This window comes from Natribaculum luteum (assembly GCF_023008545.1).
Taxonomy (GTDB): Archaea; Halobacteriota; Halobacteria; order Halobacteriales; family Natrialbaceae; genus Natribaculum; species Natribaculum luteum.
The window spans coordinates 1687057-1741840 of sequence record NZ_CP095397.1 but is presented as its reverse complement, the minus strand read 5'-3'; the positions used below and the strand labels follow the sequence as shown (position 1 = coordinate 1741840).

Sequence of the window (54784 nt, the reverse complement as noted above, 5' to 3'; positions counted from 1 at the left end):
TCTGACCGCACTCGAGCCCCGTCGCCACCTCGTCGGCGGCGATCCGGAGCCGCAGGCCGTCTTCGGTGCGCTCTCGAGCGACGATCTCGCCGGTCTCCTCGACGATCCCCGTGAACATACTCGAGGGTGGCAGGCGGCGAGTGAAAGCCGTTCCGGGTCGGCGCGCTTTTGGGAGTCGCCGCGCTACTCGAGGTAATGGCTGGGATCATCGATACGATCACGTTCGCGGGCACGCTGATCCTCGCGGTTCCCGCAGCACTCGCCGGCCTCGAGCTAGTCGCCCGCGGAAATACGGTCGTCGGCGCGACGCTCGTCGGCCTCGCCGTCGGACTCGTCGTCCTCGAGCGGTACCTGACGTTGCCGACGGACCTCCCCGGACTCCTCGCGAAACGCGTCGTCGGCGCGGTCGTGAAAGAACCGGACTCGGAGTCGGACGATAGCTGAGCCGACAGTTACTATCCTCTCCGACAGAGACGAACAGAAAAATATAACAATTTGTTAAGATAAATCTTTGGGGGCCGGCCACGATTTATCCCGCTATGACGCTCGAAGAGCGGTATCTGGAGAACGAATACTACACGCAGGACGAACAGGGGGAGTTCGACCTGTTCGATCTCGGTGACTTCGAGTTGGCCGAGGGCCGAACGCTCGAAGACTGCAAGCTCGCCTACAAGACGCGCGGAGAGTTGAACGACGAGAAAGACAACGCGGTGGTCTTCCCGCACATGTACTCGGGGACCCACCGCGACATGGAGATGTACGTGGGCGAGGACATGGCACTCGATCCGAACGAGTACTTCATCATTCTCCCGAACCAACTCGGCAACGGTCTGTCGACGTCGCCGCACAACACCCCGCCACACGAGGGTGGAATGGGGAATTTCCCGGAGGTCATGATCGAAGACGACATCCGGGCACAACACCGGTTGGTCACCGAGGAGTTCGGGATCGACGAGGTGCAGCTGGTTCTGGGATGGTCGATGGGCGCCCAGCAGACCTACGAGTGGGCGGTTCGCTACCCGGAGATGGTCAAACGAGCCGCGCCGATCGCGGGAACGGCCAAGGTCACGCCCCACGACCAGCTCTTTATCGAGGCCCACAAGGAGATGATCACGTCCGATCCAGCCTGGAACGATGGCTTCTATACTGAACCCCACGCGGTCATCACCGGACTCAAGCGACATGCACTGATCTGGTCGGTGATGGGCCTCTGTACCGACTTCTATCACTACACCGAGCGGGCGTGGGAGCGTGCGGGATTCAATTCCATCGAGGACTTCATGGCGAACTTCTGGGAAGACTGGTTCCTCCCGATGGATCCGAACAACCTGCTGACGATGGCGACGAAGTGGCAACACGGGGACGTGAGCAGAAACACGGACGGCGACCTCGAGGCCGCGCTCTCGAGAATCGAGGCGAAGACGTTCGTGATGCCGTTCGAGGAGGACATGTTCTTCCCGGTTCAGGACTGCGAGTACGAACAGGAGATGATCCCGGACAGCGAACTCCGGCCGATTCCCAGCCTCTGGGGTCACTTCACGATGTTCGGGATATTCGAGGAGGACAAAGAGGCCATCGACGAGAACATCAGAGAACTGCTGGAGACGGAGGTGTGAACCCGCCGAAACCGTCGACGACTACGATTCGAACGCGGCGGGATCGAGCGAGCGAGACGGCTTCTCGAGCCACTCCGCCGTCTCCGACCTGGAGAAAAGCAGGTCGGCGACGCGAACGGTGTCGCCGTCGGTCCCGGTGACCGCGGCCTCGAGTCGGACCACGTGGCCCGTCTCCACGGCGTCGCCGTCGGCAGGCCGCTCGCGACGCTCGAGACCGACGCTGTAGACTGCCGTCTCGATTCCCTCCTCGAAACCGAAGGCAACGACCTCGGCCTCGAGGTCGGCCTCGACGGCGCTGGTCGGCGGTTCGTCGGCGGTGAGCAGCGCACGGGCGGACGCCAGGGCGCGGGTGACGGCGACGTGAGCCCGTCGCTCCCATCCGCCGTCGCCGTCGACGACGAACGTCCGGACGAGGCCCCCGTGGTAGCCGTCGGTCTCCTGCGGTGCCAGCTCGACGACGATCGGTTCGCCCGCGGGCAGCGCCACGTCGGGGTCGGTTCCAGCCGAAACAGCGGTGTTCCCGGCGGGGAAGCCGCCGGCGGCGACGACCGCCTCGTCTGCCAGTCGGCGCAGTCGATCCGGCGTCAACGGGTCGCCGTCGACTGCGAGCGAGCCGTCGACGACGGTCGCGTCGGCGAGCACCGACGCCGCCCGTCGAAGGCCCGCGCCGGCTGCCGCCTGTGCGCGCTCGATTCGCTCGCGTTCGCCCGGCGTCTTCTCGGCGCGTGCGTGGTCTACGGCATCGGTCGAGGCGAGCGAGAACCCGGCGCGTTCTATGTACAGCGCCGCGTCGTGGGGGACGGTCTGTGGCGTCAGGATCGATCCGTCGAGGCCGCGCTCACGTAATCGGGCGGCGAGCCGTTCGGCGGGGTGGTCACTCGAGTCGGACCGACGACACGCGAGCCACTCCGCACCGTCGAACGCGACCGCGACGGGGTCGCTCGCGTCGACACGGCAGTACCGCAGCGTGGGATCGCGGTCCGTGGCGACGTGGGCGAACGCGTCGGCCTCGCGGGCCTCGAGTTCCGCCCGGAGGGTCGCCTGCAGGTGTCGCCGACGGTCGGTCACGGCGCTTCGGCTTCAGCTTCGGCTTCGGCCTCGACCGGTCGTTCGGCCTGTGCGATCAGTTCCTCGACGCCGGCACCGGTCAGGCGATTGTTGAGCAGGACGTCGATCGGGAGCGTGGGCGCACCGTCGACGAGGTTTTCGAGGAGGACGAGTCGCTCTCGAGCGCGCGACATGCCGACGTAGAAGACGCGCCGCTCGTTGTCGGTGAGCACCGGCACGGGCGAGGTCGTCTTGGTGAACTCCTCACAGCCCTCGACGTCCGTGGGGTCGTCGACGGTCGCGACCATCTGTTCGACGACCTTCTCGGTGAGGTCGGTCGCCACGAAGACGTGGTCGGCCTCGCGGCCCTTCGCCGAGTGGATGGTGCCGACGCGGACGCGGTCGGGATCCATCATGTGATACTCGCCGATGGCGAAGTACGCCTGGATACTCTTTTTCTGGAAGTTCGTCACCTTCCGGACCATGTCGGCCGCCGAAGCTGGACCGGGCATGAAGGGGACGTGTTCTTCGACGACCTCGAGTGGGACCGTCAGTTCCTGGAGGTCGTCGACGTCCGCTTTCTCCTGGAGGTCGTCGATCACGTCGAACAGGTCGTCACGGTCGTTAGTGCCGAACGCGGAGTCCATGAGCATGTCCGCGAGGCGGCGGGCCTGCAGTCCGTCGACGTCCTCGCCGGCCTCGACGGCCTCGACGGCGCGGACGTACTGGGTGAGCCGGTCGGTCCACATCCGCTGGTCGGTCAGCGCGGTGAAGGGGACGCCCTCGGTGATGAACTCGTCGACGAACTGGAACATCTGGTAGCGTGCCCGGAACAGGAGCATGATTGTGCCGTCGTCCTCGACGAGCGTGCGCCGGACCATCCGGACGAGGTCGAGCATCGACCGGTTCTGGTGGGCCTCGACCGAGCCGCCATCCTTGCGCGGTTCGAGGTCTTTGTCCTGGCGCTGGTCGATGTGGCGGATCTCCTGGTTGACCGCGTTGAGGACGTTCGACGGCAGTCGGTAGGAGTTTGGGAGAATGACGTCCTCGTCGACGTCCTCCTCGAGCAAGAGCGCGGGATCGGCGCCCTGCCAGGAGTAGACGACCTGGTCGTCGTCGCCGGCGATCAGGACGCGTTTCACGTGCGGTTTCCACTCCTGGTAGACGTCGTACTGCAGGGTCGTGATGTCCTGAAACTCGTCGATCACGAGGTAGTCGACGTTGGGGACCAGCGAGCGCTGTCTCACCCGCTCTAACATGTCCGCGAAGCCGATCTTGCCCTCCCGGCCCTTGTAGGAGCGCCAGGCGCGGATCGCCTCGGGGACGTCGATGCGGTCGTCGTCGGAGGGCCAGGTAGGCGTGTACTTGTTACCCTCCTGGGCGTTCGGGTCGATCTCCGGCGGGAGGCGGACCTCCTCGACGTCCCACTGGAAGGGGACGTCGTACCAGTCGGCGACGTCCCGGCGGGTACGCTGGAGCCACTGACTCGTCGCGATGATCTTGTTACCGATCGTCGTCGATCGCGCCGTCCGGCGGCCGGCACCGCTGTATTCGTCTTCGTATTCGAGTCCGTACTCCTCGCAGAACTCCTCTTTGTCCTTCTCGCCGATGACGTCGCCCCGAGAGAGGTCGAGCAGGTCGTAGGCTTTCGCGTGCATCGTACAGACGTTTCCCTGTAGTGCACGCGGACTCTCGTCGAGCCGTTCGGCGAGGCGTTCGCGAACCTCCTGTGCTGCCGCTCGCGTGTACGAGACGACGAGGATGTCCCGGAAGGTGACGCCCTCCTGGTCGAGGATCTCCTCGACGTGGTCGAGGAGTGCTGTCGTCTTCCCGCTTCCCGGGCCGCCGAACAACCGGGTCACCTGCGTCTCCGTGGTACTCATTATACCCATACTGGGCCGCGACACCTATAAGTCACGTGGGTTTCATGCGAGAAAATCGAGACCGACGATCGACGGCGAGTCGACGCGTTCGATCGATCAACTGCTTCGGGGTGAGCGGGCGGTGCGAATCTCCGCGCCGTCACGGATCTTGTCTTCACATTCTGGACAGACGCGGGGATTCTCGACCCCGGGCGGGGTGAACACACGAGCGTACGCGTCAGTGACGAATGAACCGCAGTTTTGGCATTCCGGCATTTCGTCTCTCCATGTTCCTGTACGGAAACAATACGTAATAATTGTATCGACGGTTCAAAGAGGAAAATACCTCCGGAATTGGCGATGGCGTCGCTGTTCGACGCGGCAGCGGCAAAAAACGGATCGATTCGAGCGAACGGCGCTCGAGCTCGGCGGTACGAAGGCGCTATTCTCGAGGGTCCCACCCACAGACGGTACACGATGTCGCGGAGAGGTCGTGAAGACCGCCACACTCTGGACATTGCTTTTTGTTGTAGTCTTTCTCCCACCCTACTCGTTCGACGCTGTGACCGCGGTCGGTCAGAAACTGGTCGAACACGTCGTCGTCGGCACCGTTGGGTGCGGATGCCATAGTGATGGTATGGCACACCAAGCTAATAAATCGTCGGGTCGTGGCACTCGTTACCACATGACAAGTACGCCGAATCACTACCTGCTCGAACAGTCGACGCACAAAGTGACCCTCGAACTTTTCTCGTTCTCTCGCCAAGGGTCGTCTATGAGCGACCTGCGCCTCGACGCGACCCAGCTCGATCGCTACTCGAGACACGTCATCATGGACGAGGTCGGCCCCGAAGGGCAAAAGCGACTGCTCGACGGATCGGTCGTGGTCGTCGGCGCGGGCGGTCTGGGCTCGCCGGCCATCCAGTATCTCGCCGCTGCGGGCGTCGGACGGCTGGGGATCGTCGACGACGACGACGTCGAACGCTCGAACCTCCAGCGCCAGATCGTCCACGGCGACGACGACGTCGGCCGGCCGAAAGTCGACAGCGCCGCCGACTACGTCCGCAAACTGAACCCCGACGTCGACGTTCGAACCCACGAGACGCGCCTGACCGCCGACAACGTCGCCGGCCTGCTCGAGGGCTACGACGTCGTCGTAGACGCCAGCGACAACTTCGCGACGCGGTACCTGCTGAACGACTACTGTACGCTCTCGGGCATCCCGCTCTCTCACGGCGCCATCTACCGCTTCGAGGGGCAGGTCACGACGTTCACTAACGACGGCGACGGGCCCTGTTACCGGTGTATCTTCCCCGAAGCGCCCGAACCCGGCACCGTTCCGGACTGCGCCACGACGGGCGTGCTCGGCGTCCTGCCCGGCACCGTCGGCTGCGTCCAGGCGACCGAGGTCGTCAAGTACCTGATCGGCACGGGCGAGTTGCTCGAGGGACGACTGCTGATGTACGACGCGATGGGGATGACCTTCGAGACCGTCGAAGTCCGGAAGAATCCCGGCTGTCCGGTCTGTGGTGACGACCCCGCGATCGAGTCGGTCCACGACGTCGAGTACGAGGGCGTCTGTTCGATCGCCGCAGACTGATACCGTTTTTACCTGCTCTGCCGTAAGGACCGGGGATGGAACGCATACTCGTCGCCATGGACGGCTCGTCGCAATCGCACCACGCACTCGAGTACGCCCTCGAGACGTTCCCCGGCGCGACGATCCAGGTGGTCCACGTCCCCGAAGTGGTCGAGTTTCCACTCGACACTGGAACAGATCCGTACGACCTCGCCCTCGAGCGCGCCGACGACGTCTTCGACGAGGCACAGAAGATCGCAGACGAATACGGTCGCAGCGTCGAGACGGACACGACAAACGGCCACCCGGCGAAGGCCGTCATCGCGTACGCCGACGACCACGACGTCGACGCGATCGTCGTCGGAAGCCGGGGACGGACCGGCGCGACGCGACTGTTGCTCGGCAGCGTCGCCGAGACGATCGTCCGGCGAGCGAACTGTCCAGTGACGGTCGTCAGGTGATCGTCGCGTCTCGAACGATGTCGGTGACCGCCGGAACGACTCATACGGACCGCTGTCCGTCCGTCCCGCAGCGACCGCGTCCCGTCGGGCGGTCGCTGCGGAAACGAGGGACAGCAGACCGTATCACGACAGTCGTTATCAGTCGTCGTTCGAGAACTCCGGCTCGTCGGGGAGGTCGGCCTCGTCGGTCGCGATCACCGGGACGTACGACCGGCCGGCGTAGCCGCCGAACACCCACTCGCGGTAGGTCAGTTGCCGCTCGAGACCGCCCTTGCGGGCGACCTCGAGTCGTCGTTCGGTCGTCTGGAAGTAGTTGACGACCGTCACGAGCAAGACGCCACCGAGGGTGTTGCCGAGCAACACGGGCAGGACGAACCCGACCAGCCCGGTCACGAGCACCGGCTGCCCGCTGAAGACGAGGTACATCAACTCGGTAAAGGAGACGACGACGTGAAACAGGTTGCCGAAGGGGATCGCGAGGAAGGCGACGTACACCAGCAGGAGTCGCGAGATCGTATCCCTGGAGGCGAAGTCGACCCAGACGACGCCGGCGACGATCAGGCCGGCGAAGCTCGCCTTGAAGAAGAGGTCCCAGAACGGCGTCTCGACGCCTTTCGTCGCGATCTCGGTGGCGGCCGTCGCCGCCGCCGGGTCGAACACGCCAGTCGTGGCGAGGACGAGCGCACCCAGCGTCCCGCCAGCGAAGTTGCCGACCAGAACGATCGCCCAGATGCGAAGCAGCGCCGGCAGACTCGCCAGCCGCTCGAGGACGAGCGCCACCGGTGGGAGCGTGTTCTCGGTGTACAGCTGGTAGCCGCCGAGAATGATGTAGACGAACCCCAGCGGGTAGAGGATCGCGCTCAGAATCGGATGGGCGTCGGTGCTTGCGGTCAGCGACGCGTACAGGAGGTACGTGATCGTGATCGCGAACCCGGCCGCGAGCCCGCTGAAGAACAGCTCGCGGACGCCGGTGTCGATCTCTTCGTCTGCGGCGGCGAGGATCCGCTGGAACACCTCGTCGGTCTCGAAACGGTCGCGGACGACCGCACCGGCGGCGGGCGCACCGTGTCGAGATCGTTCGACGCTCTCGCGGATAGACTCCGCTGGCTCGCGGTCGGTCATCGTGTTCGGCTACCGACCCACTAGATAAAAATCTTCCTGCTTGCACCCAATTTTGACGTGTTTTGTCCCCTATACATATGATAAACCACACGTATATTCATTAATAGAGCTGTTCCTGTGAATTGGTGAGATTCGGATCGCGGGGTCAGCGGTACGCGACGCGTTCCCGGTCGAACGCGCCGTCCCCACGCCAGCGCCACGAACCGACCTCGAGCGTCGGCACCAGCGAGACGATCAGGTACGATCGATCTGGCCACGCCGCCGCCTCGGCGTCGGTCGCGCTGGGCCCTGCCGGACCGTTCGGGTGGGAGTGGTAGAAACCGACGATCTCCTCGCCGCGATCCTCGAGTCGCTCGAAGATCTCGAGTTGTTCTTCCGGGTCGATCAGGTACCGCGTCCGCGGGGTTTCGGCCGCGTTCGTCGCCGGGTACCGCGAGTCGACGCGGCTTCGCTGCTCGCCGAACGCGCCGCCGAGGACGCCACAGATCTCCCGTGGCGTCCCCTCGCGAGCGTCCTCGACGATCGCCTCGCGGATCGACTCGGGAAGGACGATCACACCTCTACCCGTCCCTCGAGGTCCGCGAGCGGGACGGCGACGTCCGCTTCCGGTGCGTCGAAGCGCTCGGGGTGGACGATCGGCGCGAGCGACTCGAGAGTGTCGACGATCCGGGGGCCGGGACGGTTCACGTAGTGGTGGCCGTCCATCGCCCACGCTCTCCCCTCACGGACCGCGGTGAGGTCGGCCCACCCCTCGCGATCGGTGAGGTCCGCGAGGTTCGCCGCGGTCTGCTCGAGGTCGAACCCGCAGGGGGCGACGATCACCACCTCGGGGTCGTACTCGAGGACGTCCGCCCACTCGCGGGGCGTCGACCGGTCGGCGGGATCTGCCATGCCGTACTCGCCGCCGGCCGCCGCGACGAGTTCGGGAATCCAGTGGCCGGCGACCATCACGGGATCCGTCCAGTCGAAGATCACGGTCCGTGGCCGGTCGTCGACGCGTTCGGTCCGCTCGCGAACCGCCTGGATCCGCGTTCTGAGGTTCGAGACGACGTCTTTCGCACAGCGTTCGCGTCCCGCCGCCCTACCGATCCGCTCGACGTCGCCCAGGACGTCCGCTACCGTGTGCGGATCCGTCGTCACGACCTCGGGATCGGCGTCGATTTCGTCGACCGCGCGCTCGACGACCGCCTCGTCGACCGCACAGACGTCACACATCCCCTGGGTGACGATCAGGTCCGGGTCGAGTTCCGCGAGGGTCTCGACGTCGACGTCGTAGACCCCCTCGTCGGCGACCTCGAGCACCTGCCGGTCGATCTCGCCACTCGAGGCGTCGGCGTCGATCCGCGAGCGCGTGACCGCGGGGATCGAGTCGACCTCGGGCGGGTAGTCACACTCGTGGGAGACGCCGACCGGCTCGAATCCGAGCGCGCAGACGATCTCGGTGGCCGACGGAAGGGTCGTGACGATTCGCATACTCGACGTAGGGGCCGGATCGTCAAAAGGAGTCGCGTCGGTGTTCGTTCTCACTCCGGCGTCTCGGAGTCGTCGTCCGCCCCGAGTTCGGCGGGTCCGACCGCGCCCGACTCGGCGTCGAGTTCCTCACCCTCGAGCACCTCGTCTTCGATCTCGATGATGACTCCCTCCTCGGACTCGCGGATCCCCACCAGCCGCTCGAGTGCCGTCTCGGTCTCCTCGTTGACCGCCCAGACGAGCCGGAGGACGCGGTCGAGTTCGGGACCGACGTCCGCCCGAAGCTGGTCGCGCGTGAGCTGGTCGATGCTCCGTGCGCCCTCCGGGTGGAGGTACTGCAGTGGGTGATCGGACGGAACCTCCCGCAGATCGACGTCGAACGACCACAGGTACGGCAGCACCTGGACGGCGTACCCGTGTGGTTTCGGCGCGCGTCTGCCCGCAGCCGTCAGCGCGGCCGTCAGCACGGTCGATCTGGCGTCCGTGTCGTAGTAGATGCCGGGAACTCCGGGTATCGAAATTCGCATTGGATTCGAGAAGAGGTGCGCTCGAGACGAGAGTCTACGCCCGGCACATCAACCCTCGTTTTAAGTGTCGAGCGACGGTGCAGTCGCACCGACGCCGCCGAATTCGGCCAGGAGACAGCAGTCAGAACCCGCTGAGCTTGTCCCGACGGTAGAGGTCGAGTTCGCTGACCGAAGAGTGGTCGCGCGTCGCCGCGAAGGCGATCGCCTCGGCGACCTCCTCGGGTTCGGTCACCTCTCCCTCCTCGAAGCGCTCGGCGAACGGATCGCCGTCGTAACTGCCGAACTCCGAGCGCACCTCCGAGGGGTTCACCACGGTCACGCCGACGTCGTCCTCACCGACCTGTGCCGCCACGCTCTTTGCGAACCCGCGGACCCACCACTTCGTGGCGGCGTAGACGGGATTAAACGGCCGGGGATACTGGCCCGCGAAGCTCCCGACGAAGATCAGGTGCCCCCCGCGTTCGCGAACGTGGGGAATCGCCGCCCGCGTCGCGTAGAAGACGCCGTCGACGTTGGTATCCTGCATCGTCCGGTAGTCGTCGGTCGAGAGTTCCTCGACGTCGCTCCCGCGAGCGAGCCCCGCGTTGTTCACCAGCACGTCGAGTCCGCCGAAGACGTCGACCGTCTCGGCGACGAGGGCGTCGACTTGCTCCGCCTCGCGAACGTCGGTCGGCACGACGAGCGTCTCGACGCCGTGCTCGGACTCGAGTTCGGCCGCGAACTCCTCGAGTCGATCCTCGCTGCGTGCTGCGAGGACCACGTTCGCACCTTCGGCAGCGAGCGCACGGCAGGTCGCCGCGCCGATACCCGAACTCGCACCGGTGACGATCGTCGTCGCTCCGTCGAGTCGGCTCTTGGATGCCATGCGCGTGCCATCGACTTCGAAGGGGTTCGGTGTTTCGGCCCGTCGTCGGCCCACCTCTTTATCTGTGCTCGAGTGCTACCAGTTGTCACAGATTCGGGTCGACGACCGAACGCCCGAGGTGAACACCGTGAGTGGAGAAGACGAGAGCGAGCGAGAGACTGAAGCGACCGACGAGCGACAGCGTGGGTTCCGACTGACCGTGGGATTGTGGCCGCTGTCGAATCTGCTCGATAGTCTGATCGAGGTGAATGTGAGCAGTACGTCGGACGAGGCCCTCGGCCGGACGACCGCCGACGAGACGGTGCGAAACCCGCGACGCGAGCGCATCGAGAACCGTCGCGAGTCGACGTCCGGGGAGTACCTGATCGACACCCGACTCGCCGACGACGAGTTCGTCGTCGTCGCCGACCTTCCGGGTGCGAGCGAGGACGACCTGTCCGCCGGTATCGATCCGCGAACGAGCGAACTCGTGATCACCGAGGACGACGTCGTGATCGGCCGCGTCGGTGTTCCGCGGTGGTCGTCCGAGGCGACCAGGGTCGTGTTTCACAACGGCGTGCTCGAAGTTCGCTTCCGGCGCACCAGGTCCTGATCGCCTCGAGTCGCGTCGACGACGGTCAGTACTCCTCGAGGTCGTACAGTTCGCCGTACTTCGACTTCGCATACTCGAGGAAGTAGTCGGCGGTGTACTCCTCGCCGGTGGCCTCCTCGACCAGGTCGGGCGTCGTGTACCGTTTGCCGTGTGTGTGGACGTTCTCGCGGAGCCAGGCGTTGAGTTGGTCGACCTCGCCCTCGCGAACGTCGTCGTCGATCTCGCCGAGTTCGTCCTCGGCGGCGGCGTACAGCTGGGCGGCGAGGACGGAGCCAAGCGAGTACGTCGGGAAGTAGCCGAAGCTTCCGTGCGACCAGTGGATGTCCTGCAGACAGCCCTCGGCGTCCGTCTCGGGGCGCACGCCCAGATACTCCTCGTACTTGTCGTTCCACGCCTCGGGAACGTCTTCGACCGCGAGGTCGCCCGCGATCAGGTCGCGTTCGATCTCGAAGCGGATCACGATGTGGAGGTGGTAGGTCAGTTCGTCCGCCTCGACGCGAATGAGGTTGTCGTCGTAGACCTGATTTGCGGCCTCGTAGGCCTCCTCGGGCGTGACGTCCTCGAGGGCGGGGAACCGCTCGCGGGCGACGGGGAGGAAGTACTCCCAGAACGCCTTCGTGCGGCCGACGTGGTTCTCCCAGAGACGCGACTGTGACTCGTGGACCGTGAGGTCGCGGGCCTCTCCCAGCGGCGTCCCGTAGTGTTCGTCGGGCAGGCCGAGCGTGTAGTTCGCGTGGCCGAACTCGTGGATCGTCGAGGTGATCGAGCCCAGCAGATCCGACTCGTCGAATCGAGTCGTGACGCGGGCGTCGAACTGCGTTCCCGTGGAGAACGGGTGTGGGGCGGTGTCCAGTCGGCCGCGGTCCCAGTCGTACCCCAGCGCGTCGAGGGCGTCACGGCAGAGTTCCTCCTGCGTATCGGCGTCGAACTCGCCGGCGAAGGCGTCGGTCTCGAGGTCGGCGTCGCTCTCCGAGATCGCCTCGATCAGCGCCACGAGTTCGTCGCGCAGTCGCTCGAGGACCCGTTCTGCCGTCTCGAGGTCGAGGTACGGCTCGTACTCGGCGAAGAGCACGGCGTAGGGGTCCTCGTCGGGGTCGACGTACTCGGCGTACTCGCGTTTGAGTTCGACCAGCTTCTCGAGCGTCGGCGCGAACGCCTCGAAGTCGTCTTCCTCCCGCGCCTGCTTCCACACGGGGTGGGCGTTCGCGGTCGTCTCCGAGAGTTCCTCGACGAGCTCCTGCGGGACGCTCGTCTCCCGGTCGTACTGCCGGCGAACCTCACGGACGACGGCCGCCCGTTCGTCGTCGACGTCGGCAGCCTCGAGGTCCTCGAGCAACTCGCCGGTCTCGTCGGCCGTTAGCAGTTCGTGACTGATCGACGAGAGCGTCGAGAGCTGTTTCGCGCGTGCGGGCGTCCCCTCGTCGGGCATCACGACCTCCTGGTCCCACCGCAGGACGCCGGCGGCGTTGCCGACGTTGGAGATGCGTTCGACCCGTCGTTCGAGCTGTTCGTAGGTGTCTGACTCCGTCGCCGAAGTCTGATCGGTCGCCATCGAATCGAAATACCTCGGGAGGACCTATCAACCTCGTGGTTCCGGAGAGCGACGAGCGCGAACCGGGTCAGAGAGTACGGCCGCCGGCTCGCGACTGGAGCCAGCGCTCGGCGATCGTTCGATAGGTCCGGTAACAGCGCTCGAGGACGTCGATCGAGACGCTCTCGTCGCTCGTGTGGGCCTCGCCCGGCTCCGACGGCCCGTAGATCACACACTCGGTGCCGGCCGCCGAGAGCCAGCCGGCGTCGGTCGCGTGCGGTTTCGTCACCAGTTGTGGCTCGCCGGCCTGGGTCGCGGAAGCCGCCTCGAGGACGAACTCGGCGAACGCCTCGTCGTCACACCGCATCGGCGGCAGGTCCTGGTCGACGGTCCACTCGACGCCCTCGGCCTCGACGCGCTCGAGTGGCGCGCGCTCACCTGGGACGGTCCGCTCGTCGACCGTGATGGTACAGCCGTCGGGGACGACGTTCATCGCCGATCCGCCCTCGATCTCGGTGACGACGACGCTCCCCTCGAGTCGCTCGCCTGCGACCTCGACCGCGGGTGCCTCGAGATCGCGAACGGCGTCGACGGCGTCAGCCGCCCGGTAGATGGCGTTCTCGCCCGCCTCGGGTTCGCTGGCGTGGGCGGCGGTCCCGGTGGCGGTGATCGTGCTCCCCCGCCGTCCCTTGTGGGCGACGACGACGTCGGTGACGTCCGGTCTCGAGTAGTTCGTCGACCCCTCGCCGACGACGGCGTAGGCGGGCACGAAGCCCTCGTCGATCGCGTGTCTGGCACCGACGCCGCCGACCTCCTCGCCGACGAAACTCGCGAAGACGAGCTGGCCGGATCGGTCGCTCGAGGTGGGCGGCTCCTCGGCGTCCCGGAACGCGACGGCGGCGGCTGCCAGTGCACCTTTCATGTCCGCCGCCCCACGCCCGTAGATCCGGCCATCACGCTTCTCGAGGACGTACGACCCGTCGTCGGCGACCTGCATCCCGTCCGGCGCGACCACGTCGTGGTGGCCAACGAGCGCCAGGCTCTCGCCTGCGCCCTTCCGGGCGATCACGTTGCCGGCCGCGTCGCGGGTCACGTCGGCGTCCGTCTCGCGGCGGAGCCACGACTCGAGGGCGTCGCCGACGGCCGTCTCGTCGTCGTGACTCGGGATCGAAACGAGCTCGCGCGTCAACTCGAGTACCGTCATGGGGGTCGATACCGGTTCCACCGAGTTGATCCCATCGGCAGCGAGACGGAGAGAGAACGGGGACGGCCGGCTACAGTTGTTGTACCTGCTTGTACGGCGGCTCCTCCTCGAACGACTCCGTCTCGGTGAGGCGGGTGACCGAGCGAACCACCTCCCTGACGTTCGCCGTCTGCTCTTCGCTCGCGGCGGCGACGGCTTCCGCCTCGCCCGCGACGTGGTCGGCCGCCTCTGCGACGTCCTCGACCGTCGTCGCGATCACCTCGACGCTCTCGGCTTGCTGGTCCGTCGCCGCGGCGACGTCTTCCATCCCGCTTGCCGTCGCCTGGGCGGACTCGTGAATCGCGTCGAGGTCGTCGACCGTCGCCCGGACGCGGTCGGTGCCGTCGTCGACGAGTTCGACGGTTTCGTCCATCGTCTCGACCGTCTCGACGGCGCCCTGTCGAACCTCCTCGACGACCTCCTCGATCACCTCCAGGTCCTGTCGTGCCCGTTCGGAGAACGACATGACCTCCTCCGCGATGACCCCGAGCGTGTCGCTGCCCCCGGCGGAACGCGACGCCTCGATGTTCGCGTTCGTCGCGAGTACCTTCGTCCGTTTGGCGAGGTCGTCGATGCGCTCGACGACGGCGTCGATCTCGTCGGTCCGCTCCTCGAGGTCGGTCGCGGCCGAACTGACGCGGTCGGTCGCGTCGTCGATGTCCTCGAGCGCCGACAGCGCTTCGTCGGCGGACTCGGCACCGCTTGCGGCCAGTTCTTCCGTCTGTTCGCTCGTGCGATTGACCTCGTCGGCGACGGACGCGACCTCCTCGACCGCGGCGCTCACGTCCGAGAGTTCCGTCGCCGCCCGGCCGACGTCGTCGGCCTGCTGTTCGGTCAACTCGCTGATCGTCTCCGCGCGGTTCGCGACCGCCTGGCTGGCGTCGTACAGCTCCTCGATTGGCGCTTTGACGTCGGATTCGACCTCGTGGGCCAGCTGGTCGCGCCGATCGATGGCGCGCTCGAGACGCTGGTTGTAGGCGTCGACGTACGTGTCGGCGGCGACCTGCAGGTCGAGGTTGATGATGCGCAAAAGCGACAGCACGTCCCGGACGCCGTCCTGGACTGCCTCCTGGATCGCCTCCTCGAGCAGGTCGTCGAGTTCCGCCTGTTCGTCAGTCTCTTCGTCGCTGCTCCCGCCGAAGCCGATCGCGTCGAGGACGCCGCCACCGCGTTCGTCCGATTGCAGGTCGTCGCGACGGTCGGCCCACGCCTCGATCGCGTCGGTGACCTGCTCTTGGACGCGGTTGTTCATCTCCGAAAGAAGAAGATCGTAGTAGACGCCGTACTGCCCCACGTAGTGTTTCAGGGGCATGTCGATCATCTCGTGGAGCTTGCCGATCCGCGCCCGGTCTTTGAAGTACTCCAGATCGTAGCCCCCGGTGGCGAGCGAGACGAGGTAGGCCTGCTGGGTCTGTTTGAGTTGCTCGACGTCTTTCGGCGACCGTTCGATGACCTCTCGGGTCTGCTCGTGGGCAGTCAGGTTGTCGTAGAAGTCCTCGGCGATCTGGTGGCGGCGTTCGCGGAGCATGGGCTCGAGTTCCGAGAGCCGGCGCTCGTCTTCGGCGTCGAACCCGATGAACTCCTTTCGCCAGTCGACTTCGTCCTCGTCGAGTCCGATGTCGTCGACGAGGTCGTCGACGTCGAGAAACGGGTTCAATCCCCCGCGACCGAACTTGCGTTCCGGATCCATAGGGGGACATGTTCCCATTCTTGTTTAAGTTTACCTGTACGTTCTCAATCGAGTAGCGTCGCGTCGGGCAGTCGTGCTCCCGCAGCCTTATACCGACACGCAACTAACTCCTGGACATGAACGTCGTGCCGGACACGAGCGTGGTCATCGACGGCCGCGTCTCAGCGGCGATCGAAGACGGCCGATTCGAGGACGCGACCGTCTGCGTTCCAGAAGCCGTCGTCGCCGAACTCGAAGCACAGGCCAACGACGGCCTCGACAGCGGCTGGGACGGCCTCTCGGAACTCCAGCGCCTGGCCGAACTCGCAGACGACGGCGAGATCGACCTCGAGTACGTCGGCGAACGGCCCAGCGCGATCGAGCGCGGGCACGCCTCGGAGGGCGAAATCGACGCGCTCATCCGCGACCTCGCCGAGGAGTACGGGGCCACCTTCGTCACCAGCGACATCGTCCAGGCCGAAGTCGCGAAGGCGAAAGGTCTCGAGGTCGACTACATCTCCCCCGAGGTTCGCCGGGTCGGGACGCTCCAGATCGAGGAGTACTTCGACGAGGAGACGATGAGCGTCCACTTAAAGACCGACGCCGTCCCGATGGCAAAACGCGGCGCACTCGGCGAGATGCACTACGAGGAGATCGCCGACGAACCGCTCGACGAGGAGACGATGGACGAGTACGCCCGCGAGGTCGTCGACGGCGCACGCGAGGCAAGCGGCGGCTTCATCGAACTCTCCGAACCGGGCATGAAGATCGTCCAGTTCCGGGATTACCGGATCGCCATCGCCCGGCCGCCCTTCGCCGACGGCATCGAGATCACGGCCGTCAAGCCGATCGCCCAGACCGACATCGACGACTACGAACACGCCGACGAACTCAAGGGTCGGCTGTTAGAGCGCCAGCGTGGCGTTCTCATCTCGGGGTCGCCGGGGGCCGGGAAGTCGACGTTCGCCCAGTCGGTCGCCCGCTATCTCTCGACGCACGACTACGCGGTGAAGACGATGGAGAAACCCCGGGACCTGCAGGTCGGCCCCGAGATCACCCAGTACACCGCGCTGGGCGGCCAGATGGAGAAGACCGCCGACGCCCTGCTGATGGTTCGGCCAGACTACACCATCTACGACGAGGTCCGCAAGACCGACGACTTCGAGGTCTTCGCGGACATGCGACTGGCGGGCGTGGGTATGATCGGCGTCGTCCACGCCACCCGCCCCATCGACGCCCTCCAGCGCCTCGTCGGTCGCGTCGAACTCGGCATGATCCCACAGGTCGTCGACACCGTCGTCTACATCGAGGCCGGCGAGGTGTCGACGGTCTACGACGTCAAGACGGAGGTCAAAGTCCCCGCCGGACTCACCGAGGAGGACCTCGCCCGCCCCGTCATCCTCGTCACCGACTTCCAGACCGGCGAACCCGCCTACGAGATCTACACCTTCAACCGCCAGGTCGTCACCGTCCCGCTGATCGACGAGGAAGGCGGCCCGGGCCGCGAGTCCGGCGTCGACCGCATCGCCAAACAGGAGATCGAACGCGAGATCCGCTCGGTCGCCCGCGGCTACGTCGACGTCGAACTCAAAAGCCAGGACCGCGCCGTCGTCTACGTCGACGAAGACGACATCTCGAGCGTGATCGGCAAGGGCGGCGGCCGGATCACCGACATCGAGAACCGACTCGGAATCGACATCGACGTCCGAACGCACGACGAAAACCCCCACTACGGTACGAACGCGAACGCGAGTGCGAGTGCGAGTGCCGACATGGGTGGCCCCGGCGGCCAGCGCGAGGGACAACTCGTCACCCCCGAGATCACCTCGCGACACATCGTCATCCCCGTCGACGGCAGCCACGGCGAGACGGTTGAGGTGCAGGCCGGCGGCGACTACCTGTTTACCGCGACGGTCAGCCGCGGCGGCGAAATCCAGGTCTCGCGCGGAAGTGCGATCGCCGACGAACTCGAGCGGGCGATCGATCGGAAGGATCCGATCACCGTCGTCTCCTCCTGACGACCGCGAGCGAGAGGTTTTGGCGTTTTTGGCGACGTACGAGCCACAGCGCGTGAAGATACAGCGGACACTCACCGTTCGCACGAAAAGTCCGCTGCCGTGACGAAAACGCCTCGACTACATCCCGGCGCTGACGCGCTCGCGTTCGCGCTCGTCTTCGCTCGAGCGCATGTCGAGGTCTTTCTGGAGCGCGAGGATAGCGTCTTCGGGGTCGGTCTCGGAGTCGAAGACGCGATCGAATCCCAGTTCGCGGAAGAACTGACGGGTCTCCTCGAAGTCGTCCTGACCGACCGCGAGGTTGCCGCCGATGTAGGTTACCACGTCGAGGTCGGCCTCGGCGAGGCGTTCGTGAAAGCCCTCACAGTCCTGTTTGGCGTGGCCGTACAGCGAGGAGACGAGGACGGCGTCGGCGTCGTGGGCGGTCGCCGCCTCGACGAACTCCTCCTGGGAGGTCTGTACGCCCAGGTTGACGACGTCGAAACCGCTCGCCTCCAGTGCCTGTTCCAGGATCGTGATACCGACGACGTGTGCGTCGGAGCCGATCACGCCGAGGACGACTTTCGTGGCCATCGTGGGTACCGCAACCGACGAAACGGATCTACATAAACCTAATGAATCATCATTATGTACTCCGGGCTACTCTCGACGGTACAGACCGGGGTTTCGCCACCAGAACAGCCCCCAGGCGGCGAGGAAGCCGCCACCCATGGCGAGGACGTCCCTGAGCAGCAGCGGGAGTCCAGTATCGACGATCGCCACGAGGATCATCGACGACCCGAGGACTGCCCCCAGGACGACAAACGAAACGTCGCCAGCGATGCGCAGCCTCGAGTACTCCCAGTAGTGCTGGCGGTCCTCGTCGTACCAGACGCCGACGTAGATGAGCACGGGCGACATCGCGGCGATCATCGTGACGACCTGGTAGGCCTCGGGCAGTCCCAGAGGGAACAATACGAGAAGATTGACGAGCTGGGCGAGGATCGACGCGGCAAAGAGGCTCCCGAGTAGCCATCCCCAGCGCGGGATCGACTCCGTATCCATGTACTGACTCGTTCGCACCGAAAAATAATTGTGCCGTTGTCGGATCAGGGCCGTGTTACTCGGCACAGCAGGCGTCTTCGCTCGCTTGCGAGTCGTCGACGCCACCGTCTGCAGTCACCGGTTCTGTCAGTCGGTAGAGACTCTGTCGAGCGTCGGCGAAGTAGATGTCCTCGTCGACGATACCGATTCCTTCGAGCCGCTCGAGTGCGTATCGTACGGTTCGGGCGGACAACATCGACTCTTCGACGATCTGTTTCTGCGTCAGCGGGCCGTCGTATTCGAGTACCTTGAACACCAGTTTCGCACTCGGCGGCAGGTCCTCTATTTCCTCCCCGTCAGTGTCGGCCATCGTTACGAATCGAAAACTCCCAGCAGTATAAAAGTTGAGCCTTACTGGGACAGCGTAGAAGTCGGTAGGGAGATCGGTGAGTAATAATGTATTACTGGTCGGTTCGCTCACACGTGCTCGTCGGCGGGACGGTGTCGAGAGCCATGCACGCGACCGATGTGGCGTCCAAACGTACCCAGTCTGCCGATCACCACGGAGTTCGGTTTCGAACGACTGAACAACCAAACCGATTTTACAGTTCGGCACGGACTCGGTGACGTGCCCGAGGCGAATCCGGTCGAGCGGTGGGAGGCCCGACTCGAGGAAGCGGGAGAGCTCACGCCGGAAATCGTCGAGCGGATCACCCGCCTGCACGGCGACCGCGGGGCGACGGCCATCGAAGCCGTCGCCGAGGGCCGGGTGAAAGTCTACCGGGATTTCACCGTCGTAGTGGGCTACGAGGACGAGTACGTCGTCGAAGGCCGGGGCTGTACGTGCAAGGACAGCGAGTACAACTTGGATCCCGACGACCCGACCGACCTCTGCTGGCACGCGCTGGCGGTGGCGATCGCCCGCCGGATCGGCCGCGTCGACTACCACGACATGTGGTACTCGGACGTGCGGGAGTTTCTGTGATCGTCCCGCCTGCATCGACGCGCGGAATCGATCGCTGTCGTCCAGTTCCGCGCATCGATCGACCGGTGACGGAATACTAGTCGTCGACGTCGATCGACTCCTGGTTCTCCGTCTTCCACTTCTCGACGTCCTTGATCGCGTGTTCCGGCGGCACGTCGATCGCGGGGTTCTCCTCGAAGAACCCCGCCGGCTCGAGTTTGAACGAGAGCATCTTCACGGGGAGCACCGGCCAGTCCTCGGGGACGCTGACGTGGGTCTGACAGAGGTTGTACCAGACGACGACGTCCTCGTCTGCGATCGATCGATCGGCGTCGGTCCACGCGGGAAGTCCCTCGCCGCCGGGGTTCTGGTTGGGATAGTCACCCGCGGGGTAGATCTCGTCGTCGTCGTACTGCGTGACCCAGAGGTGTTTCGTCGCGAAGCCGGCCCGTTCGGCGTTCGACGAGCCGGGTTGCATCGGGAACGTGGTGTTCGACCCGGCCTTCTGTCGGAGCCGGTAGCCGACCGGTTCGCCCGTCGCGTCGTTGTGGACGTCCTCGTTGACGATCTCCCAGTAGCGGCCGGCGTGGGGATCGGTCAGCCGCTGGGCTTCAGACTCGCGCTCGAAGCGCGTTCGCTCGACGTACGCGGCGTTGCCGTGTGGGTTCAGGTGCATTCGGTCGGCGTCGCCGTGGGGCGTGGGATCGTAGCCGTCGGGACCGTAGGGCACCTCACGGAGGTTCACCTCGCGGACGGTGTTGGTCGGTCCGTCGAGTTCGAAGTCGAGTCGGCAGTTGAACACGTGCTGGTGGAGCATCGACTTGTGACTTGACCCGATCGTCTCGGCGTACCCCGTCTCGCCGTCGTCGGGTTCCAGCAGTCCGGTCGCGTTGCAGCCGGTGAGTCGCACCTGTCCCTCGATGCTTCCGTCCTGGTAGAAGTACCAGTAGAACGCGAAGTCGTAGTTCCCGATCGTCGAGATGAAGGAGATCACCAGTCGACGATTTCGCCGGACCTCGTCGTCGTCGACGCGCCAGTCGTGGTGTTTCCAGAGGGTGCCGTAGTCTTCCTCGTGGAGACAGATCGCGTTCGGGATCACCTGTGGCTCCCCGTCGCCGTCGTTGAGGACGGCGTCCCAGTAGTGCATGTAGCCGAGACAGTCACAGCCTTCCGTCAGGGAGTTCGCGAGCCGGCCGATGCCGTACTCTCCGACGTCGAACGGTGCCTTCCAGTCGTGGTCCGGGTCGGGATCGTTGTACGCCGTGACGACCTCGGGCCACGAGGCCCGCCGGAGGATCGAACGCTCGGTTCCGTCGTCGTCGTACGTGACGTCGTAGAGGACCAGGCCTTCGCGGTGGTTGAAGCCGACGCGGACGTGCCAGTTTTGCCACTCGACGGTGTGTCCGTCGACCTCCCAGCTCGGCCCCTCGGGCTGGACGACGTTGTACGGCCGGAGGTCGTCGCGAAGCTCGCGCTTTTCCTCCCGGTAGTAACGCGTCTCCCGGTCGGCTACGACGTCGGTGCTCTTCGGACCGGTGTCGACGACCTTGACCACCTCGCGGTCGTCGAGGTCGACCCACGCGTGGATTCCCGAGAGCGGCCGGTTGTACGCCTCGGCCCCCTCGTCGTCGGGATCGCCGTGCACCCAGGCGATCCCGTGGGCGAGTCGCCTGTCACGACCGACGTCCTCGGGGACGAAGTCGTAGCCGGCAGACCAGGCGGTCACGATCGCGAGGTCCGGATCTGCTCCGCGTCGTCGCACCGCCTCGCGAAACTCCGGATGGTCGGTGACGACCTCTTCGACCTCGACGAACTCCTCGCCGATCATCCGCGGCTGACCGCGGTCGATCTCGTCCCACTCGAGGAGTTCCTCGTCGTCGAGCGAGACGACTCCCTCGTACGATGCGTGGTCTTCCTTGTCCCTGACGACCACTCGAGCCCGTCGATCCGGACTGTCGCCGCCGTCCTCGAACGCGCGAAGCGCTTCCTTCGGCGGTTCCGCGAGGGTGATCTCGACGAACCGGGCGTCGTCGCTCAGCGTCGCTGCGCCATCGACGGTCGCTCGAGCACGCTCGATCTCCGCCGGCGTCAGCGGATCGAGCGGATGGTCGTTCGGATACGCGGTGTCGGCAGACATTCTCTGTTATATGACAACACACCATTACATAATTCTGTTGAACGTTCTCACTGCTGACGTCTCCGTCCGAACGCGCCACACACTCGAGCGAGCCAGCGATTTCATACTACCGGACAACAGTCAGTGAATCCTCGATCGCGTCTCGACGGCTGCCGCCGCTGGCGACGGCGTCTCGCGTGCGATCGACGGCTGCACCGTGTTGTCCGGCAGTATCAGGACGAGTCGAGTCGTCGCTGCTCGGTCTCGAACTCCGTCTGCAGGCCGAGTTCTCGCAGCGCGTCTGCCGCTGCCTCGAGGCTCTCGGTCCCCCTGACGCGGGCGGCGATCTGCGAGGTCGCCGCGACGGCCGACGGCTCGAAGTAGAACGTCACTGCACTCGCCGGCACGGCCCGCAACGAGACCTCGCCGCCGCGGATCGTCCGGTCGCCGTACTCGCCGCGTGCGGCTTCGACGGGGACGCGACTCGCCTCCGTCTCGACGTGAGCGAGCAGGTCCTCGAGTTCGTCCCGGACGCGTCGGGTGATTCCCCACGCGCCGAGCAACCCGTCGCAGTCGGCGGCGCGGGAAATGCCCGCCTCGAGTTCCTCGGGAGCGAGTTCGCCGTCGCTCCCGTAGCCGACGACGCCCAGGCAGGCGTCGACCTGGAGTTTCTCGAGTGCGACGAGTCCGAGCCCGTCGGTCACCGGGCTCCGGACGCCGGGTTCGTCGCCACGGGCGAGTACGTCGCCGCCGGCGTCGACGCCGACGACGAGGTCGATCCCCAGGCGGTCGCAGGCGTCGTCGATCCCTCCGGTCATCGTCTCGACGCCGTCGCTGATGTCGACGAGCGCGACCTCCTCCCCGAGGTGGCGGGCGACCGCAGTCTCCGAGAACTCGAGGCCGTCGTGAGTCCTGGTCTCGCCGGTCGCGAGGCCGACCGACTCGCTGACCCGCTCGAGGGCGGCCACCTCGTCGAAACTTCGGGGACCCGGGCGGTCGTCTTTCGGCACGGGCTCCCACGCGACGCCGCCCAGCAAGACGTCGAGGCCGTGTGCCTCGAGCAGACGCGCCGTCGGGACGCTCCCCACGACGTCGCCGCTGCCGCCGATGCCGAAGACGAGTGCCGCGTCGTACTCGAAGCAGTCCTCGAGCGATTCGACGCCGTTCATAGCTCTGCGAACGCGTCCCGGACGATCCGTTCGTGGTCGAATCCCATCGCCGGCAAGTCCGCAGGATCGAACGTCGCCACGCGGCGTGCCTCCTCGCGAGGTTCGGGGTCCGCCTCACCCTGCGGGTCACAGCGGTACGCCGCGCTCACGTTCCCGCGGTCGTCCCGGTCGGGGTCGTCGTAGAGGCCGACGAACTCGCGGACGTCGACCTCGAGGCCGACCTCCTCTTCGACCTCCCGCGTACACGCCTCGCGAGCGGTCTCGTCGCGTTCGACCAGTCCGCCCGGCAACACCCAGTGTCCCTCGAACGGGGGGTGGTCACGCTCGAGGAGCAGGACCTCCCCCTCGAGGGGGATCACCGCGTCCGTCGCGAGTGCTCGACGGGTCTCCATGCTCGGTCGTACGTCGCGATCGGACAAAGTGGTACGGCCCTCGTGGTTCGCACTCGAGCGAGCCTACTGGTCCGCACAGAACTGGACGAAGTTCCGCAGGATCTGGAGCCCCGTCTCGCCGCTCTTCTCGGGGTGGAACTGGGTGCCGAAGACGTTGCCCGCCTCGTTGGCGACGACGGAGGGGAACTCGCGGCCGTAGTCGGTGGTCGCGACCGTCGCCGCGTCGTCGTCGGGTTCGGCGTAGTAGGAGTGGACGAAGTAGGCGTACCGGCCGTCGACGCCCTCGACGAGCGGGTGTTCGCGCTCGACCGACAGCTCGTTCCAGCCCATGTGGGGGACCTTCTGGCCCTCCGAGAAGCGCACGTTGGTTCCGGGAACGAGGGCGAGTCCCTCGACGGCCGCGTCGCCGTCGGTCTCGCCCTCCTCGCTCGAGGTGAGCAGCATCTGCATGCCGAGACAGATGCCAAAGAGCGGCTGGCCGCGGTCGGCGACCGCGAGCAGATCTTCGCGGATCGGGTCGGCGTTCTCGACGCCCTCGCGGAACGCACCGACGCCGGGCAGGACGACGCCGTCGGCCGCGTCGAATGCGTCGGGGTCGTCGGTGATCTCGACGGCGGCACCGGCGCGCTCGAGTCCGCGCGTGACGCTGCGGAGGTTCCCGAGCCCGTAGTCGACGACGACGACCTCGGCGAGCGTCTCCTCCGGTGCGGACGTGGTCGTACTCATGTGAGAGCGTGGGGGACGGGGGGGCAAGTGCGTTGCCCTTGGAGAAAGAACCGCGACTCGTGGACGCTCGCGGCGTCCGGAAGGGCGAACGCGAGCGATTCGTCAATCGCCGGTGAATCCCCGACGCTAAAACCCCGCCGCCCGTAGAGCCGTCCGAATGAAGGGTCCAGGCATCCTCTGGATGCTCGAGACTGCGGTCGGGCTGTCGATGGCGGGGCCGATGTTCGTCGTCGGCGTCGACTTCCTCCGGACTGGCCAGCCCGTGGCGGGGATCGGCTTCCTCCTGCTCGGAGCCGTCGCGCTGTTTCTCCCCTCGTATCTCGTCCGCCGGATCGGCGGGCCGCGAGCGTGGATCCGGAGACGGCTCGGCCGAGAGGAGACGCGCCGCTCGAGCGCGCTGGAGCGATTCCGCGACCGGTAAGTGGCGGGTCCGCGTCTGCCGACCGTATCAGAACCCGTCGAGTCGCGTCTGGCCGCTCCCAGAGTCGTCGACGCCGGCGAGGTCCGCCGCCGTCCGGATGGCCGACTCGAAGGTGTCCCGCTGGCTCCGATCGTACAGCGTCGCCGCCGGGTGCACGCAGATCAGCACCCGTCGAGATCGCTCGCCGAGTCGAACCTCCTCGATCGAGCCGGCCTCTTTCGTCACCGCGACCGATCGACCGAGCAGATGTTCGGTCGGCACCTTCCCGAGGGTGACGATCACCTCCGGATCGACGAGATCGATCTCCCGAAGGAGGTAGCCGCGACAGTTCTCGAGTTCGTCGGCGGTCGGATCGCGGTTCTCGGGCGGTCGACAGCGCACGCAGTTGGTGATCCGGACGGCCTCGCGCTCGAGTCCCGCCACCAGCAACTCGTCGTCGAGCACGGAGCCGCTGCGGCCGACGAACGGTTCGCCCTGGCTGTCTTCCTGTGCGCCAGGTCCTTCGCCGACGAACAAGAGGTCGGCGTCGTCGGGGCCGGTTCCGTTGACGATCTGACTTCGCGAGTCGACCAGCGCCGGACACCGGGTGCAGTCGGTGACACAGAGGCCGTCCATCTCTCCCATAGTGGCGTCTCCGTCGGGTCGCTACTACGTGTTTCGGGTCGAGGCGACGGCCTCATGCGGACCGCTGTCCGTCCGTCCCGCAGCGACCGCCCGACGGGACGCTGCGGAAAACAGGGACGGCAGACCGTATCAGCCCTCGAGATCGCGACGGTACGCGTCGCCCGCCCGCGCAGCGAGTCTGGCGACCCGAAGCGGTTCCGGACGCCCACCCTCGGGCGTGAACGCGCGGACGACGTCGGCCGTCTCGCTCGACTCGAGGCCGACCGCGCGCACGTACACCGTCTCGTCGGGCCGTTCGCCGACGCTTACCTCCCGGCGAGGCGGCAGCGACCGGTACAGCGCGAGGCGCTCCTCGAGTTCGTCGCCCGAGAACGCCTCGCGGATGCCGGTCTCGAGACCGTCGCTCGCCTCGAAGGTGACGGCGACAACGGGACGGTCGGCGCGCTGGTGGATCGTCGAAATATCGAGAACGTTGTACCACGCGGGGGCGACGGCCCCGAGGAAGACGTACCGAACGTCTTCGCGAAGCGTGCGATCGACGAGCGAACCGACGGCGTCTGTCGCGTCCGTGCCGCCGACGGTACAGGATGTAAACGAGAGCCCGTCGACGACGCGATCCGCCCGGACGACTGCGGCCGACAGCGTACTCCGCTCGGCGCGATAGGACTCGGCGATACCCAGCGCCCGGACGCCGGGCTTCATCACTCCTCGTCTTTGATCTCTTTGAGGCGGTCGATCAGTTCGTCGCTCGAGGCCCCGTTTTCGAACTCGATCGTGCCCCGGTGGGAGTTTTCTTCGGACTGCACCGCGTCGTCGTCGTCAAAATCGGCGTCGATGTCCTGTTGCTCGGATTCGTCGTAACTTCCGAATCCCATACACTGTCACATACGACCTTGGAAGGGAAAAATCTACGGCCTTTCGTGGTGTTCTCACTCGTATCACTCCACCGAACGCCAGCGAGCGTGCAATCTGAACAGTGCAAGCGGCGGACGCGCAACGCTTTTTACACAGCGTTCCAACCGTTCGCACATGGCACCCGAACCCCACAGCCGGCGTGTCGCTCGAGAGCTACATCTCCCGTCGGGGTTCGGTTTCTTCTTCGCCCGGTAAACCGGGCCGGTGGACCCGCGAGCGCCCACACCGGGCGTTCGCAGCGAAACCGTCCACGCCGAATCGATCGCCGGAGACGTCGCGGGTCGGACTCGCCGTTCGCTCGGCCCTCGAATCGTTTCCGGTGGTATCGGAACCGCTAACTGATCGACCCACAGCCATTGGAGTAAGCGAATGCAACTGCCACACGCACAGGCTGCGGTCGTCGAGACCGCAAGCGCAGACGAGGCACAGTCCGTCGACGACCTCGCTGCGGCGACCGACCTTCCGCCCGAGACCGTCACCGGGGCGGCGTTCGAACTCGAGGAGAAGGGGCTGGTTGCCGTAGACGAGCGAGTCGACGAAACCACGGTACAGACCGACGAGGGGCGCGAGTACGTCGACGAGGGACTCCCCGAAGTGCGCCTCTACGAGGCCGCCGTCGCGGCCGGCGCAGACGACGACCCCGCGCCGATGGGACAGGTCATCGGCGCGTCGGGTCTCGAGGGGCCGCAGGTCGACATCGCGCTGTCGAACTACGCCCGGAAGGGGTACGGCGCGATCGAGAGCGGCGAGATCACCGCCGATCCGGACGCCGACCCGGACGCCGACCCAGAGGCGGAGGCGCTGGCGGCCCTCGCCGAGAGCGACGACGCGAGCGGCCTCGGCGACGACGTCGTGGACCAACTCGAGCGCCGCGACCTCGTCGAGCGCCGCGAGACGACCGTCCGCGAGGTGACGCTGACCGAGCGAGGCGTCACGGAGCTGATGGCGGGCATCGAGACCGCCGAGACGGTCGGCCAGGTGACGCCCGAACTGCTCACGAGCGGCGAGTGGGAGGACGTCGAGTTCGCCGAGTACAACGTCGAGGCCGACGCGGAGCGCGTCGACGGCGGCAAGGTCCACATCCTGCGCCAGACCGCCGAACGGGTCAAAGACGTGCTGGTCGGGATGGGCTTCCAGGAGATGGAAGGCCCCCACGTCGACGCGGACTTCTGGATCAACGACTGCCTGTTCATGCCCCAGGACCACCCCGCGCGCACCCACTGGGACCGATTCGCCCTCGAGAACCCGACCGAGATCGACCACCTTCCGGCGGACCTCGTCGAGCGCGTCGAGCGCGCCCACCGCGAGGGCGTCGGCGAGGACGGCGAGGGGTACCACTCCCCCTGGGACGAGGACTTCGCCCGCGCGCTCGCGCTGCGTGGCCACACCACCTCGCTGTCGGCGCGCTACCTCTCGGGCGAGGAGATCGGCGAGCTAGAGCCGCCCCAGCGCTTTTTCAGCGTCGAGAAGGTGTACCGAAACGACACGCTCGACCCGACGCACCTGCTCGAGTTCTTCCAGATCGAAGGCTGGGTGATGGCCGAGGACCTCTCGGTCCGGGACCTGATGGGCACCTTCGAGGAGTTCTACGCCCAGTTCGGGATCACGGACATCGAGTTCAAACCCCACTACAACCCCTACACGGAGCCGTCGTTCGAACTCTTCGGGACGCACCCGACGACCGGCGAACTCGTCGAGATCGGCAACTCCGGGATCTTCCGGCCGGAGATGCTCGAGCCCCTCGGGGTGGACTGTGACGTGATGGCCTGGGGGCTCGCTCTCGAACGGCTGCTCATGCTGATGTACGGTTTCGAGGACATTCGCGACATCCACGGAACGCTGTGTGACCTACAGCTGCTGCGGGATACGGAGGTGACCTACTGATGCCAACGGTCGACGTCGACCCCGACGAACTACGCGAGCTGACCGGCCACGAGGAGAAAAGCGACGACGAACTGATCGACGACCTGTTCGGGCTCGGCCTCGAGTTCGAGGGCCGAACCGAGGAGGGGACGTTCGAACTCGAGTTCGCCCCCGACCGGCTCGACCGGCTCTCGGTGGAGGGGGTCGCCCGGTCGCTGCGTTACCAGTACGGCGACGTCCGCGGCGTCTCCGTGCCGTCGACGAATTCGCCGGAGTGGACGATCGAGGTCGACGACTCGGTCCCCGACGAACGGCCGTACGTCACGGGTGCCGTGATTCGGGGCGTCGACCTCGACGAGGACGCCCTGGACTCGCTCATCCAGCTACAGGAGAAACTGCACGCGACGATGGGCCGCCAGCGCGCGAAAGGGGCGATCGGGATCCACGACCTGACGATGCTGAAGGGGCGCGATGCGCTACGCGCATCGGATCGGTCGAGTGGCGACGGGCCGCGAGACGGTCCCGCCACGGAGGGCGAGCCGACGATCCGCTACGTCGGCGTCGACCCCGACGGCGACCGGTTCGTTCCGCTCGATTCGGACCAGGAGATGACGCCGGCGGAGGTCCTAGAGAACCACCAGACCGGCGAGAAGTACGCCGATCTCGTGCGCGATTACGACCGCTATCCGGCGATCTACGACGACCTCGGGCTGTTCTCGTTCCCGCCGGTGATCAACGGCCGCCGGACCGAGGTGTCGACCGACTCCCGGGAGCTGTTCGTCGAGATGACCGGCACCGACCAGTGGACGATCGACAAGATGCTGAACGTCGTCTGCTACGCGCTGGCCGCCCGCGGGGCGACGATCGAGGAGGTGACGGTCGAGTATCCGGACGAGGAACTCGTCCGTCCCGACCTCTCGACGAAGACCAAGACCGTCTCCCACGACCGCGTCGAGACGGTCCTCGGGATCGACCTCGACCCGGATGAGGTGATCGACCTCGCCGAGCGTGCGGGACTCGAGGCGACGAGCGGTGAGAACGAGGCAGGGGAGGTCGTCTACGAGGTGACGATCCCGCCGTACCGCGTCGACGTCCTCCACTCCGTCGACGTGATCGACGACCTCGGGCGCGCCTACGGCTTCAACGAACTCGAGCCGAAGTATCCCGACGTGGGCACCGTCGGCGGCCGCCACGAGCGCAGCCGGCTCGAGGACGCCGCGCGGACGCAACTCGTCGGCCTCGGCTTCGAGGACCTGCTGAACTTCCACATGATCAGCGAGGCGGAGAACTACGAGCGCCTCGACCTCGAGGCGGGCGACGACGCCTACGGCGCGGGCGAACCGGCGACGATCAAAGAGCCCTACAGCGAGGACTACACCATGCTCCGGACCTGGGTCCTCCCGTCGCTCTTGATGGTCCTCGAGAACAACACCCACCGGGCGTACCCGCAGAACCTCGCCGAGATCGGCTTCGCGGCCCACGTCGACGAGAGCGAGAACACGAAGGTCGCGGAACGCCGCAGCGTCGGGGCGGTCCTCGCCCACCACGACGCCGCCTACGAGGACGCCAAGGCCAGCCTGCAGGCGCTCGCGCGGAACTTCGAGGTCGACCTCGAGACGCCCCCGACGGAGCACCCGACGTTCATCGACGGCCGTACCGCCGCCGTCGTGATCGATGGCGAGGAGGTCGGCGTGATCGGCGAGGTCCACCCGAAGGTGCTCGTCGAACACGACCTCGAGGTGCCCGTCGCCGCGTTCGAGTTCGACCTCGAGGCGCTTCGCTGATCGCGCGCGGTTGCAGCGAGGCAGCCACGGCGAACGCCGCGGAAGGTCGTCACGGCGACGGCGCTTTCGGCTCGACGTTCTGATTCATCCGGAACAGGTTCGCCGGATCGTACTCCGCCTTGATCTCGGCCAGACGGTCGTAGTTCTGACCGTAGCCGCGCCGCTCCTCGCCTGCGTCTTCGCTGATGAAGTTCACGTACACGCCGCCGGTCGCGTACTGGGCCATCTCGTCGTAGAACTCCCGGGCCCACGAGACGCAGGCCTCGTCGTCAGCGGGGTCTTCCCACCGGGTGTGGACGTTCATCGCGTAGGCCGCGTCGCGGTGGGGGTACGCGGTCGCGTCCGGTGGGACGCGGGCCATCGCGCCGCCGACCTGTCCGAAGAAGATCTCCGTCTGGGGCGTGGGGAGGTTCTTTGCGTACTCGATCGCCGTATCGATCGCCTCGTCCGTGAGTTCGGTGAAGTTGTGCGACTTCCAGTAGTTGCGCGCGCCTGGCTCGAGCAGCGGGTCGAACGCCTGCTGGAACCCCTCGTACGGCTGTGGTTCGACGACGTCCGCGATCGGCTCGTCGAACTCGCGCACGGGCTCGAGGTGGCGCTCACCGTCCGCCACGTCACCCGCGTAGAACGGGACGACGACGGTCACGGTAGTTCCGTGGACCTCCTCGGGGAGGAAGGGGAGCGGCGGGGCCTTCCGGAGCACCACCCAGACCGCCATCTCGTCGGGTGCGTCCTCGTTGACGTCCCGGACGTGTCGAACGACGTCGCGAGCCGCGTCGTGCGGGTAGACGACGAGCCCCGCGAGCACGTCGGGGCCGACCTCGTGGAGGTCGAACTCGAAAGAGGTGACGATCCCGAAGTTGCCACTCCCGCCGCGGATCCCCCAGAACAGGTCGGGGTTCTCCGTCTCGCTCGCGTGGGCGAGGTCGCCGTCAGCCGTCACGAGATCCACGGAACGCAGGTTATCGACCGTCATCCCGTACTTTCGGGTGAGCCAGCCGAAGCCGCCGCCCAGCGTGAGCCCGGCGACGCCCGTCGTCGAGTTGATCCCGAGGGGCGTCGCGAGGCCGAACGCCTGCGTCTCGTGATCGACGTCTGCGAGCGTCGCACCGGGTTCGACGCGGGCCGTCTTCGCCTCGGGGTCGACGCGAACCGACCGCATGGCCGAGAGATCGATCGTGAGGCCGTCGTCGCAGACGGCGTTGCCGGCGATGTTGTGGCCAGCGCCTTTCACCGAGACCAGCAGGTCGTGCTCGCGGGCGAACTCGACCGCCGCGACGACGTCGGCGACGCCGGCGCACCGAACGACGACCGCTGGTCGGCGATCGATCATGCCGTTCCAGACCGCTCGAGCGTCGTCGTACCCGTCGTCGCCGCGCTGGAGCACGTCGCCCCGGGTGCGTGACTCGAGGTCGCTGACTGTACTACCGTCTACCGGGGTTGCGTGAGTCGCCATGGTGATCCCCGATGTTAGTTCGCCGCGAGCAGACATAAATTACTATATATTAAATAGTTGAATAAGATTTCTGTACTATGCAGACAATAGGTTGATACGTAGCGAGATGAAGCCGCCTCGACGAGGAGAGCCGTCTCGCTGTCGATCGCGGAGACTGTCCAGTTTGCCGTCGCACAGGTTCTTGCCGCGGGAGCGCGAGAGAGGCTGTGATGCCGTACGTACAGTGTAACGGGGCGGACCTCTACTTCGAAGACGAGGGAACGGGGGATCCGATCGTCCTCTTGCACGGAGTGATGGCCGGTCTTCGGTTCTTCGAGCCCCAGTTGGCGAACCTGTCGGCGGACTACCGGCCGATCGCACTCGACTTCAGGGGACACGGCCGATCGTCGAAGACGGACCTCGGACACACGGTACCCCAGTACGCCCGCGACCTGAACTCGTTTCTCGAGCAGCGAGCACTCGACGACGTCGTTCTCGTCGGGTGGTCGATGGGTGCACACGTCGCCTGGGAGTACCTCGACCGGTTCGGAACGGAACGGGTGCGAGGGCAGGTGGTCGTCGACATGTCGGCGTCAGCGTTCGAGTGGGACGAGTATCCGCACGGGAGCACCGATCTGGCGCGACTGACGGGGTTGCTCGAACTCGTCCAGACGGATTACGACAGTTCGATCGAGCAACTCGTCGAGTCCGCGTTCGCCGAACCGCCTGCGGGCGAGACGCGGTCGCTCGTGTTCGACGAACTCTCGCGTACGCCGCCGCCGATCAAGAGCGCGATCGTTTTCGATTACACGATGCGAGACTACCGCGACGTGCTTCCGGGGATCGACGTGCCGACGCTCGTCGTCGCCGGCGCGGACGAGAAGTGGCGAACCGTCGCGGCCGTCGAGGACGTCGCCGAACGCCTCCCAAACGCCGACTTCGAGGTCATAGAGGAGTGTGGACACTGCCCGTCTCTCGAGGTACCCGCGCGGTTCGATCGAGCGATAACGAAGTTCGTCGAGTCGTTGTGAGCGGGGCTCACGGCGCGAAGCGAGCGAAAGATACCTGACGGTCGCCGGTCGCAGGTCAACTCAGAATTCGTGTTCTACATCCTCTTCGTCGGCTTTCTGGATGATGATCTTGCCGTCCCGGACGCGGACGAAGACTTCGTCACCGATATCCATGCCCGCGACTGCGAGTTCGTCCTCGTGGAGATTGAGGTGAACGTTGTGATAGTTGCCGTCTTCGTCTTTCGCACCGCTTGGACTCAACTTCTTTTTCCGTACCATCGCGGGATTCTACCACGAACTTCGCCGTAGGATATACTTAAGTGTTTTCTACGCCACGGCGAGTGAGTTCACGTCACACAGGTCGGAGAACCAACGTCGAATCGGCCCGCGGCTAGCAGTGTTGCTGAAAGGTGGCGAGGCGAACGTACTTAAAGATACCGACGCTGGCGGTCGATTTTCGGGGATATCTTTATGTCGGACCCTGTGCTGGTTTGCCATGGAGGGCCAAAACCATGGTACGTGAAGATGGTAAACGAAACTTCGCACTGCGAAGCTCGAGTGGCGAAGAGTCGAGCGTCTTCTCGGGGAACACCCCGAGACAGGCAGCACTGAAGGCGGCTCGACGTCTCGAGCCCGCGCCAAGCGAAGACGACGCAGAGAAGACCGAACTCAGGCTCCGCGAGAAGGGAACCGACAAGGTTCACATCTACGACGGCTGGGCCTGGGAGGAGACTGCACCGGACGACAAACCAGACTGGATGCCGGACGACATCACCGAGGCGAACGTCTCGAAGAAGGGTATCGAACACCTCGACGAGTAGGTTGCGTTCATCGGTGCTTTTCTCTACGACGCGATCCGGACAGCCCCCAGCGTCAGCACTGGGTTGCGCACGATCTGCCACTCTCGACGCGTTTTTGCCTCTCAACCAGCTACGGAATGACACATGACAGCAGTCACCCTCGGACCCGAGGGAACGTACTCCCACCGAGCGGCGCGGGCAGTGGCCGACGAGATCGACTTTCGCCAGTCGGTCACCGCGATCGTCGACGCCGTCGCGAGCGGCGAATACGATCGTGGCGTTATCCCCGTCGAGAACAGCATCGAGGGGAGCGTCACCGAGAGCTTAGACGCCGTCGCCGAGTACGACGTCGCCGTCGTCCGCGAGATCGTCACGCCGATCAGACACGCGCTGCTCGCACAGGGGCCCGCGTTCGAGACGGTCGCCAGCCACTCGCAGGCGCTCGCGCAGTGTCGGTCCTACCTCGAGTCCGAGTACCCCGAGGCCACGCTCGAGGCCGTCGCGAGTACGGCACAGGGGGTCGAACGCGCCAGGGAGGATCCGACGGTGGCGGGAATCGGCCACCCGGACAACGCCGGCGGCGACCTGCGCGTACTCGCCGAGGACATCCAGGACCAGACCTCGAACGCGACCCGGTTTTTCGCGCTCGCACCGGCCGACGAACGCTCCGAAGCCGGCGGGAAGACCTCGCTCGTCGTCTACCCCAACGCGAACTACCCCGGGCTCTTGCTCGAGTTGCTCGTCCCCTTCGCCGACCGGGACATCAACCTCACGCGCGTCGAGTCCCGTCCGAGCGGCGCACGGCTGGGCGACTACGTCTTCCACATGGACGTCGCCGCGGGGCTCTACGAGGAGCGGACGCAGGCGGCGATCGCCGACCTCGAGGAGATAGCGGAGAACGGGTGGGTGCGTCGACTCGGGTCCTACGACACCGAACACGTCGTCGAGTAACCACCACCGCAAACGGTTTCCGTCGGATCCGGGTAGCACCGACTATGCCACGTTCCGAGGGAGAGCCCGCACCGACCGTGACCGCCCGAAACCAGGCCGGCGAGGAGGTGCGACTCACGTTCGACGAACCGACGGTGCTGTACTTCTACCCGCGAGACGCGACGCCGGGGTGTACGACCGAGGCGCGCCAGTTCGACCGCGAACTCGAGACCTACCGCGATGCGGGCGTCGACGTCTACGGCGTGTCGACCGACGACGTGGCGTCACACCGGGAGTTCTGCGACGCGGAGGGACTCGAGTTCGACCTGCTCGCCGATCCCAGCGGGGATCTCGTCGAGTCGTTCGACGTCGACCGCCGGGACGACGCGGCCGCGCGGACGACGTTCGTCCTCGCAGACGGCGAGGTGCAGACCGTCTACGAGCGGGTCGATCCCGACGGCCACGCTCGCGAGGTGTTACTCGACGCCCTCGAGGACGGGCTGGTGTCGCTCCCCGAGGAGTGATACTGATGGCTGTGACTGGGTGCCGACACAACCGCAAGACGGGTCGCGGTTGCGGCGGTAACGACTCACAGCTATCGTTATGACGGCCGCTTTCCGCTCGAGTCGTTTTGTCCACCATTGCCGGGCAGAATTTATCCCGGTCGACGGCGTATCCCGACGTATGCGACGCAATCCGTTCGAGGAACTCGAGGAAGTGCTCGACCGCGTCAGTCGCCAGGTCGAAGAGGGGATGACTCGCGGAACCGGCCTCCCGGTTCCAGGCGACGTCGACGTCGACGTCGCCGATGCAGACGACGAGTACGTCGTCACGGCCGACCTGCCGGGATACGATACCGACGACATCGAGCTGACGCTCTCGGAGGGGTCACTTCGACTCGAAGCGACCCGCGAGGAGGCCGACGAGTACGAAGGGGGGCGGTACATCCGTCGCGAGCGAACCCAGCGGTCGGTGAGCCGGCGGATCCGACTGCCAGAGCCGGTCGCCGAAGACGAGGTATCGGCGTCGTACCAGAACGGCGTGTTGACGGTCCGACTGCCGAAAGAGGCCGGCGGTGAGGACGCGACGCAGATCGACATCGACTGACAACCAGTCACAGCCGCCGTTGTGAGACGGTCGGACGACGGCCAGTGCCCACTCGATCACGGGCCCACGGCTCGTCGCTGACGGCCGTCGCGTGTGATCGACGTGCGACTTCGCCCGACGAGGTAAACATATTGTTCAATACACATAAATGAAAATACACTAAGAAATTAGGGAGGGGGCTTATTTGACCAAACGTCGACGGGTCATTACCATGAGTAGTGACACCGGGTCGACGATCGACGTTGAAGAGCCCAGCAGATCAGTCGCACCAGAACTCCCCCGCCTCTTCGACGCCCTCTCCGACGCTCGCCGTTGTCTCGTCCTGGCGGCGTTGCGATCGACAGACGGACCGATCGCCGAAACGGAACTCGCGAGTCGCGTCCTCGAGTACGAACGGGGGACGTCGATCGGGGAAGGGTGCAGCGAGCCCCGGCAGGTGCACGTGACGCTCCGCCACCGCCACCTGCCGAAACTCGAGGAGTACGGCGTCGTCGACCGTGGAGCGGTCTTCGAGGAAGCCTACGGCGTCCTCGAGAGCGGGTGTGCTGTGCTCGACGAGTGACGACTGATCGGCAGTTCGCATCGATGATGCTCGGCCGGTTCGCTCTCGATACGAGAGGGATCGAGCCCGACAGCCCGGTTCCGTCACTTCTCCCGCTCGAAGGCCTCGAGTAGCACCGTCAGGTGCGTCGCTTTGTCGCGCGACGGATCGAGAACGCCGTCTCGACGACGTCGTCCGCGCGTGCTCCGCTGCCGGGGATCTGTCGTCCATGTCGGGGGAATCTGGCATGGATGAGACAGGGGTTGGGAAAGCAGGCCGACGATAGACTCGCGTCGAGCGTCGGAACAAGGCTGCTTGTACCCGTATTTCGGTGGGTAGCAACACAACTGTTTGTAATGGATTTCCGTAATGTATAGAGAACCTGGAGATCGGTTCGATGTGAGATAGCGGACGAAGCGGCGATTTTACAGGTCCAGTCAGTCAATGTGGTAGTCCTTTTACCCCACCCCGAACTAGTGGGGGACATGAGTTACGACCCGCAGGAACTCGAGGCCGAGTGGCGCGACCGCTGGGCCGAGTCGGGGCGGTACGAGGCCGACCCCGACGAGCGAGACGACGCGACGTTCGTGACGGTGCCTTACCCATATCCGAGCGGTGGGATGCACATCGGCCACGCCCGCACGTACACCGTTCCCGACGTCTACGCACGATATCGCCGCCAGCAGGGCGACAACGTCCTCTTCCCGATCGCCTGGCACGTCACCGGAACGCCGATCATCGGCGCGGTCGAGCGGTTAAAGAAAGGCGAGGAAGAACAGCTCTCGGTCCTGCGAGACACCTACAACGTCCCCGAGGAGACCCTGGAGGACCTCGAGACGCCGATGGGCTTCGCCCGTCACTTCATCGAGGAACACTACAAGAAGGGGATGCGCCAGCTGGGACTGTCGATCGACTGGCGACGAGAGTTTACGACCAACGACGAACGGTACTCGAAGTTCATCACCTGGCAGTACGAGAGCTTACGAGAGCGCGGACTGCTCGAGAAGGGACTGCACCCGGTCAACTACTGTACCAACGAGCAACAGCCTGTCACGACCCACGACCTGCTCGAGGGCGAAGACGCGGAGTTCCAGGAGTACACGCTGATCAAGTTCAGCGACGGCGAGACGGTCTACCCGATGGCGACGCTGCGCCCCGAGACGGTCCGAGGTGTCACCAACGCCTACGTCGACCCCGAGGCGGAGTACGCCCGCGCGGTCGTCGATGGCGAGGAGTGGGTCGTCTCCGTCGAGGCGACCGAGAAGTTCGACCTGCAGGCTCGCGACGTCGAGGTCGTCGAAACGTTCGAGGGAACGGAACTGGTCGGTGAGCGCGTCACGAACCCCGTCACCGACGAGGAGATCGTCGTCGTCCCCGCCGACTTCGTGGACACCGACAACGCGACGGGCGTCGTCATGTCCGTGCCCGCCCACTCGCCCGACGACTGGGTCGCACTCGAGGAGGCGAAAGCGCGCGCCGACGACCTGGCCGAATTCGGCGTCGATCCCGACGAGGTGCGGGCGATCGAGCCCCGCGCGATCCTCACCATCGAGGGCTACGGCGAGTACCCCGCGAGAGACGCCGTCTCCGACCACGACGTCGACTCCTCGAGCGACCCCGCACTCGAGGAGGCGACCCAGGAGCTGTACAACCGCGAGTTCCACCAGGGCGAGTTGATCGAGGAGTACGGCGAGTTCGCCGGCGAGGTGATCGAGGACGTCCGCGACGAACTCAAGGCCCACTACCAGCAACGGGGCGCGTTCGACGTGATGTACGACTTCGCCGAGGAGGTCGTCTGTCGCTGCGGTGGCGACGTCGAGGTCGCCGAACAGGAGACGTGGTTCCTGCGGTACAACGACGAGGAGTGGCGCGAGAAGACTCACCGCGCCGTCGACCGGCTCGACGCCATCCCCGAGAACACCCGCGAGCAGTACGACCACACCATCGAGTGGCTCGAGGAGTGGCCCTGCATCCGCAACTACGGGCTGGGAACGCGCCTGCCGTGGGACGACGAGTTCGTCATCGAGCCCCTCTCGGACTCGACGATCTACATGTCCTACTACACCATCGCCCACCGGCTGCAGGACGTCCCGCCGGAGGAGATGGACCGGGCGTTCTTCGACACGCTGTTCTACGGCACGGACGCCGTGGACGACCCGAACGAGCGCGCACTCGAGTTGCGCGAGGAGTGGGACTACTGGTACCCCGTCGACTATCGGTGTTCGGGCAACGACCTGATCTCGAACCACCTCACGTTCTTCCTCTACCACCACGCCGAACTCTTCTCCGAGCCGAAGTGGCCCGAGGGGATCACCGTCATGGGTATGGGGCTGCTCGAGGGCGAGAAGATGAGCTCCTCGAAGGGCCACGTCGTCCTGCCCGACGAGGCCATCTCGGAGTACGGCGCGGACACCGTCCGCTTTTTCCTGCTCAACAGCTCCGAGCCGTGGCAGGACTACGACTGGCGCGCCGAAGAAGTAGGCGCGACTCGCGACCAGCTAGAGCGGTTCTGGAACCGCGCGGTCGAGATCATCGACGGACCGGAAGGCGAACGCGAGCTAGAACGGGTCGACCGCTGGCTGCTCGCGAACCTCCAGGAGACTGTCCGGGAGGCGACGGCGGCGATGGACCGCTTCGAGACCCGGAAGGCGAGCCAGACCGCGTTCTACCGGTTCGAGGAGTTCCTGAAGTGGTACCGACGACGCGCCGACCTCGAGCGCCCCGGCGCGCGCTGGACCCTGCGGACGGTCCTCGAGACGCGGCTGCGCCTGCTGGCCCCGTTCGTGCCGTTCATGGCGAACGAACTCCACGAGCGGCTGACGGGCGAGCCCGCCGAGGACGTCCCGTGGCCCGAGCCGGTCCCCGAGTTCGACGATCCGGCCGTGATCGCCGAGGAGGACCTCGTCGAGGACCTCGTCGAGGACGTTCGCGACATCGTCGACGTGACCGACACCGATCCCGAGACGATCCGGGTCTACGCGGCCGCCGACTGGAAGCGCGACGTCTTCGAGACGGTCGTCGACGTCGGCCCGAATCAGGGACAGGTGATGGGCGAGGTCATGCAAGACGAACAGCTGCGCGAGAAAGGCGACGCCGTCAACCAGCTCGTCGGCGACCTCGTCTCGTTCGTCCGCGAACGCGACGAGGAGAGCCTGGAGACGCTCGCGGAGATCGACGAGATGACGGTGTACGAAGACGCCGCCTCGTTCCTCGCCGACGAGTTCGACGCCGACGTCGAGGTCTACGCCGAGGACGGCGACCCAGTCGACCCCGCCGACAAGGCCCGTCACGCCCAGCCGTTCCGTCCGGCGATCCACCTCGAGTAGGTCGTCGCGTTTCGGCTCGGGACGCCGCCCCGTCCGGCGTTCACAGCACCTGACAGACGCCTGTGTCCTTTATTGCCGCGTTCGCCGTGGACACCAGTATGAGCCGCGCGGATGCCGACGAGGACGAGTCGAAGGCGAAGCGAGCGTTGCGTACGGTCACTCCGTCGTACAGCGGCCGGCCGAACGTCGAGATGGACGTTATCGGGTGGAGCATCCTGCTCGGCATGATCCTCGTTCTGTTGCCCATGCTGCCGTTTCTCGTCGCGCTCTGGCTGCTCGGCAAGCTCCTCGACGCACTCACTCGAAGCCCGGGCACAGAATGACCTCCACGCGAGAACGACCGCGGATCGAACGCTGGCGATCGAGGGCACGACCGTCGGCGACGCCGCGAACTCCACACCTCTTCGCGATGACGTGGCGAGACGGGCTGTTCGCACACTGGCCCGTCGATCCCGATCGGCTGCGACCACACGTGCCGGAGCCGCTCGAGCTCGACACGTACGACGGGACCGCGTGGGTGAGCGTCCTGCCGTTCGTCCTCGCTCGAGTCGGCGTCCGCGGGTCGCCCGCAATGTTTCGGCTCGCGTTTCCGGAACTCAACGTCCGAACCTACGTCCGATACGGGGACGACGCGGGACTGTTCTTCTTCGACGTCGAAGTCGGAAGCGCGTTCGTCGCGAGCGCGATCGGCCGGACGACCCGACTGCCGGTGTACCGCGCCCGGATGCACGTCGCGGGTACCGACGGCCGCGTCGCGTTCTCGAGTTCGCGCCCCGACGCCGACGACCTCGCCCGGTTTTCGGCGACGTACCGACCCGACGGACCGGTCTCCCACGCCGAACCCGGCTCGCTCGAACACTGGCTTACCGCGCGTCGTCGCTTCTACGCACCTCGAGACGGGAGCGTGTTGACCGCCGAAATCGCCCACGCGCCGTGGCCACTCCAGCCCGCCGCGGTGACGATCCACGAGAACACGCTCCTCGAGGCCAACGGGCTGCCGGAGCCAGAAGGCGAGGCGATCTACCAGTACTGCGGCGAACTCGAGATGACAGGGTCGATCGCGCGTCGAATCCGCGACCGGTAAGGAGAAAGGCGTTACTCGTCGACGCCGACGAGATCGAACGGCGAGCCGTTACCTTCGTCTGCGGCCTGGGCGTAGACGACGTGGGCGGCGGCGACGTCCTGGATCGCCAGCCCGGTCGAGTCGAAGACGGTGACGCCGGTCTCGGCCGTGCGGCCCTCGCGCTCGCCGACGACGATCTCGCCGATTTCGGCGTCGATGTCCTCGTCGGTGAGGACGCCCTCGGCGTAGGGGACGTTGATCTCGCCGGAGTGGGTACACTGCTCGTGGTCGTCGATGACGACCGTCGCCCCGAGGAGGAGATCGTCGGCGAGTTCGTGTTTGCCCTCGGCGTCGGCACCCATCGCGTTGACGTGGGTGTGTTCGCCGACGTCGTCCGGACTGACGATGGGGTCTTCGACGGGCGTCACCGTCGAGAGGACGTCGCAGTGGCCTGCCTCGGCGATCGACCCGCCGCGGACGTCGAACTCGTCGCCGTAGGCGTCGACGAACCGCTGGACGCGCTCGTCGTCGACGTCGCTGACGACGACCTCCTCGATCGGTCGGACCTCGGCGATGGCCTCGAGTTGCGTGTACGACTGGACGCCGGCACCGACGATCCCCAGACTCCGGGCGTCCTCGACGGCGAGGTGGTCGGTGGCGACCGCGGCGGCGGCACCGGTCCGTTTCATCGTCAGCGCCGTCCCGTCGATGATCGCGAGCGGGAACGCCGTCTCGGGATCGGAGTAGATCATCGTCCCCATCACCGTCGGGAGGTCGTGGTCGGCGGGGTTGTCCGGGTGGACGTTGACCCATTTCAGCCCCGCGGCGTCCCACTCGCCCGCGTCCAGGTACGCGGGCATCGACCGGAAGTCGCCGTTGTACTGGGGCAGTTCGATGTAGGACTTCGCCGGCATCTGTGCGTTGCCGTGCTCGTAGGCGGCGAAGGCGTCCTCGATCGCCTGGATGACGTCCGCCATCCGAGTGTTCTCGTCAACGTCGTCGCTGTCCAGAAGTAGCGTCTTCATGCTGGCGAATATTGCGGCCGAGCACTTAGTTTATCTGAATACCGAGTCGTGCTCGCGTCGCGACGTCGACGCTCGAGTCGGAGACAGCGGGTCGAAAAAACGAATCGATCGAGAACGAACGGTCGGCGAGTACGGCAGTCGGGCAGTCTGGTAGCGGCCGATCTTACATCGCGCCGCCCATGCCGCCCATGCCGCCCATACCGCCCATGCCGCCGCCCATACCACCGGGGCCGCCGGCGGGCATGTCGTCGTCATCGTCGTCGCCGGTCTTGCCGCCTTTGAGTTCGCCGGCGGCGATGACGTCGTCGATGCGAAGCAGCATGACGGCGGCCTCGGTGGCCGATTCGATCGCCTGGGTCTTCACGCGCAGGGGCTCGTAGACGCCCTCGCCTTCCATGTCGATGACGTCGCCGGTGTAGGCGTCGAGGCCGGCACCCGTCTCCTCGGCGTCGTGTTCGCTGCGCAGTTCGACCAGCGAGTCGATGGGGTCCAGCCCGGCGTTCTCCGCGAGGGTGCGCGGGACGACCTCGAGGGCGTCGGCGAACGCCTCGATGGCCAGCTGCTCGCGGCCACCGACGGAGTCGGCGTAGTCACGCAGCGCGAGCGAGAGTTCGGTCTCGGGTGCGCCGCCGCCAGCGAGCACTTTGCCGTCCTCGATCGTCGTGCGGACCACGCCCAGCGAGTCCTCGATGGCGCGGTCGACCTCATCGATGACGTGCTCGGTGCCGCCGCGGAGGATCAGCGTGACGGCCTTGGCGTCCTCGACGTCCTCGACGAAGATGCGCTGGTCGCCGCCGACGTCGCGCTGAGCGACGTTACCGGCGAAGCCGAGGTCGTCCTCGGTGATGTCGTCGACGCTCGAGACGGGCGTCGCGCCGGTGGATCGGGCGATACGGCTGGCGTCGGAGGACTTGACGCGACGGACCGCGAGGATGCCCTCCTGGGCGAGGTAGTGCTGGGCCATGTCGTCGATGCCGCCGTCGACGAAGACGACGTCCGCACCGACGTCGACGAGTTCGTCGACCATCTCCCGGAGCTGGGCCTCTTCCTGGTCGAGGAACTGCTGGAGCTGGTCGGGATCGGTGACGTTGACCTCGGCGTCGATCTCGGTCTCTTTGATCTCGAGCGCGTCGTCGACGATCGCGACCGACGCGTCCTCGACGAAGTAGGGCATGTTCTCGGAGACGCGCTCCTTGTCGACGATGACGCCCTCGACGAGTTCGGACTCGTCGATCGAGCCGCCGACGACCTTCTCGACTTTGACGTTGTCCGTGTCGATGCCGTCGTCGTCGGCGACCGTCCGGACGGCGTCGACGACGAGGTCGGACAGCAGGTCCTTGGCGTTCTCGGCACCCTTGCCCGTCATCGCCGTGGCGGCGATCTGGGTGAGGATCTCGGTGTCGTCCTCGTCGACCTCGATCGCGATCTCCTCGAGGGCCGCCGTGGCCTCTTCGGCGGCCTGGCGGTACCCCTTCGCGAGGGTAGAGGCGTGGATGTCCTGCTCGAGGAGGTCCTCGGCACGCTTGAGCAGTTCGCCGGAGACGACGACGGCCGAGGTGGTGCCGTCACCGACCTCGTCCTCCTGGGTCTCGGCGACCTCGACGATCATGTTGGCCGCCGGGTGGTCGATGTCCATCTCCTTGAGGATGGTGACGCCGTCGTTCGTGACGACGACAGAGCCCGTCGAGTCGACGAGCATCTTGTCCATCCCTTTCGGGCCGAGTGTCGTCCGTACGGCTTCGGCGACGGCCTTGCCGGCCGTAATGTTCATCGACTGTGCATCCTTTCCGGAGGTTCGCTGGCTCTCCTCCGAGAGAACGATGAGGGGCTGGTTGCCCATCTGTTGTGCCATTGTAAGAGAGAGATTGATTGCTATTCTATATAAATTTTTTGGTGTCTGGAGAGACGAATCGCCGCACACGGCCGTCGTCGACTCGAGAGAGATCGATCGTCGACCGGTTATTTATACTGGAAAAACGGCACGTCGTCGAGGACCGGGGCGCAGAGAGACGATTCGAGTCGAGACAGTGTGAGGCGGACTACGAGTTGCCGCCGGGGAAGCGGTGGTACTGCATCCCCTGGTGTTTCATCTCGTTGTGTTTCTCTTCGAGGAACGAGTAGACCGCGCCGTGGGGAGCCCCGTCGAGCAGCATCTCGGCGGCGCTGCGGACGGCGTCGACCTGCGGCGGCGTGCCGATGATCCCCAGCGTCGAGCCGTAGATGACGACCGAGGCTCCCGAGAGCTCTTCCATGAGTTCGCGAGTGCGGCCACCCTCGCCGATCAGCCGGCCCTTCTGTCGTTTCATGTCGTTTTTGTTGCGCGAAGCGGCGTCGATGTCGACGACGTCGAACAGCATCATGTCGTCCTCGAGCAGCCGCAGCGCTTCTTCTGGCGGGAACCCACGTCCGATCGCGCGGACGATCTCGGGACCCTTGAGGCCGCGAACGGGGTCGCCGACGGTCTCGACGGCGACGGAACCGTTCTCAGAATCGATGTCGAGTCGCACTTCAGCTTCCGCCTCGATCTCGCGCATCGTCTCGCCGCCCTCGCCGATGAGGGCCCCGACGCGGTCCTGCGGAATCTTCACGTGTTGCATGTACTCGAGTACTGGCTCAGCCAGTTTAAGGCCTTGGTCCGCACTCGACGCTCGGGCTGTGGCGCGCTAGCAGGCGGCTACGAGCGAGATCTGGGACGCCACTCGTCACGCGTCGGTCTCGAGGACGGACCGAAACCGGACCGACTCCGACAGCGTGTCGAGAATCGCGACGGTCCGATCGTCGGTCGGCATCCCCGAGCAGCCGGACGCCTCCCCTGGTGTGATAATGATGGCTGTGACTGGTTACCGACGCAACCGCAAGACGGTTCGCGGTTGCGGCGGTAACGACTCACAGCTATCGTTATGAAGCCGCGACCGATCGCACGGGCGATCACGCCTCCATGTACTTGTGCGGGTCGTTCACGGACGCTGTCGGCGATCAAAAACGGGGCAGATCCGAGTCCGTCAGCGCAGCGTGGCGATCACGTCCCGGACCGAGCGCCCGTCGTCGACGACGTCGCGACGATACTGCATGTACGCCGCCCCGAGGGGCGGCTGGAGGAGGTACGCGAGCGCGATCGGCAGCACCGCCTCGACCGGCGGAAACCCCGGTGCTGCGGCGATCGCGAGTGCGATCGAGAGGTTGCGCATGTTCGTCGCGTAGACGAGGGAGACGGCTCGCGAGGAGTCAAACAGGCGGCGACCGACGACCGAACCGGCCCCGAGGACGATGGCGTAGAAGACGACCAGCGGAACGATCACGGCGAACGACGCGATCGGGTCGGCGAGGATGCTCTCTGATCGCATCGCCATCGCGACGAACACGATCGTCACGACCCCGAAAGAGCTCAGTCCGCCGAACGTCGGTTTGAGTCGCCTGAATCCGTCCGATCCGTACTGGCGGAGCAGCCCCCACCTGGTGACAGCCCCGGCAACCATCGGGAGCACGATGATCATCGCGAGCTGTCTGTACAGCGCCGCCGGCTCGAACCCGACGTCCGCGCCGACCAGCACCGACAGATACGCCGGCAGGATCGCCACGGCCGCGAGGAGATTGACCGACATCGCCACGAGCGCGCCCTCGAGATCCCCGCCCGCCAGTCCGGTCCAGGCGGCGGTCATCCCCGAGGTCGGGATCAGCGCGATGAAGTACAGACCGACGGCGTAGTGGGGGTCCCCGGCGAAGAACAGCCGGGCAAGTCCGACGGCCACGATCGGTGCGAGCCCGAAGTTCAGGACGAGGCTCGCACCGACCAGCCCCGCGTGCCGACGGATCTTCAACAGCTCTCGCAGGTCGAGGTTGATCATCATCGGGTAGACCATCAGAAAGAGAATCGGCACGACAGCCGCCTTCAGGGCGCTCTCGACGCCGGGCCCGAGGAACTGTCCGCTCACGAGTCCGACGACGATCGCGAGGACGACTGCAGGGACGAGATTCGCCTTGATACGCTCCAGAACGCTGGTGATCATACTGACGATAGCAGTATAGCTCGAGTAGAACAAAACTACCCCGGTAGAAACGAATATGAGTAAGCTTTCGGGCCAGTTTAGAGCGCGTTACGGAATATTACCGGATACAGTTATGTACTTCTTGTACAATATCACGTGGCCGACCTCGCCTGGTCCGCGTTTCCGTCACCCGGATCGCGTGCCGTCGGAACGCGCCGAGAAGAGTCCACCCCCGCTACTCCTCGAGGACAGACCGGAACCGGACCGACTCCGACAGCGTATCGAGAATCGCGACGGTCCGGTGGTCGGCCGGAACGGTCGGGAAGTGTGCACCGGGGTTGACGACCGTCGTCCGTCCGTCGGTCTCGTGTTCGCGCTCGTGGTGGTGCCCGTAACAGACGTAGTCGTACGTTTCTCCGTCGGCGAGCGCGCGCACTTCCGCGAGCGATTCCCCGTGGAGGACCGCCATCGAGAGGCCGTCGAACTCGAGGTCGGCGAACCGGCCGTGGAGTTCGCTTCCGGTCCCGAGTGCGTCGAACGCGGCCTCGAGACCCGCGATCTCGCCGTCGTTGTTGCCGAGGACGCCGTGGAGTTCGAAGCCCTCGAAGGCGTCGATCACCGGCGGGGCGACGAAGTCGCCACAGTGGACGATCACCTCGACGCCTTCCTCCTCGAAGACGTCCGTCGCCGCTCTGGCCGCCTCGACGTTGTCGTGAGTGTCCGCGACGATTCCGACGTGCATGGTTCCTCGCGCGTCGGCGAGACACAAGAGCGTTCTGGCGATCGCGGGTTCGGACGGGGTCAGGGGACTCGAGGAACTCCCGCCGTCTCGAGTGCCCGCCGCCGTTCGTCGTCGGTGAGCCGGTAGGGTTCGAGTTCGACAGCGAGGTCGCCGAGGTCGGCCCGGCGGCGCTGGTGGTCGGCCAGGAAGTCGGTGATCCGCTCGATGGCGAGTTCCTTCAGTTCGCCGCTGAGGAGGTCGCCTTCGCGGTAGTCGGCGGCGATGCGCTCGAGGTCGTCGTCGTCGGGTTCGAAGAAGAATCGCAGGTACTGGAACGGGACGTCGACGGTCGGATCACCGCCGCGTTCGCGGTGTTCCTCGAGGCTGGCCCGGCCGCCGGTGTAGGCGTGACGGCGGATCGTCTCGGCGACGGTCTCGGGGTCGTCGGTGAGTTCGATCGACGGGGCGTCGCCGGACGAACTCATCTTGCCCGGACCCTCGAGGCTCGGGAGGAAGCGTCCGAGTAGCGCACCCGGTTTCTCGACCGGCAGCGCCTCCTTCGCCGCGACGTCGCGACAGACCCGGACGTGGGGATCCTGGTCGACTGCGATGGGGACGAGGGTGGGCTGACGGCCCGCCACGAGCTGGGGGAGCAGGAGGTGGGTCGCCTGTACGGCCGGGTAGAACTGCAGACCGACGGTGTCCGTCTCGCCGTAGACCGCCTCGACGGTCGCCGGCGTGAGGTGGTTCGCGAGCCGAACGGCGATCGGGTAGACGACGTCCGCGTCGGCCGTGTCGACGACGATCCGGGTCCGTTCGGGGTCGAAGCCCACCGCGAGGACGTCACGGAGGTTCTCGCGTGCGTGCTCGCCGATCGCCTCGAACGACTGGTCTTTCGCGAGGAACTTCTCGTCGTCCGAGAGCGGGACGTAGACCGTCGCCCCCGTCTCCCGCTGGAGTCGTCTCGCGAGATACAGCGGGAGGACGTGCCCGAGGTGCATCGGGCCCGAGGGGCCGCGCCCGGTGACGACCGCGTGGGGGTCGCCGGACTCGGCCGCCTCGAGGTACCGGTCGACGTCCCGGCCGGCGTAGAAGGTCCGACGGCGGACCAGCGGGTGATCGGGGAAGCGAGCGACCTGCTCGTCGGTCAGCGGGTCGGCACCGAAGCGCTCGAGCAGTTTCTCGTAGTCGACCTCGCCGGCAACGGCGTAGGGCGTGACGGTGAAGTCGGCGTCGGTCGCGTGCGATTCGGTCGTGGATTCGGTGTCAGTCATACTGGGGAAGCGTCTCGAAGCAGTGGCTGGAAGGCGATTCACGCGAGAACGAGGGAGCATCGCCGTCGCGCCCGCCGGGTTAGGCCGCGTCGTGCGCGGCGACGACACTGTCCGCTCTCGAGACGGCGTGCCAGCGCCACCGGAGAGCGGACGTCATCGAGTTGACGTCGGCGTGCCGATCCAAAGAACGTTTCGGCAACCGAGGGCGACGCCCGCCGATCATGCAAGTCGTAACCAGTATCGGTTTACTGAGCCGTACAATAAACCATTATTAATTATTTGATCGGCGTTGTATCGATACCATGGTCGTTACACGGCTCCTCACGCGCTCCCCCCACCAGGAGCGGACCCGGGCACTCGTCAAGACAGTGCTGTACCGGGCGTTCATGGTGGTGATCACCGTCGCCGTCGCGTGGCTGGTGACGGGAAGTACGGGCGACGCCGTGAGCATCGGCCTCGCGACGAACCTCCTGAAGACGGGGACCTACTACGTCTACGAGCGCGCCTGGGATCACATCTCCTGGGGCGTCTAGTCGACCGATCGCGACGCAACTCCGACGCGAGGACTCGAGAACTCTCGATCGCCGTCGCGAGAGCAGTCAGTCGCGAGAGGGATCGGGGTCGGGGCTCGTGACGAACTCGAGTAACTCCTCGCCGCTTACGTCCAGTCCCTGCCTCGAGAAGAAGTTCGCCACGTTCCGGCAGTCCCGCTCCAGGAAGTCGCGACTGTTGGGGTGGTGGACCGTCACCGCCTGCCCGAGGTCGATCACGACGAGTTGGCCCTCGTGGAAGACGACGTTGTACTCGCTCAGGTCGCCGTGGATCAGCCCGGCCGAGTAGAGCCGGCGCATGTACTCCCGGAGCACCTCGTAGGCGGTCTGGGGGTTCTCGACGTGGACCTCGCCCAGCCGCTTCGCCCGCCCCTCCTCGTTGCCGATGTACTCCATCACGAGGACGTTACGCTCTGCAGCGATCGGTTCCGGGACGCGAACGCCCGCACGCTGGGCTCGTTCCAGGTTCGCGAGTTCCTTCTTGACCCACGCGAGGACGACGTCTTTTTTCTTTCCGCCGAGCCCCTCGAAGCGGGGGTCGCCCTCGAGGTAGTCGCGCATCTGCCGGAAGTTCGAGGCGTTGATCCGGTAGATCTTGACGGCGACCTCGCGGTCGTCGCCGAGCGCGTGGTAGACGTTGGCCTCCTTGCCCGTGGAGATCGGCCCGCCGAAGGCCTCGACGTGGCCGTCCTGGACGAGCTTGTACAGCGCCGCGAACGTCGCGTCGTCGAACACCGACTGTTCGACCTTGAACTGGTCTGCGTCCTTGATCCGCTCTTCGAACTGTTCGAACTCCCGGTCGCGCTTGCGGGCGATGCGATCCGCCTCCGTATCGGAGACGTCGATCTCTTCCCACTCGTCGCCGGGGGTGTCGGCTTGCTCGAGGTCTACCAGCCCGAACTCGTCTGCCATCTACGGGACAGTAGGGAGCCAGACGGGTAAAGTGCTGGGTCTCGTTCGGCTCCGTCGAAAGACCGGTCTTTACGACCCGCGAGACGGTACACTCGAGCAACAACGATGTCAGTCGCCGACGAAGAGAATCCGTACCTCCGGGATCCGCCGACCGACTTCGAGCCGGTCGACGAACTCACCGAGGAGAAAGCCCGCGACCAGGTCGACCTGCTTCGCGAAGCGATCCGCGAACACGACCGCCGCTACTACGTCGAGAACGATCCGGTCATCGCCGATCGAACCTACGACGCCCTCTTCTTCCGCCTGCAGGACCTCGAGGAGGCGTTCGACCTCGCCCACCCCGACAGCCCCACCCGGCGGGTCGGCGGCGAGCCGATCGAGGAGTTCGAGACGGCCGAACACGTCGCACCGATGCTCTCGATCGACGCGAGCGGCGAGGCCGCGGACGTCCGGGAGTTCGACCGTCGTGTGCGCGAGGAGATCGGCGACGTCCGGTACGTCTGCGAGCCAAAGTTCGACGGCGTCTCGATGGAGTTCGTCTACGAGGACGGCAGCCTCGAGCGTGCCGTGACCCGCGGCGACGGCCGGGAGGGCGACGACGTGACGCAGAACGCGCGCACGATCGGTTCCGTTCCGGGGAAACTGCACGACGACCCGCCGGAGTTCTTCGCCGTCCGCGGCGAGGTCTACATGCCCAAAGACGCCTTCCAGGCGTACAACCGCGAGCGGGTCGAACGCGGCGAGGAGCCCTTCGCAAACCCCCGGAACGCGACCGCGGGGACGATCCGCCAGCTCGATCCCTCGGTCGTCGCCGAACGACCGCTCGAGGTCTTCTTCTTCGACGTGCTCGACGCGAGCGACCTCGAGGACACCCACTGGGCGGAACTCGAAACCTTGCCGACGTACGGCCTGCGGACGAACGATCGGGTCGAACGAGTCGACGACGTCGAGGCGGCGATCGACTACCGTGATCGCATGCTCGAGGCTCGCGACGACCTGCCCTACGAGATCGACGGTGTCGTGATCAAAGTCGACGACCGCGAGGCTCGCGAGGAGCTCGGGTGCACGGCGCGACACGACCGCTGGGCGTACGCCTACAAGTTCCCCGCCCGCAGCGAGGTGACGACGATCGCCGACGTGGCACTCCAGGTCGGCCGTACGGGCAGGGTGACGCCGGTCGCCTTACTCGAGCCGGTCGACGTCGGCGGCGTCACCGTCTCGCGGGCGAGCCTGCACAACCCCGAGGAGATCGCCGAGAAGAACGTCGACGTCGGCGACACCGTTCGCGTCCAGCGGGCAGGCGACGTGATCCCCTACGTCGAGGAGGTCGTCGAGAAGGGAAGCGACAGCCACTACGAACTGCCCGACGCCTGCCCCGTCTGCGACAGTCCGATCGAACGCGAGGGGCCGATCGCCTACTGCACCGGCGGCCTCACGTGCGACGCCCAGCGACGGCGCTCGATCGAGTACTACGCGAGCGACGACGGCCTCGACCTCGAGGGCCTCGGCGAGAAGAGCGTCCGCCAGCTCGTCGACGCCGGACTCGTCGAGCACGTCTCGGACCTCTACGACCTCGAGCGCGAGGACCTCGTCGCCCTCGAGGGATGGGGCGAGACGAGCGCCGAGAACCTGCTTTCCGAACTCGAGGACGGCCGCGAGCCGCCCCTCGCCGACTTCCTCTCGGCGCTCGGAATCCCCCACGTCGGGCCGACGACAGCCCGGGAACTCGCCCGCGAGTTCGGCAGCTTCGAGGCGGTTCGCGAGGCGGCCGAACGCGAACCCGAACGACTCGAGCGCGTCGACGACGTCGGCGAGACGGTCGCCCGGGCGATCCACGACTTCTTCGAGAGTGAAGGGAACGCCGCGGTCGTCGACGACTTGCTCGAGCACGTCTCGCCCCAGCAGACGGAGACGAAAGGCAGGGAGGAACTCGAGGAGCTGACGTTCGTCTTCACCGGATCGCTGTCGACGATGACCCGCGAGGAGGCCCAGGAACTCGTGGAAACCCACGGCGGCGACGCCACGAGCAGCGTCTCGGGGAACACGGACTACCTCGTCGTCGGGGAGAATCCCGGCACGCGAAAGCGCGAGGACGCCGACGAGCACGACGTGCCGGTGGTGGACGAAGACGAGTTCCGCTCGTTGCTCGCAGAGCGCGGGATCGACGTCGACTGACGGCCCGGAAGGGATCGAACGCGTCGAGAGCGGCCGGTCAGCCGGACAGGCGGTCAGCGATCGGCGACAGCGTCTCGAGCCCGTGGACCTCGTCTTCGGTCTCGGGGACGGTGACGACCTCGAGGTCGGGAAACGTCTCGCGGATCTCCGCGAGGCGTCGCTCGTGGCGACGCTGGCGCGACTGACAGCGCGAACAGCACTCCGCGGCGTCCTCGAGGACGCGGTTGACGACGAGCGTCCGGACGGGGACGCCGGCCTCGCGCAGGCGCTCGACGAGGCGTTCGGACTCGGCGATGGCCATCGTCTCGGGGATCAGAACGACCCGAAACTCCGTCCGCTCGGGATCGGTCAGGATGTCGTGGGCACGCTTCATCCGCGCCTGGAGGTTCTCGAGTCCCTCCTCGTCGTCGCGACCGCCGGCGTAGGCGAGCGGTCCGAACATCATCTGTCGCGCCGAGTTGCCGATCCGGCGAACCTGGCCGCGCAGCGAGCGGGTCGTCTCGAGGGCAAGTCCCATCACCTCGGGGAGGTCGAACAGCCGCAGGGTGTGTCCCGTCGGTGCCGTGTCGAAGACGACGACGTCCCAGCGGTCGGCGTCGACGTACTCGACGAGCAGATCGAGCGCGGCCAGTTCGTCGCTCCCCGCCGGGGCCCCCGAGGCGAAGAGTCGTTCGACGTCCGCGTCCTCGAGGCGAATCCCCGCCGAGCGAAGGTCGGCGGCCAGCGCCCGCGCGATCCGCTCGTAGCGGTCGGCACGCGCCTCGGGGTCGATCTCGATGGCCGAGAGTCCAGACCGGAGTTCGATCGGGTCCGGGCCGAGATCGGTCTCGAACGCGTCGGCGAGCGAGTGTGCCGGGTCGGTCGAGACGACGAGCGTCTCGTGGCCCTCGTCGGCGAGTCCAAGTCCGGTGGCCGCCGCGCAGGTCGTCTTGCCGACGCCACCCTTGCCGCCGTAGAAGATACACCGGGTCACGAGCGGAGATACGGGACGAGGGCTCTAAAGCGATCCCCGGAACACGGCCGCGAGTTGCCCGGACTAGAGGTCGAGCTGTTCGAACCGCAGGTAACTGAGGCCCAGCGGGACGACGATCCACAGGATCAGGATCACGACCGCGACCCACTTCGAGAAGTAAAACGGGATCTCTCCCTGCGGGAAGAGATTCTGGAGCGGGTTGACCTCGGGGAGCAATCCGGCGAGCGCGGCACCGTAGGAACCGCCGGGACTGAGTCGCGGATAGAAGAGATACCAGTTGGGTGGCCGGGTGCCGAAGGCGGGGATGACCTGCCCCTCGAGCAGATAGTACACCACGTCCCTGAACCGGTCGAAGACGAACGAGAAGAAAAAGAAGACGCCGACGACGGCAGCGGCGGCCTTGGTTGTGGACTTCGTCAGTGCAGAGATCGCGACGCCAAGGCCGACGTAGACGGCACCGAACAGCAACGAGAGGAGGGTGAACACGAGGATGTGTCCGATATTGAACTCGTCGTAGAGGGCGACGACGACGACCACCGCGACGAGGAGGCCGGCGAAAAACGACGTCCACAGCACGAGCGTCCGCCCGATGAATTTTCCGACGATAGCGTCGAGCCTCGAGTGAGGCAGCGAGAAGAGGATCTTCGCGCTTCCGGAGTCGACCTCGCCGGCCAGCGCCTTGTAGCCGACGAGCAGTCCGATCAGCGGGATCAACAGCGCGACGGGCGTCTGGAGGAAGAAGATCAAATCGATCGCGGCGATCTCGGCTCCCTGCTGGGCGGCGGGTTGCCGGGCGAACAGGTCGTCGAGCCAGACGAACAGGAACGCCATACCGCCGAGGAAGGCGACGAACAGGAGCGTCAACAGCCACAGCACCTTCGAGCGGGCGGCGTCCTGGAAGTCCTTCTTGGCGATTGCACGGACGCTGTCGAGCGAGAGCGAACTCATACCGACACCTCCTCTTTCGTGTACGAGTGAAACACCTCGTCGAGCGAGGCCTCCTCGGTCGAGAAGTCGCGTACGTCGAGGCCGTTGCTCTCGAGTGCCTCGAGGACGGCGGTCTTCGAGCCGTCGCAGGTGACGACGATCGTCGGCTCCTCGTCGTCTTCGACGGAGACGGCACCGACGTCGGGCAGCGAGCGCACGGCCGCGACAGCACCGTCGTCGATCCGGTCGACGGTCACGCGCAGGGTCGTCCCGCCGCCGACGGACTCGCGTAGCCCGGTGACGGTGTCGACGGCGACCATCTCCCCCTCCCGGAGGATGCCGACCCGGTCACAGACGGCCTCGACCTGCCCCAGGATGTGACTCGAGAAGAAGACCGTCGCGCCTCGGGCGTTCTCCTCGCGGACGATCTCGCGCATCTCGCGTGCGCCGTTCGGGTCGAGGCCGGTCGAGGGCTCGTCCAGGATGAGCAGGTCGGGCTCGCCGACCAGCGCCATCGCGAGCATGAGCCGCTGGGCCATCCCTTTCGAGTAGCCACCCGCCTTGCGGTCGGCGGCGTCGAGGATGCCGACTCGCTCGAGCAGGTCGTCGGGGTCGTCGTCGACGCCTTTCGACTCGATGGCGAACTCGAGGTGCTGGCGGCCGGTCAGTCGGCCGTACGTCTGGAATCCCTCGGGGAGGACGCCGGTCCGCTGGCGGATCTCGCGACTCGAGCGGTGTGCGTCGAGTCCGAGGACGCGCGCCTCGCCAGCGGTCGGGCGGACGAAGTCGAGCAAGACGTTGATCGTGGTCGACTTCCCCGCGCCGTTCGGCCCGAGAAAGCCGAACACTTCGCCCTCGCGGACGTCGAAGGAGAGGTCGTCGAGTGCGACCGTCGATCCGTAGACCTTGGTCAACCCGTCGACCGTTATCGCCGACATAGGTGTGTGGACTCCGTGTCAACCGATAAGGTTTGTCACTGGTCGTCGAAGATCGGCCTGGGTTTAAATACGATCGTCGGGATCGTACTGCGCTGCGACCCGTTCGGCCTCGGTCGCGTAGCGCTCGCGGGTCTCCTCGTCGGGGACCGCCTCGAGTTCGTCCGCCGGGATCTCGGCGGCGGCGGTGACCGGCGAACCGGTTCGCAGCGCCGTCGCCGACCGCTCTCGCTGCTGGTACCGGCGTCCGTCCGGCGTCGCGTAGACGATCGTCACGAGGTTCCGGTCGTCGAACGTCCGTTCGACGAGCCAACACTGTACGGTCGAGTCGCTCATGGCGAGACGTTGTGGATCGACCGAGGAGTATCTACCGCGTCGAACGTCGACGCCACGCGTCGAATCGCAATCGTACCGGGGAGCCAAACGGGGGCGAAGCCAGCCACGAGAAGTGACTCGAACGCGGCTCTCTCCGGTACTTTCGAGGGGCGTACCAGACGGTTTTTGTTGTCACTGATACACGTCTCGAGTATGAGCACAGAACACGCGACTGGCACAGAACAGTTGTTCGATCGCCCATCGAACCCGATCGGCTACGTCGCCGTTCTCATGGCGATCGTGACCGGCGTCGTGCACCTGGTGGCGTCGATGAACGCCATCCAGTTCAGCCAGATGCTGGGGATCCTCTTTATCCTCAACGGTCTCGGATTCATCGGCGGGGCGATCCTGTACCTGACCCGGTACTGGCGGCGACCACTGTTTCTCGTCGCGGCGCTGTACGCGATCGTCACCATCCTCGCGCTCTTCCCGGTGCAGGGCTGGGGCGTCGAGGCGTTCTACATGGAGGGTAACCTCAACCCGTTCGCGGTCGTGACGAAAGTCGCCGAGGCCGTACTCGCCGTCTGTGCCGTCTATCTGTACGTCGACGCCGGCGAATGAGCGACGGCTTATGAGAATCGGTGTTTGGCGAACTCCGCGAGCAACGGGAGGTCCTCGAGGTGCAGTAGCTTCGAGATCGCGAGTTTGTTGCCGCTGTTTGCCTTGCTCAGCGTCTCCCGGTCGAGTCGGTTCAGATCCCGAAGCAGGGTGTCGTACCGGTCGTTGGGGGCGAGATACAGCAGTTGGGTCATCGACAGCCGGGCATCCATAAGCGGGGCAACGTCTCTGTGCCAGAGGTCGTCATACAGGGAGATGTTCTCGGCAGACGTATCCGGTTCGTCGGGAGTGAGACAGTGGTCGACGGTGACCGCGGCGGCACGCGCAGAGCGCATACCCTTGTGAATCCCCTCGCCCCAGAGGGGATCGATCGTCGGGACCGTATCGCCGATCGCCATGAAGTTGTCTGTACTCAGGCTTCCGGGACGCTGGATGTGTGCGGAGCCACGGTGCTGTTTGCCCTCGAGTCGTGTCGCGTTCTCGAATCGTGGGTCGGTGTCGATCCAGTACTGGAGGTAGCCGTCGATAGTGCGGTTCGCCTCGACGTGTCGCTGGTAACTCTCG

General features: G+C 65.9%; 58 protein-coding genes and 1 pseudogene (2 of these 59 running past the window's edge). 22 read left to right on the top strand and 37 right to left on the bottom strand.

Annotation, left to right across the window (positions count from 1 at the left end):
• Nucleotides 1-118 carry the 5' end (the start) of a riboflavin synthase gene (locus MU558_RS08930; RefSeq protein ID WP_246974483.1) on the bottom strand. 482 nt of this gene lie to the left of the window's left edge, so the window shows 118 of its 600 coding nt (coding positions 1-118); the start codon lies at nucleotides 116-118; the stop codon falls past the left edge of the window.
• 77 nt (nucleotides 119-195) lie between these two features.
• Here MU558_RS08930 and MU558_RS08925 point away from each other — a divergent pair, with 77 nt between their 5' ends.
• Nucleotides 196-444, top strand: a complete 249-nt coding sequence (locus MU558_RS08925) for a DUF7533 family protein (protein ID WP_246974480.1) — start codon at nucleotides 196-198, stop codon at nucleotides 442-444.
• Between the two features lie 95 nt (nucleotides 445-539).
• Nucleotides 540-1616 carry an alpha/beta fold hydrolase gene (locus MU558_RS08920; protein ID WP_246974478.1) on the top strand — a complete coding sequence of 359 codons (1077 nt, stop codon included), beginning with the start codon at nucleotides 540-542 and terminating at the stop codon, nucleotides 1614-1616.
• A gap of 21 nt (nucleotides 1617-1637) precedes the next feature.
• Here the strand turns inward: MU558_RS08920 and MU558_RS08915 are convergent, their stop codons facing one another.
• The 4 genes from MU558_RS08915 to MU558_RS08905 all read right to left on the bottom strand — a co-directional run bounded on the left by MU558_RS08915 (nucleotide 1638) and on the right by MU558_RS08905 (nucleotide 5153).
• Nucleotides 1638-2684, bottom strand: a complete 1047-nt coding sequence (locus MU558_RS08915; RefSeq protein WP_246974476.1) for a M24 family metallopeptidase — start codon at nucleotides 2682-2684, stop codon at nucleotides 1638-1640.
• Entirely contained in the window at nucleotides 2681-4546 is a 1866-nt protein-coding gene (locus MU558_RS08910; protein WP_246974471.1) for a UvrD-helicase domain-containing protein, read from the bottom strand. Before MU558_RS08910 ends, MU558_RS08915 begins: the two co-directional genes overlap by 4 nt.
• Nucleotides 4547-4642: 96 nt before the next feature.
• Complete coding sequence (locus MU558_RS23410; protein ID WP_425607625.1) at nucleotides 4643-4801, bottom strand: DUF7563 family protein; 159 nt, start codon at nucleotides 4799-4801, stop codon at nucleotides 4643-4645.
• 166 nt (nucleotides 4802-4967) lie between these two features.
• On the bottom strand, nucleotides 4968-5153 hold the full coding sequence (locus MU558_RS08905) for an HVO_0416 family zinc finger protein (protein ID WP_246974468.1): 186 nt from the start codon (nucleotides 5151-5153) through the stop codon (nucleotides 4968-4970).
• A gap of 147 nt (nucleotides 5154-5300) precedes the next feature.
• Here MU558_RS08905 and ubaA point away from each other — a divergent pair, with 147 nt between their 5' ends.
• On the top strand, nucleotides 5301-6125 hold the full coding sequence (gene ubaA / locus MU558_RS08900; protein ID WP_246974463.1) for an SAMP-activating enzyme E1: 825 nt from the start codon (nucleotides 5301-5303) through the stop codon (nucleotides 6123-6125).
• 35 nt (nucleotides 6126-6160) lie between these two features.
• The gene (locus MU558_RS08895) at nucleotides 6161-6565 is read left to right on the top strand and encodes a universal stress protein (RefSeq protein WP_246974460.1); all 405 of its coding nucleotides are present in this window, start codon (nucleotides 6161-6163) and stop codon (nucleotides 6563-6565) included.
• Between the two features lie 180 nt (nucleotides 6566-6745).
• On the opposite strand, the pseudogene MU558_RS08890 reads toward MU558_RS08895, so the two are convergent.
• The 5 genes and pseudogenes from MU558_RS08890 to MU558_RS08870 form a co-directional block, all read right to left on the bottom strand.
• A pseudogene (locus MU558_RS08890) lies at nucleotides 6746-7687 on the bottom strand (formate/nitrite transporter family protein); the annotation flags it as partial.
• A gap of 145 nt (nucleotides 7688-7832) precedes the next feature.
• Nucleotides 7833-8243: a desampylase gene (locus MU558_RS08885; RefSeq protein WP_246974457.1), complete on the bottom strand. Its 411-nt coding sequence runs from the start codon at nucleotides 8241-8243 to the stop codon at nucleotides 7833-7835.
• Nucleotides 8240-9160 carry an ABC transporter substrate-binding protein gene (locus MU558_RS08880; RefSeq protein WP_246974454.1) on the bottom strand — a complete coding sequence of 307 codons (921 nt, stop codon included), beginning with the start codon at nucleotides 9158-9160 and terminating at the stop codon, nucleotides 8240-8242. The genes MU558_RS08885 and MU558_RS08880 overlap by 4 nt, the downstream gene beginning before the upstream one ends.
• A 50-nt stretch (nucleotides 9161-9210) precedes the next feature.
• Nucleotides 9211-9684 (bottom strand): hypothetical protein, encoded by a 474-nt coding sequence (locus MU558_RS08875; RefSeq protein WP_246974451.1) that lies wholly within the window; start codon nucleotides 9682-9684, stop codon nucleotides 9211-9213.
• A 121-nt stretch (nucleotides 9685-9805) separates the two neighbouring features.
• Entirely contained in the window at nucleotides 9806-10549 is a 744-nt protein-coding gene (locus MU558_RS08870; RefSeq protein ID WP_246974448.1) for an SDR family oxidoreductase, read from the bottom strand.
• Nucleotides 10550-10676: 127 nt separating this feature from the next.
• On the opposite strand from MU558_RS08870, the gene gvpH reads away from it, so the two are divergent.
• Nucleotides 10677-11141 carry a gas vesicle protein GvpH gene (gene gvpH / locus MU558_RS08865; RefSeq protein WP_246974444.1) on the top strand — a complete coding sequence of 155 codons (465 nt, stop codon included), beginning with the start codon at nucleotides 10677-10679 and terminating at the stop codon, nucleotides 11139-11141.
• Nucleotides 11142-11166: 25 nt separating this feature from the next.
• On the opposite strand, the gene MU558_RS08860 is transcribed toward gvpH, so the two are convergent.
• The 3 genes from MU558_RS08860 to MU558_RS08850 form a co-directional block, all read right to left on the bottom strand.
• Nucleotides 11167-12693, bottom strand: a complete 1527-nt coding sequence (locus MU558_RS08860; RefSeq protein WP_246974441.1) for a carboxypeptidase M32 — start codon at nucleotides 12691-12693, stop codon at nucleotides 11167-11169.
• Between the two features lie 67 nt (nucleotides 12694-12760).
• Complete coding sequence (locus tag MU558_RS08855; RefSeq protein WP_246974437.1) at nucleotides 12761-13876, bottom strand: M20 family metallopeptidase; 1116 nt, start codon at nucleotides 13874-13876, stop codon at nucleotides 12761-12763.
• Nucleotides 13877-13946: 70 nt separating this feature from the next.
• Nucleotides 13947-15605, bottom strand: coding sequence for a globin-coupled sensor protein (locus tag MU558_RS08850; protein ID WP_246974434.1), 1659 nt, complete (start codon nucleotides 15603-15605; stop codon nucleotides 13947-13949).
• Nucleotides 15606-15721: 116 nt separating this feature from the next.
• Here MU558_RS08850 and MU558_RS08845 point away from each other — a divergent pair, with 116 nt between their 5' ends.
• Nucleotides 15722-17602: a PINc/VapC family ATPase gene (locus MU558_RS08845; RefSeq protein WP_246974431.1), complete on the top strand. Its 1881-nt coding sequence runs from the start codon at nucleotides 15722-15724 to the stop codon at nucleotides 17600-17602.
• Nucleotides 17603-17719: 117 nt separating this feature from the next.
• Here the strand turns inward: MU558_RS08845 and glmS are convergent, their stop codons facing one another.
• The 3 genes from glmS to MU558_RS08830 all read right to left on the bottom strand — a co-directional run bounded on the left by glmS (nucleotide 17720) and on the right by MU558_RS08830 (nucleotide 18992).
• Nucleotides 17720-18172, bottom strand: coding sequence for a methylaspartate mutase subunit S (gene glmS / locus MU558_RS08840; protein WP_246974428.1), 453 nt, complete (start codon nucleotides 18170-18172; stop codon nucleotides 17720-17722).
• A 66-nt stretch (nucleotides 18173-18238) separates the two neighbouring features.
• Complete coding sequence (locus tag MU558_RS08835; RefSeq protein ID WP_246974414.1) at nucleotides 18239-18643, bottom strand: hypothetical protein; 405 nt, start codon at nucleotides 18641-18643, stop codon at nucleotides 18239-18241.
• A 55-nt stretch (nucleotides 18644-18698) separates the two neighbouring features.
• Complete coding sequence (locus tag MU558_RS08830) at nucleotides 18699-18992, bottom strand: MarR family transcriptional regulator (RefSeq protein ID WP_246974412.1); 294 nt, start codon at nucleotides 18990-18992, stop codon at nucleotides 18699-18701.
• 258 nt (nucleotides 18993-19250) lie between these two features.
• On the opposite strand from MU558_RS08830, the gene MU558_RS08825 reads away from it, so the two are divergent.
• Nucleotides 19251-19607: a hypothetical protein gene (locus MU558_RS08825; protein ID WP_246974410.1), complete on the top strand. Its 357-nt coding sequence runs from the start codon at nucleotides 19251-19253 to the stop codon at nucleotides 19605-19607.
• Between the two features lie 76 nt (nucleotides 19608-19683).
• Here the strand turns inward: MU558_RS08825 and MU558_RS08820 are convergent, their stop codons facing one another.
• The 4 genes from MU558_RS08820 to hisH form a co-directional block, all read right to left on the bottom strand.
• Nucleotides 19684-21723 carry a primary-amine oxidase gene (locus MU558_RS08820; RefSeq protein ID WP_246974408.1) on the bottom strand — a complete coding sequence of 680 codons (2040 nt, stop codon included), beginning with the start codon at nucleotides 21721-21723 and terminating at the stop codon, nucleotides 19684-19686.
• A 212-nt stretch (nucleotides 21724-21935) separates the two neighbouring features.
• Nucleotides 21936-22871, bottom strand: a complete 936-nt coding sequence (locus tag MU558_RS08815) for a DUF1152 domain-containing protein (protein WP_246974406.1) — start codon at nucleotides 22869-22871, stop codon at nucleotides 21936-21938.
• A complete protein-coding gene (locus MU558_RS08810) occupies nucleotides 22868-23263 on the bottom strand; it encodes an NUDIX domain-containing protein (RefSeq protein ID WP_246974404.1) in 396 nt (131 codons plus the stop codon). Before MU558_RS08810 ends, MU558_RS08815 begins: the two co-directional genes overlap by 4 nt.
• A gap of 63 nt (nucleotides 23264-23326) precedes the next feature.
• Nucleotides 23327-23989: an imidazole glycerol phosphate synthase subunit HisH gene (gene hisH / locus MU558_RS08805; protein ID WP_246974402.1), complete on the bottom strand. Its 663-nt coding sequence runs from the start codon at nucleotides 23987-23989 to the stop codon at nucleotides 23327-23329.
• A gap of 157 nt (nucleotides 23990-24146) precedes the next feature.
• Here hisH and MU558_RS08800 point away from each other — a divergent pair, with 157 nt between their 5' ends.
• Entirely contained in the window at nucleotides 24147-24410 is a 264-nt protein-coding gene (locus MU558_RS08800; RefSeq protein WP_246974400.1) for a hypothetical protein, read from the top strand.
• Nucleotides 24411-24437: 27 nt separating this feature from the next.
• On the opposite strand, the gene MU558_RS08795 is transcribed toward MU558_RS08800, so the two are convergent.
• From MU558_RS08795 to MU558_RS08785, 3 genes are all read right to left on the bottom strand, one after another.
• The gene (locus MU558_RS08795) at nucleotides 24438-25034 is read right to left on the bottom strand and encodes a uracil-DNA glycosylase (RefSeq protein WP_246974398.1); all 597 of its coding nucleotides are present in this window, start codon (nucleotides 25032-25034) and stop codon (nucleotides 24438-24440) included.
• A gap of 129 nt (nucleotides 25035-25163) precedes the next feature.
• Nucleotides 25164-25736, bottom strand: coding sequence for an endonuclease dU (locus tag MU558_RS08790; protein ID WP_246974396.1), 573 nt, complete (start codon nucleotides 25734-25736; stop codon nucleotides 25164-25166).
• Nucleotides 25736-25909, bottom strand: a complete 174-nt coding sequence (locus MU558_RS08785; RefSeq protein ID WP_246974394.1) for a DUF5786 family protein — start codon at nucleotides 25907-25909, stop codon at nucleotides 25736-25738. Before MU558_RS08785 ends, MU558_RS08790 begins: the two co-directional genes overlap by 1 nt.
• Before the next feature lie 409 nt (nucleotides 25910-26318).
• Between MU558_RS08785 and pheS the strand changes: the two genes are divergently transcribed.
• Nucleotides 26319-27833 (top strand): phenylalanine--tRNA ligase subunit alpha, encoded by a 1515-nt coding sequence (gene pheS, locus MU558_RS08780; protein ID WP_246974392.1) that lies wholly within the window; start codon nucleotides 26319-26321, stop codon nucleotides 27831-27833.
• Nucleotides 27833-29596: a phenylalanine--tRNA ligase subunit beta gene (gene pheT, locus MU558_RS08775; RefSeq protein WP_246974390.1), complete on the top strand. Its 1764-nt coding sequence runs from the start codon at nucleotides 27833-27835 to the stop codon at nucleotides 29594-29596. Before pheS ends, pheT begins: the two co-directional genes overlap by 1 nt.
• Nucleotides 29597-29645: 49 nt before the next feature.
• On the opposite strand, the gene MU558_RS08770 is transcribed toward pheT, so the two are convergent.
• The gene (locus MU558_RS08770) at nucleotides 29646-31052 is read right to left on the bottom strand and encodes an FAD-binding oxidoreductase (RefSeq protein WP_246974388.1); all 1407 of its coding nucleotides are present in this window, start codon (nucleotides 31050-31052) and stop codon (nucleotides 29646-29648) included.
• A gap of 209 nt (nucleotides 31053-31261) precedes the next feature.
• Here MU558_RS08770 and MU558_RS08765 point away from each other — a divergent pair, with 209 nt between their 5' ends.
• Nucleotides 31262-32062, top strand: a complete 801-nt coding sequence (locus tag MU558_RS08765; RefSeq protein ID WP_246974385.1) for an alpha/beta fold hydrolase — start codon at nucleotides 31262-31264, stop codon at nucleotides 32060-32062.
• 60 nt (nucleotides 32063-32122) lie between these two features.
• Here the strand turns inward: MU558_RS08765 and MU558_RS08760 are convergent, their stop codons facing one another.
• Entirely contained in the window at nucleotides 32123-32320 is a 198-nt protein-coding gene (locus MU558_RS08760; protein WP_006111025.1) for a hypothetical protein, read from the bottom strand.
• 233 nt (nucleotides 32321-32553) lie between these two features.
• On the opposite strand from MU558_RS08760, the gene MU558_RS08755 reads away from it, so the two are divergent.
• The 8 genes from MU558_RS08755 (at nucleotide 32554) to MU558_RS08720 (ending at nucleotide 39829) form a co-directional block, all read left to right on the top strand.
• Nucleotides 32554-32862 (top strand): non-histone chromosomal MC1 family protein, encoded by a 309-nt coding sequence (locus tag MU558_RS08755; protein WP_246974384.1) that lies wholly within the window; start codon nucleotides 32554-32556, stop codon nucleotides 32860-32862.
• 123 nt (nucleotides 32863-32985) lie between these two features.
• Nucleotides 32986-33792 (top strand): prephenate dehydratase, encoded by an 807-nt coding sequence (pheA, locus tag MU558_RS08750; RefSeq protein ID WP_246974382.1) that lies wholly within the window; start codon nucleotides 32986-32988, stop codon nucleotides 33790-33792.
• Between the two features lie 44 nt (nucleotides 33793-33836).
• Entirely contained in the window at nucleotides 33837-34295 is a 459-nt protein-coding gene (locus MU558_RS08745; RefSeq protein ID WP_246974380.1) for a peroxiredoxin, read from the top strand.
• A 160-nt stretch (nucleotides 34296-34455) separates the two neighbouring features.
• Nucleotides 34456-34878: an Hsp20/alpha crystallin family protein gene (locus MU558_RS08740; RefSeq protein ID WP_246974377.1), complete on the top strand. Its 423-nt coding sequence runs from the start codon at nucleotides 34456-34458 to the stop codon at nucleotides 34876-34878.
• A 211-nt stretch (nucleotides 34879-35089) separates the two neighbouring features.
• Nucleotides 35090-35440 carry a DUF7344 domain-containing protein gene (locus MU558_RS08735; RefSeq protein WP_246974372.1) on the top strand — a complete coding sequence of 117 codons (351 nt, stop codon included), beginning with the start codon at nucleotides 35090-35092 and terminating at the stop codon, nucleotides 35438-35440.
• A gap of 464 nt (nucleotides 35441-35904) precedes the next feature.
• Nucleotides 35905-38745 carry a leucine--tRNA ligase gene (gene leuS / locus MU558_RS08730; protein ID WP_246974370.1) on the top strand — a complete coding sequence of 947 codons (2841 nt, stop codon included), beginning with the start codon at nucleotides 35905-35907 and terminating at the stop codon, nucleotides 38743-38745.
• Between the two features lie 98 nt (nucleotides 38746-38843).
• Nucleotides 38844-39068, top strand: coding sequence for a DUF7535 family protein (locus MU558_RS08725; RefSeq protein WP_246974368.1), 225 nt, complete (start codon nucleotides 38844-38846; stop codon nucleotides 39066-39068).
• Nucleotides 39065-39829: a YqjF family protein gene (locus tag MU558_RS08720; protein WP_246974366.1), complete on the top strand. Its 765-nt coding sequence runs from the start codon at nucleotides 39065-39067 to the stop codon at nucleotides 39827-39829. Before MU558_RS08725 ends, MU558_RS08720 begins: the two co-directional genes overlap by 4 nt.
• A gap of 11 nt (nucleotides 39830-39840) precedes the next feature.
• Here the strand turns inward: MU558_RS08720 and MU558_RS08715 are convergent, their stop codons facing one another.
• The 6 genes from MU558_RS08715 to MU558_RS08690 form a co-directional block, all read right to left on the bottom strand.
• Complete coding sequence (locus MU558_RS08715) at nucleotides 39841-40833, bottom strand: ornithine cyclodeaminase family protein (protein ID WP_246974365.1); 993 nt, start codon at nucleotides 40831-40833, stop codon at nucleotides 39841-39843.
• A 163-nt stretch (nucleotides 40834-40996) separates the two neighbouring features.
• Complete coding sequence (gene thsA / locus MU558_RS08710) at nucleotides 40997-42673, bottom strand: thermosome subunit alpha (protein ID WP_246974904.1); 1677 nt, start codon at nucleotides 42671-42673, stop codon at nucleotides 40997-40999.
• Nucleotides 42674-42872: 199 nt separating this feature from the next.
• A complete protein-coding gene (locus tag MU558_RS08705; protein ID WP_246974363.1) occupies nucleotides 42873-43430 on the bottom strand; it encodes a KH domain-containing protein in 558 nt (185 codons plus the stop codon).
• Between the two features lie 405 nt (nucleotides 43431-43835).
• A complete protein-coding gene (locus MU558_RS08700) occupies nucleotides 43836-44840 on the bottom strand; it encodes an arsenic resistance protein (RefSeq protein WP_246974361.1) in 1005 nt (334 codons plus the stop codon).
• A gap of 214 nt (nucleotides 44841-45054) precedes the next feature.
• Complete coding sequence (locus tag MU558_RS08695) at nucleotides 45055-45561, bottom strand: metallophosphoesterase family protein (RefSeq protein WP_246974359.1); 507 nt, start codon at nucleotides 45559-45561, stop codon at nucleotides 45055-45057.
• A 59-nt stretch (nucleotides 45562-45620) separates the two neighbouring features.
• Nucleotides 45621-46814, bottom strand: a complete 1194-nt coding sequence (locus tag MU558_RS08690) for a tryptophan--tRNA ligase (protein ID WP_246974356.1) — start codon at nucleotides 46812-46814, stop codon at nucleotides 45621-45623.
• A gap of 302 nt (nucleotides 46815-47116) precedes the next feature.
• Between MU558_RS08690 and MU558_RS08685 the strand changes: the two genes are divergently transcribed.
• Entirely contained in the window at nucleotides 47117-47347 is a 231-nt protein-coding gene (locus MU558_RS08685; RefSeq protein WP_246974354.1) for a DUF2061 domain-containing protein, read from the top strand.
• Between the two features lie 66 nt (nucleotides 47348-47413).
• Here MU558_RS08685 and rio1 read toward each other — a convergent pair whose 3' ends face one another.
• A complete protein-coding gene (gene rio1, locus MU558_RS08680) occupies nucleotides 47414-48277 on the bottom strand; it encodes a serine/threonine-protein kinase Rio1 (RefSeq protein ID WP_246974351.1) in 864 nt (287 codons plus the stop codon).
• 105 nt (nucleotides 48278-48382) lie between these two features.
• Here rio1 and ligA point away from each other — a divergent pair, with 105 nt between their 5' ends.
• Nucleotides 48383-50452 carry an NAD-dependent DNA ligase LigA gene (gene ligA / locus MU558_RS08675; protein ID WP_246974349.1) on the top strand — a complete coding sequence of 690 codons (2070 nt, stop codon included), beginning with the start codon at nucleotides 48383-48385 and terminating at the stop codon, nucleotides 50450-50452.
• A gap of 37 nt (nucleotides 50453-50489) precedes the next feature.
• On the opposite strand, the gene MU558_RS08670 is transcribed toward ligA, so the two are convergent.
• The 4 genes from MU558_RS08670 to MU558_RS08655 form a co-directional block, all read right to left on the bottom strand.
• The gene (locus MU558_RS08670; RefSeq protein ID WP_246974347.1) at nucleotides 50490-51425 is read right to left on the bottom strand and encodes an ArsA family ATPase; all 936 of its coding nucleotides are present in this window, start codon (nucleotides 51423-51425) and stop codon (nucleotides 50490-50492) included.
• Nucleotides 51426-51488: 63 nt separating this feature from the next.
• Nucleotides 51489-52373 (bottom strand): ABC transporter permease subunit, encoded by an 885-nt coding sequence (locus MU558_RS08665; protein ID WP_246974345.1) that lies wholly within the window; start codon nucleotides 52371-52373, stop codon nucleotides 51489-51491.
• Nucleotides 52370-53290: an ABC transporter ATP-binding protein gene (locus tag MU558_RS08660; protein WP_246974343.1), complete on the bottom strand. Its 921-nt coding sequence runs from the start codon at nucleotides 53288-53290 to the stop codon at nucleotides 52370-52372. Before MU558_RS08660 ends, MU558_RS08665 begins: the two co-directional genes overlap by 4 nt.
• A gap of 63 nt (nucleotides 53291-53353) precedes the next feature.
• Nucleotides 53354-53623, bottom strand: a complete 270-nt coding sequence (locus MU558_RS08655) for a DUF7967 family protein (protein ID WP_246974340.1) — start codon at nucleotides 53621-53623, stop codon at nucleotides 53354-53356.
• A 192-nt stretch (nucleotides 53624-53815) separates the two neighbouring features.
• Here MU558_RS08655 and MU558_RS08650 point away from each other — a divergent pair, with 192 nt between their 5' ends.
• Complete coding sequence (locus tag MU558_RS08650; RefSeq protein ID WP_246974338.1) at nucleotides 53816-54223, top strand: DUF7475 family protein; 408 nt, start codon at nucleotides 53816-53818, stop codon at nucleotides 54221-54223.
• Nucleotides 54224-54231: 8 nt separating this feature from the next.
• On the opposite strand, the gene MU558_RS08645 is transcribed toward MU558_RS08650, so the two are convergent.
• On the bottom strand, nucleotides 54232-54784 hold the end of the coding sequence (locus tag MU558_RS08645) for a digeranylgeranylglycerophospholipid reductase (protein ID WP_246974334.1). It continues 677 nt past the right edge of the window; the window shows 553 of its 1230 coding nt (coding positions 678-1230); the start codon falls outside the window, past its right edge; it ends in the stop codon at nucleotides 54232-54234.

Coding starts and splice junctions, on each gene's coding strand:
- MU558_RS08925 (WP_246974480.1), top strand. CDS start 196: ATGGCTGGGATCATCGATACGATCACGTTCGCGGGCACGCTGATCCTC.
- MU558_RS08920 (WP_246974478.1), top strand. CDS start 540: ATGACGCTCGAAGAGCGGTATCTGGAGAACGAATACTACACGCAGGAC.
- MU558_RS08910 (WP_246974471.1), bottom strand. CDS start 4,546: ATGAGTACCACGGAGACGCAGGTGACCCGGTTGTTCGGCGGCCCGGGA.
- MU558_RS23410 (WP_425607625.1), bottom strand. CDS start 4,801: ATGCCGGAATGCCAAAACTGCGGTTCATTCGTCACTGACGCGTACGCT.
- MU558_RS08905 (WP_246974468.1), bottom strand. CDS start 5,153: ATGGCATCCGCACCCAACGGTGCCGACGACGACGTGTTCGACCAGTTT.
- ubaA (WP_246974463.1), top strand. CDS start 5,301: ATGAGCGACCTGCGCCTCGACGCGACCCAGCTCGATCGCTACTCGAGA.
- MU558_RS08895 (WP_246974460.1), top strand. CDS start 6,161: ATGGAACGCATACTCGTCGCCATGGACGGCTCGTCGCAATCGCACCAC.
- MU558_RS08880 (WP_246974454.1), bottom strand. CDS start 9,160: ATGCGAATCGTCACGACCCTTCCGTCGGCCACCGAGATCGTCTGCGCG.
- MU558_RS08875 (WP_246974451.1), bottom strand. CDS start 9,684: ATGCGAATTTCGATACCCGGAGTTCCCGGCATCTACTACGACACGGAC.
- MU558_RS08870 (WP_246974448.1), bottom strand. CDS start 10,549: ATGGCATCCAAGAGCCGACTCGACGGAGCGACGACGATCGTCACCGGT.
- MU558_RS08860 (WP_246974441.1), bottom strand. CDS start 12,693: ATGGCGACCGATCAGACTTCGGCGACGGAGTCAGACACCTACGAACAG.
- MU558_RS08855 (WP_246974437.1), bottom strand. CDS start 13,876: ATGACGGTACTCGAGTTGACGCGCGAGCTCGTTTCGATCCCGAGTCAC.
- MU558_RS08850 (WP_246974434.1), bottom strand. CDS start 15,605: ATGGATCCGGAACGCAAGTTCGGTCGCGGGGGATTGAACCCGTTTCTC.
- MU558_RS08845 (WP_246974431.1), top strand. CDS start 15,722: ATGAACGTCGTGCCGGACACGAGCGTGGTCATCGACGGCCGCGTCTCA.
- glmS (WP_246974428.1), bottom strand. CDS start 18,172: ATGGCCACGAAAGTCGTCCTCGGCGTGATCGGCTCCGACGCACACGTC.
- MU558_RS08835 (WP_246974414.1), bottom strand. CDS start 18,643: ATGGATACGGAGTCGATCCCGCGCTGGGGATGGCTACTCGGGAGCCTC.
- MU558_RS08830 (WP_246974412.1), bottom strand. CDS start 18,992: ATGGCCGACACTGACGGGGAGGAAATAGAGGACCTGCCGCCGAGTGCG.
- MU558_RS08820 (WP_246974408.1), bottom strand. CDS start 21,723: ATGTCTGCCGACACCGCGTATCCGAACGACCATCCGCTCGATCCGCTG.
- MU558_RS08815 (WP_246974406.1), bottom strand. CDS start 22,871: ATGAACGGCGTCGAATCGCTCGAGGACTGCTTCGAGTACGACGCGGCA.
- MU558_RS08810 (WP_246974404.1), bottom strand. CDS start 23,263: ATGGAGACCCGTCGAGCACTCGCGACGGACGCGGTGATCCCCCTCGAG.
- hisH (WP_246974402.1), bottom strand. CDS start 23,989: ATGAGTACGACCACGTCCGCACCGGAGGAGACGCTCGCCGAGGTCGTC.
- MU558_RS08800 (WP_246974400.1), top strand. CDS start 24,147: ATGAAGGGTCCAGGCATCCTCTGGATGCTCGAGACTGCGGTCGGGCTG.
- MU558_RS08795 (WP_246974398.1), bottom strand. CDS start 25,034: ATGGGAGAGATGGACGGCCTCTGTGTCACCGACTGCACCCGGTGTCCG.
- MU558_RS08790 (WP_246974396.1), bottom strand. CDS start 25,736: ATGAAGCCCGGCGTCCGGGCGCTGGGTATCGCCGAGTCCTATCGCGCC.
- MU558_RS08785 (WP_246974394.1), bottom strand. CDS start 25,909: ATGGGATTCGGAAGTTACGACGAATCCGAGCAACAGGACATCGACGCC.
- pheS (WP_246974392.1), top strand. CDS start 26,319: ATGCAACTGCCACACGCACAGGCTGCGGTCGTCGAGACCGCAAGCGCA.
- pheT (WP_246974390.1), top strand. CDS start 27,833: ATGCCAACGGTCGACGTCGACCCCGACGAACTACGCGAGCTGACCGGC.
- MU558_RS08770 (WP_246974388.1), bottom strand. CDS start 31,052: ATGGCGACTCACGCAACCCCGGTAGACGGTAGTACAGTCAGCGACCTC.
- MU558_RS08765 (WP_246974385.1), top strand. CDS start 31,262: ATGCCGTACGTACAGTGTAACGGGGCGGACCTCTACTTCGAAGACGAG.
- MU558_RS08760 (WP_006111025.1), bottom strand. CDS start 32,320: ATGGTACGGAAAAAGAAGTTGAGTCCAAGCGGTGCGAAAGACGAAGAC.
- MU558_RS08755 (WP_246974384.1), top strand. CDS start 32,554: ATGGTACGTGAAGATGGTAAACGAAACTTCGCACTGCGAAGCTCGAGT.
- pheA (WP_246974382.1), top strand. CDS start 32,986: ATGACAGCAGTCACCCTCGGACCCGAGGGAACGTACTCCCACCGAGCG.
- MU558_RS08745 (WP_246974380.1), top strand. CDS start 33,837: ATGCCACGTTCCGAGGGAGAGCCCGCACCGACCGTGACCGCCCGAAAC.
- MU558_RS08740 (WP_246974377.1), top strand. CDS start 34,456: ATGCGACGCAATCCGTTCGAGGAACTCGAGGAAGTGCTCGACCGCGTC.
- MU558_RS08735 (WP_246974372.1), top strand. CDS start 35,090: ATGAGTAGTGACACCGGGTCGACGATCGACGTTGAAGAGCCCAGCAGA.
- leuS (WP_246974370.1), top strand. CDS start 35,905: ATGAGTTACGACCCGCAGGAACTCGAGGCCGAGTGGCGCGACCGCTGG.
- MU558_RS08725 (WP_246974368.1), top strand. CDS start 38,844: ATGAGCCGCGCGGATGCCGACGAGGACGAGTCGAAGGCGAAGCGAGCG.
- MU558_RS08720 (WP_246974366.1), top strand. CDS start 39,065: ATGACCTCCACGCGAGAACGACCGCGGATCGAACGCTGGCGATCGAGG.
- MU558_RS08715 (WP_246974365.1), bottom strand. CDS start 40,833: ATGAAGACGCTACTTCTGGACAGCGACGACGTTGACGAGAACACTCGG.
- thsA (WP_246974904.1), bottom strand. CDS start 42,673: ATGGGCAACCAGCCCCTCATCGTTCTCTCGGAGGAGAGCCAGCGAACC.
- MU558_RS08705 (WP_246974363.1), bottom strand. CDS start 43,430: ATGCAACACGTGAAGATTCCGCAGGACCGCGTCGGGGCCCTCATCGGC.
- MU558_RS08700 (WP_246974361.1), bottom strand. CDS start 44,840: ATGATCACCAGCGTTCTGGAGCGTATCAAGGCGAATCTCGTCCCTGCA.
- MU558_RS08695 (WP_246974359.1), bottom strand. CDS start 45,561: ATGCACGTCGGAATCGTCGCGGACACTCACGACAACGTCGAGGCGGCC.
- MU558_RS08690 (WP_246974356.1), bottom strand. CDS start 46,814: ATGACTGACACCGAATCCACGACCGAATCGCACGCGACCGACGCCGAC.
- MU558_RS08685 (WP_246974354.1), top strand. CDS start 47,117: ATGGTCGTTACACGGCTCCTCACGCGCTCCCCCCACCAGGAGCGGACC.
- rio1 (WP_246974351.1), bottom strand. CDS start 48,277: ATGGCAGACGAGTTCGGGCTGGTAGACCTCGAGCAAGCCGACACCCCC.
- ligA (WP_246974349.1), top strand. CDS start 48,383: ATGTCAGTCGCCGACGAAGAGAATCCGTACCTCCGGGATCCGCCGACC.
- MU558_RS08665 (WP_246974345.1), bottom strand. CDS start 52,373: ATGAGTTCGCTCTCGCTCGACAGCGTCCGTGCAATCGCCAAGAAGGAC.
- MU558_RS08660 (WP_246974343.1), bottom strand. CDS start 53,290: ATGTCGGCGATAACGGTCGACGGGTTGACCAAGGTCTACGGATCGACG.
- MU558_RS08655 (WP_246974340.1), bottom strand. CDS start 53,623: ATGAGCGACTCGACCGTACAGTGTTGGCTCGTCGAACGGACGTTCGAC.
- MU558_RS08650 (WP_246974338.1), top strand. CDS start 53,816: ATGAGCACAGAACACGCGACTGGCACAGAACAGTTGTTCGATCGCCCA.